Source organism: Methylotenera sp. (assembly GCF_029945535.1).
In the GTDB taxonomy this organism is placed as follows: domain Bacteria; phylum Pseudomonadota; class Gammaproteobacteria; order Burkholderiales; family Methylophilaceae; genus Methylotenera.
Genome location: NZ_JAQSCU010000010.1, coordinates 767674 through 825344, shown reverse-complemented (window position 1 = coordinate 825344; position 57671 = coordinate 767674). Strand labels below are relative to the sequence as shown.

At 41.3% G+C, this 57671-nt stretch carries 49 protein-coding genes, 2 tRNA genes and 1 pseudogene (2 of these 52 only partly in view); 37 read left to right on the top strand and 15 right to left on the bottom strand.

Features of this window, described 5'->3' with window-relative positions:
* The 4 genes and pseudogenes from PSU72_RS06960 to PSU72_RS06945 all read right to left on the bottom strand — a co-directional run.
* Positions 1-690 (bottom strand): annotated as a pseudogene (locus PSU72_RS06960) (L,D-transpeptidase family protein) (it extends 195 nt beyond the left edge of the window).
* A gap of 98 nt (positions 691-788) precedes the next feature.
* Positions 789-950: a hypothetical protein gene (locus PSU72_RS06955; RefSeq protein ID WP_300431584.1), complete on the bottom strand. Its 162-nt coding sequence runs from the start codon at positions 948-950 to the stop codon at positions 789-791.
* 8 nt (positions 951-958) lie between these two features.
* Positions 959-1459 (bottom strand): BCAM0308 family protein, encoded by a 501-nt coding sequence (locus PSU72_RS06950; protein WP_300431583.1) that lies wholly within the window; start codon positions 1457-1459, stop codon positions 959-961.
* A gap of 53 nt (positions 1460-1512) precedes the next feature.
* Positions 1513-1710: a hypothetical protein gene (locus PSU72_RS06945; protein WP_300431582.1), complete on the bottom strand. Its 198-nt coding sequence runs from the start codon at positions 1708-1710 to the stop codon at positions 1513-1515.
* 118 nt (positions 1711-1828) lie between these two features.
* Here PSU72_RS06945 and PSU72_RS06940 point away from each other — a divergent pair, with 118 nt between their 5' ends.
* The 6 genes from PSU72_RS06940 (at position 1829) to PSU72_RS06915 (ending at position 4772) form a co-directional block, all read left to right on the top strand.
* Positions 1829-2245, top strand: a complete 417-nt coding sequence (locus PSU72_RS06940) for a hypothetical protein (RefSeq protein ID WP_300431581.1) — start codon at positions 1829-1831, stop codon at positions 2243-2245.
* Positions 2246-2356: 111 nt separating this feature from the next.
* Positions 2357-2674: a YqjD family protein gene (locus tag PSU72_RS06935; RefSeq protein WP_300431580.1), complete on the top strand. Its 318-nt coding sequence runs from the start codon at positions 2357-2359 to the stop codon at positions 2672-2674.
* Positions 2675-2687: 13 nt separating this feature from the next.
* The gene (locus tag PSU72_RS06930; RefSeq protein WP_300431579.1) at positions 2688-3278 is read left to right on the top strand and encodes a phasin family protein; all 591 of its coding nucleotides are present in this window, start codon (positions 2688-2690) and stop codon (positions 3276-3278) included.
* A 33-nt stretch (positions 3279-3311) separates the two neighbouring features.
* Positions 3312-3878 (top strand): phosphoribosyltransferase family protein, encoded by a 567-nt coding sequence (locus PSU72_RS06925; RefSeq protein ID WP_300431578.1) that lies wholly within the window; start codon positions 3312-3314, stop codon positions 3876-3878.
* Positions 3879-3884: 6 nt separating this feature from the next.
* Complete coding sequence (locus tag PSU72_RS06920; protein ID WP_300431617.1) at positions 3885-4520, top strand: phosphoribosyltransferase; 636 nt, start codon at positions 3885-3887, stop codon at positions 4518-4520.
* 48 nt (positions 4521-4568) lie between these two features.
* Positions 4569-4772: a DUF2934 domain-containing protein gene (locus PSU72_RS06915; protein WP_300431577.1), complete on the top strand. Its 204-nt coding sequence runs from the start codon at positions 4569-4571 to the stop codon at positions 4770-4772.
* A 39-nt stretch (positions 4773-4811) separates the two neighbouring features.
* Here the strand turns inward: PSU72_RS06915 and PSU72_RS06910 are convergent, their stop codons facing one another.
* Complete coding sequence (locus tag PSU72_RS06910; RefSeq protein ID WP_300431576.1) at positions 4812-5474, bottom strand: helix-turn-helix domain-containing protein; 663 nt, start codon at positions 5472-5474, stop codon at positions 4812-4814.
* Between the two features lie 255 nt (positions 5475-5729).
* Here PSU72_RS06910 and PSU72_RS06905 point away from each other — a divergent pair, with 255 nt between their 5' ends.
* Complete coding sequence (locus tag PSU72_RS06905; protein ID WP_300431575.1) at positions 5730-6953, top strand: acetate/propionate family kinase; 1224 nt, start codon at positions 5730-5732, stop codon at positions 6951-6953.
* Positions 6954-7005: 52 nt separating this feature from the next.
* Here PSU72_RS06905 and PSU72_RS06900 read toward each other — a convergent pair whose 3' ends face one another.
* Both PSU72_RS06900 and glgP read right to left on the bottom strand, forming a co-directional pair.
* Positions 7006-7314, bottom strand: coding sequence for a hypothetical protein (locus tag PSU72_RS06900; protein WP_300431574.1), 309 nt, complete (start codon positions 7312-7314; stop codon positions 7006-7008).
* A 126-nt stretch (positions 7315-7440) separates the two neighbouring features.
* Complete coding sequence (gene glgP, locus PSU72_RS06895) at positions 7441-9270, bottom strand: alpha-glucan family phosphorylase (RefSeq protein WP_300431573.1); 1830 nt, start codon at positions 9268-9270, stop codon at positions 7441-7443.
* Positions 9271-9412: 142 nt separating this feature from the next.
* Here glgP and PSU72_RS06890 point away from each other — a divergent pair, with 142 nt between their 5' ends.
* Complete coding sequence (locus tag PSU72_RS06890) at positions 9413-11707, top strand: xylulose 5-phosphate 3-epimerase (protein WP_300431572.1); 2295 nt, start codon at positions 9413-9415, stop codon at positions 11705-11707.
* Between the two features lie 2 nt (positions 11708-11709).
* On the opposite strand, the gene PSU72_RS06885 is transcribed toward PSU72_RS06890, so the two are convergent.
* The gene (locus PSU72_RS06885) at positions 11710-12303 is read right to left on the bottom strand and encodes a dienelactone hydrolase family protein (protein ID WP_300431571.1); all 594 of its coding nucleotides are present in this window, start codon (positions 12301-12303) and stop codon (positions 11710-11712) included.
* A gap of 189 nt (positions 12304-12492) precedes the next feature.
* Positions 12493-12918, bottom strand: a complete 426-nt coding sequence (locus PSU72_RS06880) for a universal stress protein (RefSeq protein WP_300431570.1) — start codon at positions 12916-12918, stop codon at positions 12493-12495.
* Positions 12919-13099: 181 nt separating this feature from the next.
* Between PSU72_RS06880 and mgtA the strand changes: the two genes are divergently transcribed.
* The 15 genes from mgtA (at position 13100) to PSU72_RS06805 (ending at position 35894) form a co-directional block, all read left to right on the top strand.
* Entirely contained in the window at positions 13100-15694 is a 2595-nt protein-coding gene (gene mgtA, locus PSU72_RS06875) for a magnesium-translocating P-type ATPase (protein WP_300431569.1), read from the top strand.
* Between the two features lie 18 nt (positions 15695-15712).
* The gene (locus tag PSU72_RS06870) at positions 15713-16669 is read left to right on the top strand and encodes a zinc-dependent alcohol dehydrogenase family protein (protein ID WP_300431568.1); all 957 of its coding nucleotides are present in this window, start codon (positions 15713-15715) and stop codon (positions 16667-16669) included.
* Positions 16670-16953: 284 nt separating this feature from the next.
* Positions 16954-18231, top strand: a complete 1278-nt coding sequence (locus PSU72_RS06865) for a transporter (RefSeq protein WP_300431567.1) — start codon at positions 16954-16956, stop codon at positions 18229-18231.
* Between the two features lie 285 nt (positions 18232-18516).
* Positions 18517-21438 (top strand): chemotaxis protein CheB, encoded by a 2922-nt coding sequence (locus tag PSU72_RS06860; RefSeq protein ID WP_300431566.1) that lies wholly within the window; start codon positions 18517-18519, stop codon positions 21436-21438.
* Entirely contained in the window at positions 21431-23260 is a 1830-nt protein-coding gene (locus tag PSU72_RS06855) for a PAS domain S-box protein (protein ID WP_300431565.1), read from the top strand. The genes PSU72_RS06860 and PSU72_RS06855 overlap by 8 nt, the downstream gene beginning before the upstream one ends.
* Positions 23261-23441: 181 nt before the next feature.
* On the top strand, positions 23442-23666 hold the full coding sequence (locus PSU72_RS06850; RefSeq protein WP_300431564.1) for a hypothetical protein: 225 nt from the start codon (positions 23442-23444) through the stop codon (positions 23664-23666).
* Between the two features lie 100 nt (positions 23667-23766).
* On the top strand, positions 23767-25257 hold the full coding sequence (locus tag PSU72_RS06845) for a bifunctional diguanylate cyclase/phosphodiesterase (RefSeq protein WP_300431563.1): 1491 nt from the start codon (positions 23767-23769) through the stop codon (positions 25255-25257).
* A 90-nt stretch (positions 25258-25347) separates the two neighbouring features.
* On the top strand, positions 25348-26724 hold the full coding sequence (locus PSU72_RS06840) for a sigma-54 dependent transcriptional regulator (RefSeq protein ID WP_300431562.1): 1377 nt from the start codon (positions 25348-25350) through the stop codon (positions 26722-26724).
* Between the two features lie 431 nt (positions 26725-27155).
* Positions 27156-27509, top strand: a complete 354-nt coding sequence (locus tag PSU72_RS06835; RefSeq protein ID WP_300431561.1) for a hypothetical protein — start codon at positions 27156-27158, stop codon at positions 27507-27509.
* Between the two features lie 7 nt (positions 27510-27516).
* Positions 27517-28050 carry a hypothetical protein gene (locus PSU72_RS06830; RefSeq protein WP_300431560.1) on the top strand — a complete coding sequence of 178 codons (534 nt, stop codon included), beginning with the start codon at positions 27517-27519 and terminating at the stop codon, positions 28048-28050.
* 31 nt (positions 28051-28081) lie between these two features.
* Complete coding sequence (locus tag PSU72_RS06825) at positions 28082-28711, top strand: hypothetical protein (protein WP_300431559.1); 630 nt, start codon at positions 28082-28084, stop codon at positions 28709-28711.
* Positions 28712-28748: 37 nt separating this feature from the next.
* Complete coding sequence (locus PSU72_RS06820) at positions 28749-29984, top strand: hypothetical protein (RefSeq protein WP_300431558.1); 1236 nt, start codon at positions 28749-28751, stop codon at positions 29982-29984.
* Positions 29985-30101: 117 nt separating this feature from the next.
* Positions 30102-30818, top strand: a complete 717-nt coding sequence (locus PSU72_RS06815; RefSeq protein WP_300431557.1) for a C39 family peptidase — start codon at positions 30102-30104, stop codon at positions 30816-30818.
* Between the two features lie 39 nt (positions 30819-30857).
* Positions 30858-31748 (top strand): hypothetical protein, encoded by an 891-nt coding sequence (locus tag PSU72_RS06810; RefSeq protein WP_300431556.1) that lies wholly within the window; start codon positions 30858-30860, stop codon positions 31746-31748.
* Positions 31749-33314: 1566 nt separating this feature from the next.
* Positions 33315-35894, top strand: coding sequence for a cation-translocating P-type ATPase (locus PSU72_RS06805; protein WP_300431555.1), 2580 nt, complete (start codon positions 33315-33317; stop codon positions 35892-35894).
* A 251-nt stretch (positions 35895-36145) separates the two neighbouring features.
* Here the strand turns inward: PSU72_RS06805 and PSU72_RS06800 are convergent, their stop codons facing one another.
* On the bottom strand, positions 36146-36556 hold the full coding sequence (locus PSU72_RS06800) for a cupin domain-containing protein (protein WP_300431554.1): 411 nt from the start codon (positions 36554-36556) through the stop codon (positions 36146-36148).
* Positions 36557-36637: 81 nt separating this feature from the next.
* Entirely contained in the window at positions 36638-37639 is a 1002-nt protein-coding gene (locus PSU72_RS06795) for an MBL fold metallo-hydrolase (protein ID WP_300431553.1), read from the bottom strand.
* A 140-nt stretch (positions 37640-37779) separates the two neighbouring features.
* Between PSU72_RS06795 and PSU72_RS06790 the strand changes: the two genes are divergently transcribed.
* A complete protein-coding gene (locus PSU72_RS06790) occupies positions 37780-38682 on the top strand; it encodes a LysR family transcriptional regulator (protein WP_300431552.1) in 903 nt (300 codons plus the stop codon).
* A gap of 275 nt (positions 38683-38957) precedes the next feature.
* A complete protein-coding gene (locus tag PSU72_RS14415) occupies positions 38958-40451 on the top strand; it encodes a recombinase family protein (protein ID WP_367186081.1) in 1494 nt (497 codons plus the stop codon).
* On the opposite strand, the gene PSU72_RS06785 is transcribed toward PSU72_RS14415, so the two are convergent.
* The 3 genes from PSU72_RS06785 to queF form a co-directional block, all read right to left on the bottom strand.
* Positions 40411-40486, bottom strand: a tRNA-Glu gene (locus PSU72_RS06785). The two genes, PSU72_RS14415 and PSU72_RS06785, sit on opposite strands and share 41 nt — an antisense overlap.
* A gap of 88 nt (positions 40487-40574) precedes the next feature.
* Positions 40575-40650: transfer RNA gene (locus tag PSU72_RS06780), tRNA-Ala, on the bottom strand.
* Positions 40651-40787: 137 nt separating this feature from the next.
* Positions 40788-41234, bottom strand: a complete 447-nt coding sequence (gene queF, locus PSU72_RS06775; protein WP_300431551.1) for a preQ(1) synthase — start codon at positions 41232-41234, stop codon at positions 40788-40790.
* Positions 41235-41315: 81 nt separating this feature from the next.
* Between queF and smc the strand changes: the two genes are divergently transcribed.
* From smc to PSU72_RS06720, 11 genes are all read left to right on the top strand, one after another.
* A complete protein-coding gene (gene smc / locus PSU72_RS06770; RefSeq protein WP_300431550.1) occupies positions 41316-44867 on the top strand; it encodes a chromosome segregation protein SMC in 3552 nt (1183 codons plus the stop codon).
* A gap of 87 nt (positions 44868-44954) precedes the next feature.
* Positions 44955-46457 (top strand): cell division protein ZipA C-terminal FtsZ-binding domain-containing protein, encoded by a 1503-nt coding sequence (locus PSU72_RS06765; RefSeq protein ID WP_300431549.1) that lies wholly within the window; start codon positions 44955-44957, stop codon positions 46455-46457.
* A gap of 64 nt (positions 46458-46521) precedes the next feature.
* Positions 46522-48570, top strand: a complete 2049-nt coding sequence (gene ligA / locus PSU72_RS06760; RefSeq protein ID WP_300431548.1) for an NAD-dependent DNA ligase LigA — start codon at positions 46522-46524, stop codon at positions 48568-48570.
* Positions 48571-48578: 8 nt separating this feature from the next.
* Positions 48579-49385 (top strand): 3'(2'),5'-bisphosphate nucleotidase CysQ, encoded by an 807-nt coding sequence (cysQ, locus tag PSU72_RS06755; RefSeq protein WP_300431547.1) that lies wholly within the window; start codon positions 48579-48581, stop codon positions 49383-49385.
* 67 nt (positions 49386-49452) lie between these two features.
* Positions 49453-50355: a hypothetical protein gene (locus PSU72_RS06750; protein WP_300431546.1), complete on the top strand. Its 903-nt coding sequence runs from the start codon at positions 49453-49455 to the stop codon at positions 50353-50355.
* A 123-nt stretch (positions 50356-50478) separates the two neighbouring features.
* Entirely contained in the window at positions 50479-51525 is a 1047-nt protein-coding gene (gene msrP, locus PSU72_RS06745; protein ID WP_300431545.1) for a protein-methionine-sulfoxide reductase catalytic subunit MsrP, read from the top strand.
* 19 nt (positions 51526-51544) lie between these two features.
* Positions 51545-52192: a protein-methionine-sulfoxide reductase heme-binding subunit MsrQ gene (locus tag PSU72_RS06740; RefSeq protein WP_300431544.1), complete on the top strand. Its 648-nt coding sequence runs from the start codon at positions 51545-51547 to the stop codon at positions 52190-52192.
* 79 nt (positions 52193-52271) lie between these two features.
* Positions 52272-52790 (top strand): DoxX family protein, encoded by a 519-nt coding sequence (locus tag PSU72_RS06735; RefSeq protein WP_300431543.1) that lies wholly within the window; start codon positions 52272-52274, stop codon positions 52788-52790.
* Positions 52791-52969: 179 nt separating this feature from the next.
* Complete coding sequence (locus PSU72_RS06730) at positions 52970-53254, top strand: hypothetical protein (RefSeq protein WP_300431542.1); 285 nt, start codon at positions 52970-52972, stop codon at positions 53252-53254.
* A gap of 9 nt (positions 53255-53263) precedes the next feature.
* The gene (locus PSU72_RS06725; protein WP_300431541.1) at positions 53264-53689 is read left to right on the top strand and encodes a VC1465 family Xer recombination activation factor; all 426 of its coding nucleotides are present in this window, start codon (positions 53264-53266) and stop codon (positions 53687-53689) included.
* A gap of 367 nt (positions 53690-54056) precedes the next feature.
* Complete coding sequence (locus tag PSU72_RS06720; RefSeq protein ID WP_300431540.1) at positions 54057-54254, top strand: hypothetical protein; 198 nt, start codon at positions 54057-54059, stop codon at positions 54252-54254.
* A gap of 176 nt (positions 54255-54430) precedes the next feature.
* Here PSU72_RS06720 and PSU72_RS06715 read toward each other — a convergent pair whose 3' ends face one another.
* Complete coding sequence (locus PSU72_RS06715) at positions 54431-55429, bottom strand: hypothetical protein (RefSeq protein ID WP_300431539.1); 999 nt, start codon at positions 55427-55429, stop codon at positions 54431-54433.
* Between the two features lie 384 nt (positions 55430-55813).
* Here PSU72_RS06715 and PSU72_RS06710 point away from each other — a divergent pair, with 384 nt between their 5' ends.
* Positions 55814-57671: the 5' portion of a bifunctional (p)ppGpp synthetase/guanosine-3',5'-bis(diphosphate) 3'-pyrophosphohydrolase gene (locus PSU72_RS06710; protein WP_300431538.1), read on the top strand. It continues 362 nt past the right edge of the window; only the first 1858 of its 2220 coding nucleotides appear in the window; the start codon lies at positions 55814-55816; its stop codon lies off the right edge, out of view.

Sequence of the window (57671 nt, the reverse complement as noted above, 5' to 3'; positions counted from 1 at the left end):
AGTGAGTAATATTGGGATGTAAACAATATTTACCGTAGTGCTGATTGGTGTTTTTTCAAATAACTGAGCAATATCATCTGGATGTAATCGAATGCAACCATGGCTCTGAAAGTGATAAACACTTGAAGGAGCGATGGTGCCATGGATGCCTATTGCTGATAGACTAAGCCCAATCCAATATTTACCCAAAGGATTATTTGCTCCTGGAGGCACTTTTACTTTGACTATATGACCTTCGCGTTTCATTTCTTCTTGAATCGACTTTGGTACAAGCTAAGGTTTATTGGTCGCTTTGTCAATCACGCTAAACTCACCCAAGGGCGTAGGCCAGTTTGGCTTGCCTAATCCAACAGGATATTCCGCTGCAAGATTTCCATCTTTAAAGTAGTAGAGCATACGTTGTGGTAAATTAATCAGCAGCGCATTTTCATTGATATATGGCACGATATGACGATTGTCGATAAGCAGATGCTGTCCTATTGATAGGAGACTGTTATATTCTATGTAGTTGTTTCGTGCTAGTGATGTTGCCTCAACGCCGAAGCGAGCGCCAATCTTGATTAAATAATCACCAGATTGAACTTTGTATATGAATACCCCGCCTATGATATGAGCTTCTGATGGCTTTGCTATTACAAGTGGGGAATAGATAACAAAAATTAAACTGATGATATGCCAAACAAAACGCAATTTTATTCCTCTGCTTTCTTTAAGCTTTTATTGATATTAAACTCGCTTTAAGTTGAGGTGCAAAAAAGCTAAAATATGGCAGCATTAAAATCAGATTTTTAGTTGTTCCAAAGCTTTAAGGCAATAGCGATTAGCTCAACCGATACGCCCACGGCCATTAACAACACTCCAAGCCATGCCTCGGTAGCTAAGAAAATTAGCCCAGCACCTATCAGCACAAGTAGCGATGACAGAAACCGCCTTGTAGATTGCTTCATCATCAATAAACCTAATGACTCCAGTGAACGCGTACTAGGTTTTCACCCGAAACATGGCTTACTTTAAGCTTACCTTGGTAAGCCTGATATATAGCCTCGCCTATGCCACTGGCTAAATGCGTTTCTGTTGTTGTCACTATAATTCCATCACCCTCGCTATGTATAGCTATGATGCATTTGAGAGGATGTTCGTTGCGCTCATGTTCTACGTGATGCTGGATTAGTAGCTTAATCTCCTCACGGTGGTCATTAAAAAAAGGACCGTCCAACATCACGTATCCAGCAGGCTCATTATCATTTATTCGATGACATGCAGGACATATTTCACGGTTCGCAAACACCGGCACAGTCATCCACTGCCAACGCCCTTCATGAAAGACAGAATTGCATTCAGGACATACCGCAGGTTCAGTTAACTTATCTTTAGCTTTATATGCGTCTATATCCCGTTCAAAAAGTGGACGATCTTGGCTTTTTGCATGAATACTGGAAGGCGTTTTGTTGATATTCATTTTGAGTATCCTCCGAATTAATAGGAGCCGGCGATACCAATCTCGGGGAGAGATTAAACAACTAAGCGTTGTAGGGCATGTACCGCCGATGGAAGTAATTTAATTGATTGCATTAAGCTTCGTAAATTCGGGCTAACACGTAAGGGTTTATCCTTACGTGTTAGCCCGAATTTACGCATGGCAATCTGTGACGTAAATTTCTCGCATTGATGGCGCGCTTCTAGCAACTGTGCCAGTTGCAAATCTCTCACTAGATTGTGCTCAATGCATCTTTTCTAGATTGGCATGATGGATCTTCGCCATCACAATATTTTAAGAAAGAAGTTGACCGTGAAGCATTCGAGCATTTTATTTTCATTGGTTTTAATCATGGCCTTAGCAGATCCTGTGTATGCCTGCTATGAGGATTGTACTCCATGTGAGGCAACAGTTAAGTCTATAGCTGTAGGAGAGATTACCTACGCCACTGGTGGCATTGGACTATGTGAGGCAAACTTAATGCGAGAAATGGCTAAAGATTATCCACTTGACTTAGTTTTTATACAAAAACTAAGTAATCACGAAGAGTTTTTAGCAGATGTAAAAGTACAAATTGAAGATAGACGCCGCCATTTGTTGCTTGATGTTGTTACTGAAGGCCCATACCTGTTTCTTAAATTGCCGACAGGTAAGTATTTGATTATTGCTGAAAGCAATGGCGTTATGAAACAACAATGGGTAAGTGTTAGTTCAGGTAAACGTCAACAGGTGGTGTTTTGGTGGCCAATACTAGAAATACCCGACTGATTGTACCTAAGTGTCTAGCGCTTAATGCCATAGCGCATTAATACTATGACGCATTAAGTTTTAACCTAACAAGTGGATTTTCAAATTTATTGATAAATAAAGGAATGAAAAGTGGAAAAGTTATTAGATAAACAGAGTGAAGAGCGCTTAGTTGAAGACTTTAAAGAAGTCATAGCCGATGCAGAGGCGCTCTTGAAAGTTACTGCGAATACAGGAGGTGAAAAAATCGCAGAAGCTCGTTCTAAGGTCGAAGGATCGATTCAGGCGGCGAAAGCTGCGATTGGCGAATCTAAAACAGCAATCCTTACTAAGGCTAAAGCCATTAAAGAAGATACTGATGCTTACGTGCATGAGAATCCATGGAAATCAATTGGTTTTGCAGCCAGTGTTGGGGTAATCGTTGGTTTGTTAATCTGTCGCCGACATTAAGGGAGATTTTGTGATGTTGAAATCTAAATGTTTTCTGTTGTTGATGCTGTTGGTAACTAGCAATATTACAGGTGCAGAAGCACTTACTAAAAATGCGTCAGAGAACGCAAATACAGTGCTGCAAAAAACCGATGAAAAGTCAGAAAAGGCGGCTGCGGAAGCTCAGAGTGCAACACAGAAAGCTGCAGATTTAGCTAAAGTTTCTCTAGACAACGCCGAGAAGGCTTTGAGCCTAGCCACGAAAGAAGCTGCGGAAGTTGCTAGGAAATCTGCACAAGCGGCCGAAGAGGCTGCTAAAGTTGCTGTGCAAAAGACTGAGGAGTCTGCCAAGAAAGCAACGCTCGACACCAAACTAGTCACTCAGGAAGTAGCTAAGTCGGCCAAAAAAGCTGCCGAGGCTGCTAAAACGTCAACTTCTAAGGCAACTGAGGCCGTTGAGGCGCTAGTTAAGCATGGAAAAGATGTTGCTAAGAAAACTATAGAGGACTCAAGAAACGCTGCAAAAAAAGCTGCTGAGGCTACAAAAGAAGCTGCGAAAAAAGCGCTTGAAGTTACAAAAAATGCTGCTCATGGCATCAAAGATGCCATCAAAAAAGATAATTGATGTTTTTTAAACAATAGATTGAAGGAGTTAGCTGTGGAGTTTCCACCAATAGGTGCTAGGACATGTTTGTATCAGACTGAGGAGTTAGACTCTGTACTTGACCGTATGGCTTGGCAGGCAGCTGGGTTCCTAGCTACCAAGGAACGCATTATGATTGTTGGAGTTTTACGGCGCGGAGCACCGTTAGCTGAAATGTTGCATACTAAGCTTATGCGGCATTTTAAATTATCTAAAATGGGTTTAATGAATTTGCAGATTAAACGGTATGCTGATGATTTAACCTTGTTATATCCAGAGACAATGTTAATTGAAAATCCCAAATTCGAAACGCTGGATTTATCTAATACTACAGTCTTGGTTGTCGATGACGTCATATTTAAAGGACACTCTATGCTGCGTGCAGTCGAGTATTTGGCTAGAAAGCGAGCCTCTGAGATAAGAACGGTTGTACTTGTGGATAGAGGTGCAAACAAGCTGCCGATAAGTGTAGATATTTCTGGTGTGAGACTGGATGTTGCACTGACAGACATTATTGAATGTAATGTGCCGCCATATGAGGCTGAGTTTAAGATTGATTTGTTAATGCCAACGATTAATTAGACTTCTATTATGTTTTACGATCGCAACGAAGCTGCCATCAGGCTTGCTGAAAAGCTCATCGCTTATAGAGGAAGAAACCCGCTCGTTCTTGCTATTCCTCGAGGTGCAGTGCCAATGGCTAAAATTATCACAGATAAGCTTGGCGGTAGTTTGGATGTAGTACTCGTCCGTAAACTACGCGCACCATATTCGCCAGAGCTAGCTATTGGCTCGGTAGATGAAAGTGGCGGCATTTTTATTGCTGAATATGCTGAGTTGGCTGGTGCGGATACTGACTACATTGAGTACGAAAAGCAGATCCAAATGGATATTATCCGAAAACGCCGCTTACAGTATTCACCTATTCGGCCTCCAATTGACCCAAATGGGCGAATTGTCATCGTGATTGATGATGGTTTAGCTACAGGCGCGACGATGATTTCTGCATTACATTCACTCAGGAAGAAAACGCCAGCAAAATTAATTTGTGCCGTGCCTGTTGCTCCGGTTGAAACTGTAAAAAAGGTTACAGAGTTGGCTGATGAGGTGGTTTGTCTGGAGGCTTCATCTAACTTTCAATCGGTTGGGCAGTATTACGTTAATTTTCCTCAGATTGAAGATGATGAGGTAGTGAGTATATTGCAATCCACGATGACTCAGTAAATGCAATGGTTATTTAGTCACTTTAATTGAATGACAAGGATGGTTGATATGAAAGATCGTGAGTGGGATGAATGTAGTCAGCATGCTGCTTCTGCAGCACATAACATTAACCATTTACCCATAGCTTATGAACTGGAAGTGCACCGCATTGTACAATGTGAGGCATTTCTTCTCGCAGAAAGAGATGGTTTTAAGCGCTCACCACTTGATTACTGGCTTGCTGCGGAAAAGTGCGTACATCAACGCGTTTAAGTAATTTTTAGATTATAGTTTTGAGCTTGGTGATGTGTCTTATATTTCTGGTGATTGGCTAATGGCTCTTTTAAGACCATTCATATCAAGAATTCGTATGTTTTTTTGTTGCACCTCGAGTAGACCTTGCTCTTGAAATTTTGTTAGTATGCGACTTACGGTTTCAATCTTCATGCCCAGATAGCTGCCAATCTCTTCTCGTTTCATGCGCAGCGTTAGTGAATATGGTGAAAGCCCTCTGGCTTGAAATCTCTGTGATAAATTTAGCATGAATGCAGCGACGCGCTCCTCAGTTTGCATGCTACCCAGTAACAACATAATAGTGTGATCGCGAACAATTTCTCTACCCATGAGCTTATAAAAGTGGCGCTGCAGCTCATCAGAGCCTTGATTGAAACGTTCTATCCAGCTAAGTGGAATAATGCATATCTCTGAGTTTTCTAAAGCAATAGAGGTGCAAATATGATGATCAGTCGCTATTCCATCAAAACCTAATATTTCTCCGGACATATAAAAGCCTGTGATTTGCATACGTCCATCTTCATGCAGAATTTCTGTCTTGATGAAGCCACTTTTAACCGCATATATCGCATGAAACTGACTGCCTGTGTGATATATGATGGAGCCTGCTTTGACCCGTTTTCTGACTGAAATTAGCATATCTAACTTTTTTAGCAAGTGTGATGATGCCCCAGTTGGCATGCACATTTCATGCACGTGACAGCTGGAACAGCACGGTTTGAGGCTTTCTATATCAATCCTAGCCTTGCTAATCGCAATCGTGCTAATGCTATTCTCCTCTTTGATATATCACTAATTATTGATTAGTGAGCGGCAAATGCAATAAAAGTCCATGTCAATTTGATATCTATCAAATCATGTCTGGAACTTGAGCACAATATGTGTAAACACTTACGCTAATGTCATCACGCTTTAATTCTCAATGGTGAATAAAATATGACGGCTTTTTCTATACTTGTATTCAATGCGGGTAGCTCATCACTGAAGTTTTCTCTGTTTAATGATGCTATGGAGTTTGCAGTGGGCGGTACCGTGAGCAATATTGGCGTAGAGTCATCATTCGCCTGGAGTGATGGTGCGGTTCAGGGCAATATTTATATTAATGTACATACGCATGAGCATGCAGCAGAGTGGGTTTTAGATTGGTTGCAGAACTTATGGCCATTTGGCTCGCTGTTACGTAATGTTCGGATCGTGGCACACCGTATGGTGCACGGTGGCTCGAACTTCTATATGCCCACTATTGTGACCACTGAGGTGATTGAGCATTTAGATTTGTTAAATCAGTTTGCTCCACTACATCTTCCCCAAGCGATGTCCGTCGTACGGAAATCCCAAAAAATACTCTCCAGTTACCGGTTAACAGACCCAGTGCTAACGGTTGTGGTATTTGATACAGCATTTTTCTATGAGCTTCCAAGCTATACAGCATATGCCTTACCAGAAAGCTTGGTACGGCAGCATGGTATCAAGCGATTTGGATTTCATGGCTTTGCGCATCGGTACATGGTGCAGCAGCAGATTAATTTAGAGCTGCATCATCATAGAATGATTACATTCCAGCTTGGGCATGGTTGCTCAGTTGCGGCCTGCCTAAATGGTAAGCCTATAGATACCAGCATGGGATTTACGCCACTAGAAGGTTTAGTGATGGCAACGAGGGCCGGCGATATAGACCCTGGATTGCTTATCTATTTACTTAAAAATGGTCACCAGTTGGGTGAAATAGAAGATAAGTTGCTTCACCATTCAGGTTTAATCGGCATAACAAAATCTAGTTCAGATATGCGTGATTTATTAAATAAGCAAGATGTCGATAAAAATGCCAAGCTTGCCATAGAGATGTTTTGTTACCGTGCGCGTAAGTACTTAGGGGCGTATTTGGCGATACTAAATGGCGCTGACTGCATTACATTTGGCGGTGGAATCGGCGAAAACTCAGCACAAATACGCCAGCATATTTGCGATGACATGTCGTGGTGTGGGCTGCAACTGGATGCAGAGCGTAATCAGCTTGCCCATCATCTTAGTACCGGTGACTGCATGCAGATTTCAACAGATACTTCAAAAATTAGTGTATATGTTGTTGCTGTGGATGAGGCGCTACTGATAGCTGAGGATGCTAAATATTTAGTGCTAAAAAATCACTTAATCAACTGAGTTCATATCTAACGATATCGTCAGACGGTGTATTATATAAACGTTAAATGAGTTATCTAATGCTAGAAAAGTACGTTGCTATGAGGTAAATATCCCGATCACTTAAGTCATGTCTTAATGACGGTTGAGTAGCATCATGGTCACGAACTTTCTGTATTGCTGACACTAGTTCTTTATAAGGCCTTCCAGTGAGCGGTGGCGCCTCGGCAAATCCTGTTTTAATGTTTGGGTCATGGCAGCTAGCGCAGACCAGCGCTTTTTCTTCTACTGCTGAATTATTTGCAGCGGAGCTTGGGACATGTTTTTGTGTAGAGCAGCTTGCTAAAATGCATAAAGCGATGCTCAGCAAAGAATATTTCATGACAACTCCTTAACTATAGTAATGGGTTGAAAAGCCGTGTTCTGAACATTCAGACTCTGATTATATGTTGGTGATTGCAATGCTTGCTACACGTGTCAGCACGTATAAGTGGGCAGTCATGCTGAACTATCTTGTGTATGCCTCAATCAGATAACGCCGCATCATACGGTGGCTATTGAAATAAGATGCATTTTTGCTGATTGCGTACTTCATTACTTTAATCCAGAGCGTTTTATCAGATCTGGAGTAAAGAGGTAGAACCACCTTTTCTAATTTGTCATATAAGTCGATGGCGTCGCTAACTTCATTGTTGCCTATACTGCCGATAGCCCAGCCAGTGATGCCTTCAATACATCCTTCTATCCACCATCCATCCAGCACAGAAAGACTTGGTACACCATTGATCGCAGCTTTCATTCCACTTGTGCCAGAAGCTTCGAAAGGCTGTAGCGGTGTATTTAGCCATACATCGCTGCCAGACACCATATTGTGCGCAATGTCTAAATTATAGTTAGGTATGTAAGCTGTAGGAACTAAACTAGAGAGTTGTTCAATATCGTTGTGTAGTTCCGCAATGAGAGATTTGCCCTCTTTGTCACTGGGGTGCGCTTTACCACTCATGATTATTTGAAAAGGAAATTTTTTAGCTATCTGCTTTAATCTCTCAATATCTGAAAACAGCATATCAGGTCGTTTGTAAGCAGTCATCCGCCTAGCAAAGGCAAGAATCGGAATATTGATATCCAAATGAATGCCAGTCATGTCAAACACTTGCTTAATCAGCGCTGCTTTAGCTTGCTGGTGTGCATCCCAGATCTCCTTATCTGGTATACAGCACTCAGCACGTATTAACAGCTCTGGCTCATGATGCCAGCCTGAAACATAACTATTATAGAGTTTTATAAAGCCATCAGATGCCCATGTTAGGGGGTGTACGCCGTTAGTAATAGCGTGTACTTGATAACCGGGGAACATTTTATTTGAAATATCAGCATGGCTTTTAGCAACGCCATTTACATATTCGCTTAAATTTAAGGCTAAGCGTGTCATGTTTAAGCAATCTTCACCAGCTAGATACTTGATTGTGGCAAGGTCAACGCTACCATCAAACGTTGTGGTGACCATGTCATAGTTAAAATGGTCATGCCCAGATTCGACGGGAGTATGTGTGGTGAAACTGCACATTTCTCGTACACGTGGAATATCATAAAGTGCTTCTCCGGGCCTGATTTCTTGAGGTGAGTAAGCATAGCGATGAAGTAACTCCAAGCCAAGCAGGGCAGAATGCCCCTCATTCATGTGATAGTGAAAAATAGTAAAACCCAATGCAGGAAGTATTCTTGCGCCACCTATGCCCAATACAATTTCCTGCTTGAGGCGATAAGTTGCATCGCCGCCGTATAGATAATGAGTCAGTACTCGGTCCTCAGGTGAATTTTCGTTAAGATCAGTATCTAATAAAATTACTGGTTGAATACCGCCGCTAAGACCTTTTACCTTATACAGCCATGCGCCAATCCAAACTACATGACCTTCTATCGTGACGGCAACTTTGGCGTTAAGTGGTTTAACCCACAATTCAGGATTCCAGCTATCGGACTCTTCTGTTTGATGTCCTTGGTCATCAATTGTTTGATGAAAATATCCTGCACGACTGATGAGGCTTACTGCAACCATAGGCAACATTAAATCGGCTGCCGACCTTACCATATCACCAGCTAAAACACCTAAGCCGCCAGCATATGTTGGAATTTCATTGCACAAAGCTATTTCCATTGAGAAATAAGCAACACGGGGAGAATGAATGAATTCTTCAAGCACAGATGCCCTTTCAATACGACATTGAATACTTATAAGTTGAATGTTGAGTGAATGATAAATAGTTAGCGCGCAATACTTTTGACTTTCATCAAAAGTCACTTTCAAATCCATTTTAGTATCAACCAAAGACATCATAAATTCTGATATTGCAAATTAATAACAGGTGAACCATCATGACGATTCAAGATCATTTGCGCACTGGGCTAATGGATATGGCGATATCAAGCATTCAAGAGAAACCGAATTATGAGTACATGAGACTCTGAATGAGTTGCAGGTGCATGGTGCAAAGCCTGAGTATCTTTTAGAGTTACTCTGCGCGGCTGATAAGCTGGCAAACGCTGCTATGTGGTTAGTTGTGCATATGACCTATGCTGAGAAAGTGAAGCTTGACGGTAAGGCTTTATCGCGTGAGGATTTTAAAGATAACCCGCAAGGTCATACAGGAGGCTCTTTAAACATGGTGCCAGCTTATGTGGGCTATATGCTGGCAAATGCTATAAGTGGGGTAACTCGTGCTTGGTTGATGGGGCAAGGTCATGCAGTAGCTGCGGTAGATTCTGTTAATTTGTTACTAGATAATATGCGTCCCGAACATGCTGAGCGATATTCTATTTCAGAGTTTGGTTTGTCCAGATTTGTGCAGGATTTTTATTCTTACAAATTAGACGAGCATGGTAATCAAGACTCTCCCTTAGGTAGTCATGTCAATATCAATACTGCTGGAGCAATATTAGAAGGTGGGTATCTAGGTTTTGCCGATCTGCAATACGTGCATATGCCACTTGTGGGTGAGCGACTAGTGACGTTTTTATCCGATGGTGCATTTGAAGAGCAGCGAGGATCAGACTGGGTTCCACGCTGGTGGCGCCCAGAGGATAGTGGATCCGTGGTGCCAATCATGATCTTTAACGGTCGCCGAATTGATCAACGTGCTACCCTTTCTCAGGGCAAAGGTCTTGAATGGTTCAAGAAACATCTGACCATATATTCGTTTGACCCCATCGTGTTTGATGGTACTGATCCTGCGGCGTTTGCTTGTATGATACTTGAAGGTGAACGTCGGCTAGCGGAGAGGGCGAGTGTTGCCCAGCTAGAGTTAAGTTACCCTGTAATGTTGCCATATGGTATTGCCGTGGCTAAAAAAGGTGCAGGGTTTTATGGCGCAGGTACGAATGATGCACATGGTTTGCCGCTTGGTAAAAATCCTAAATTCAACAATCTGGCGACGGAACACTTCAATGAATATGCGCATAAGATGTTTGTGCCATTAGAAAAAATCTTGCAAGCAAGTGGCATGCTGAGCAATCACGCATTAACTGACAGGCTGTTAGAGCGCGATAACACAATCGCGAACAGAGATGTCTATATTCAACATTTCCCTAAGTTGTCATATAAGGTAGTTAATAGCAATACTTTTGATATCGCTGACTATGCATTAAGTTGCCCAATGGTTGCTATCGACTATACCTTTTTGGCCTTCGTTGAAGCAAATGCAGATTTGCGTCCTCGTGTAGGTAATCCAGATGAAATGCGTTCAAACCACTTAAGCGCTACATTAGACTTGCTAAAGCACCGTGTAACAGAAGCTGAGTCTGGAATTGCTGAGTCTATTAATGGAGCTGTGATTACAGCGCTGAACGAAGAAACCGTTATTTGTGCATGTCTTGGTAACAAAGGTGGTATTAACCTAGCAGTTACCTATGAGGCCTTCGGTCCTAAGATGCTTGGCGCCTTGCGCCAGGAAATCATTTGGTCTGATCATCTTGCCTCACGTGGCAGAAAAGCTGGTTGGCTTTCTGTACCTGTTATTTTGACCTCAAATACTTATGAAAATGGTAAAAATGAACGCTCGCACCAAGACCCAGCTTTGTGTGAAGCGCTTCTCAATGAGCCCGCGGATGTCTCTAGAGTGATGTTTCCTGCTGATTTTAATACTGCTGTGGCTAGTCTAGAGGCTTGTTATCGCACGCACGGTAAAATATTCTGTTATGTTATCCCTAAGTCCGACAGTATTCCTGATTTGTTCTCAATGGGCTCAGCACAGGAGCTGGTTGAGAATGGCGGCATTACATTTAACGCCTCTAAGCTTGCTAATGCTGAAGTGATTTTAACTGCTATCGGTGCCTACCAGATGATTGAAACGCTTAAAGCTGCAGAAAGATTAGAGCATCGAGATGTTAAAGTCGCTGTTAACTATTTGCTTGAGCCTGGTCGATTCCGTCAGCCGCGAGGTAGCCGCGAATTGTTACATTGTGCGCCGACAGAGTTACGTCACAGTTTATATCCTAAGCATATTACAACTCGAGTTTTCGTATGCCATACACATCCAGAAGTTATGTCTGGCGTACTCAGACCGCTTGATACAGGTGACAACACAGTATTTAAGGGTTATACCAACCATGGTGGTACGCTTGATACCTCAGGTATGCTATTTGTGAATCGGTTATCATGGGCGCATATTGTTCGTGTGGTAGCACATAGTTTGCACATCAATCCGGACGAGGTGCTTGAAGTTGATGAAATTGATGCACTCGAAGGGCGAGTGAACCCGCAAAGTGTTTTTTTATAAAACTATTTTGATTCTTTTAATTTCTGCGCAAACCATTCAGAAGATATTTTTGCAACCTCTTCCAGCTTACCAGGCTCCTCAAAAAGATGCGAAGCTGAATACACGACTTTAATGGATTTTTCGCACGTCATTAACTCTGCTGCTTGTTCGTTAAGTTCTATGACTAAATTATCAAAACTACCTACGATGAACAACGTGGGAGATTTCACTGCGCTGAGTGCGCCCTCAGCAAGGTCAGGACGGCCTCCGCGTGAAACCACCGTAAAAATCTGTTTGCCTAATACAGCCGCAGCAACTAATGCTGCAGCTGCGCCAGTGCTAGCGCCAAAATAGCCAATTTTTAAATTAGCCGTACTGGGATTTTTTTGCACCCAATGGGACACTTGGATGAGGCGTTCTGCTAATAGGCCAATATTAAATCGTAAATGAGCCGTAACTTTATCGATTGCTTCTTCGTCTTCAGTCAGTAGGTCAAATAATAGTGTGCCAATTCCTGTGGATTGCAATATTGAGGCAACATAGCGGTTTCTCGCACTATGCCTGCTACTGCCGCTACCATGGGCAAATAAGACGATGCCTTCCGTGTTGTTCGGCAAAGAGAGCTCTCCTGTTAATATTACATTACCAGCGCTTATCTTAACCTCAGCTTTAAGAATCCTTTTTAATGTTGAGTTTGATTCGTTATGTAAAATCATAAAGTTATGCCTATCCAAGGTTTAATTTACATTCGTAATAGATTGCCTTGTCACAACAAAATTAAAGCTGACTTAATTGCAATAGATACTTCATTTGACCAGAGTCACTGGGATCTTCGCCAAACGAACGACCTGATTTGATGTTGAGCCCAATATGACATTGCCAATTAACCCCATACCCCTTGTTCCCATAATGATGCTATTGCAGCCATGTTCTTTGGCATAGCTAACAATATTGTTAGCTATGGACCCTTTGGATATGTTTTTGGTGTAACTCAGGCCTGCGTTCCTTAATAATCTACTGGCGGATCTAATCACTTTTTTTGATTGCTCATGTTGCGATTTTTCAACTAAATCCAAATCTATTAGCGGTAAATCTCCCATTGGAAGTATGTCTGGTTGAACATTAATCAAATGAATTTCTGCCCGCAGGCCTTCTTTAATCGAAGATATAGCATACTTAATTGCATGTTTAGAGTGACTGGAACCATCCACTGGAATAAGTATTGAGTGCATTTTTACCAACCCCTTTTAATATTTACTTTTGTTGAATGTAAAAACAGCAAGTTTATGCAAATTTTAAATTGGGCTTATAAACAGTTTTTGATTTTCATCAATTGCTTGAATGGTTCTGCAATTAAATTCACAAAATTAGAGTTAGAGGTTATTTATCTTTAGATTTTCTGATGTATTTTCTGTGGCAGCAAATATTTTTAAAAAGAAAGCTAAGTTTTTGATGCTTAATTTAGATAATCAACATTGGCTAGAGTCTATAGGAATCCAACAACAGCATCTGTCTGCTGGCGCTGAGGGGCTAACAAGTGCGGAGGCGAATGTTCGTATAGCAAGGTACGGTGAAAATATCATAAGCGTCATTAAAAAAAGTAGTTTGGTTTTGCAGTTTCTTTCACGCTTTAGAAATCCACTAGTCATTCTGTTGTTGGTAGCAAGTGCAGTTTCTGCATTTACAGCGGACCTAGTGAGCTTTGTCATTATTGTCTGTATGGTTGTATTTAGTGTGACGCTTGATTTTATTCAAGAGCATCGTGCAGAAAATGCGGCGCAGGCTTTGCGGCGCTCGGTGGCCGTAAAAGCAACTGTGCTTAGAGATCAGAATCTTACAGAGGTTAATGTCGAGTTGATTGTACCAGGCGATGTTGTGTTATTAAGTGCTGGTGACCTTGTACCTGCTGATGGACTAATTATTGAAGCGGATGATTTTTTTGTAAATCAGGCACTGTTAACGGGTGAGCCTTACCCTATAGAAAAGCATTCAACTAATAAAATAGAACCTGAAATTAATCAAGCGCCTCTTGAGTTAGATGCTGCAATCAATGTAGTCTTTGCTGGCACACATGTTGTGAGTGGTTCCGCAAAAATTTTGGTATGTGTAACAGGCTCACATACTGCACTGGGTGATATTTCCAGCGCATTGAATATCACTCCACCTCCTACGGCTTTCGAGCAAAGTGTTTACCGTTTCGGCATGTTGATTCTTAGGTTAACATTTTTTTTAGTATTGTTTGTGTTGTTGGTTATTCTGCTACAACACCGACCATGGCTTGAATCGTTCATGTTTGCATTGGCGCTTGCAGTAGGCCTCACGCCTGAGCTTCTTCCTATGATTATTACCGTGACGCTTTCTCGTGGAGCAATACGCATGAGTCACCAGCATGTCATTGTTAAGCGTCTTTCGGCTATTCATAACTTAGGTAGTATGGACATACTTTGTACCGACAAAACTGGCACTCTTACAGAGGCCAAGATACGTCTGGAGCGTCATCTTGATTACGCAGGTATGGATAGTGAACGTGTTTTGTTATGGGCTTATCTCAATAGTTTTTTTGAAACTGGCTTAAAAAGCCCTTTAGATGAGGCTATTTTGCGCCATGAGACATTGAATGTCAGCGCTTGGCAAAAACTCGATGAAGTACCGTTCGATTTTGAGCGAAGGCGAGTTTCTGTGCTGCTGTCAAATCAAAATGATCGTTTTCTGGTAGTAAAAGGCGCATGCGAAGATGTTTTGCATTTGTGTAATCGCTATGAGCTTTCATCAATGGAAATCTCATTGCTAGATGCAAATAAGTTGAGTAAGCTAAATTTACGTGCAGTTGAATTGGCGCAACAAGGATTTCGAGTGCTAGGTATTGCTTGGCGAAAGGTGGAGTCTGGGCACATGCATGCCAATGTTAGCGATGAGGCTGAACTTGTTTTCGCGGGATTTGCAGCATTTCTTGACCCGCCAAAGATTAGCGCTAGCAGTGCACTTGCTAAATTACAAAAAAGTGGAATCACTATCAAAATAGTTACTGGAGATAGCGAGCTGGTTACTCAGTATGTATGCAGGCAATTAGAACTGAACGTCAAAGGTGTTCTAACTGGAGCTGAGATAGTGCAAATGAGTGATGAGGCGCTACGAGCAAAGGTAAATAGCATCAATTTATTTTGCCGTGTGACGCCAGCACTCAAAAGTCGTGTGATAACAGCGCTCAAGCAACGTGGTCATGTCGTTGGATATTTGGGTGATGGCATTAATGATGCGCCAGCGCTGCATTTAGCTGATGTTAGTATTTCGGTAGATACTGCCGTTGATGTTGCAAAAGATGCAGCAGACCTCATCCTGCTAACGCATGATTTAAACGTATTGCATCAAGGCGTGGTTGAAGGGCGTCGTACCTTTGGCAACATTATGAAGTACGTCATGATGGGTACCAGTTCTAATTTCGGTAATATGTTCAGCATGGCTGGTGCGGCATTATTCTTGCCATTTTTACCAATGTTGCCAATACAAATATTGCTCAATAACCTGCTTTATGATCTTTCAGAAATCACCATTCCTTTTGACAATGTAGACACTGAGTATCTTAAAAAGCCAAGGCAGTGGGACATGAAATTCATACGTAATTTTATGTTGCTAGTTGGTCCCGTCAGCTCAATCTTCGATTTTCTGACATTCTATGTGATGTTGAATGTATTCAATGCAAAAGAAGGATTGTTCCGAACTGGCTGGTTTGTGGAGTCAATTGTGACGCAAGTGTTAGTCATCTTTATTATTCGTACGCGTCGTAATATCTTCAAAAGTAAGCCTAATAGTTGGCTTGTATATACATCTTTATTAATTGTCGGCGTAGCTATTACGCTGCCATTCACAAGCATAGGTGCATATTTTGGCTTTTCTCCTCTACCAATAAAGTTTTTCACCATTTTGTTAACCATGGGTATTGGCTACCTTGTGATGGTTGAATTTGTTAAGCGTTGGTTCTATCGAGTTTATAACAAGTCTAAATTTTAATATGTAAGGAGAGTCATCATGAAAGCGATGCTATTAAAGAAGCAAGGCCAACCTTTGGTTTATAAAGATGTGCCAGACCCTTTGCCAAAAGAAAATCAAGTGTTGCTTCGCGTTCTGTCTTGTGGCGTTTGTAGAACTGACCTGCATATTATTGACGGTGATCTTAAAAGCCCAAAAAAATCATTAATACCTGGTCATGAAATCGTTGGGGAAGTTATTGGTTTGGGCGTAAATGCAAATCAATTTTCAATTGGTGATCGCGTTGGCGTGCCTTGGTTAGGTTGGACATGTGGAGAATGTTATTACTGCCAAACTGATCGTGAAAACCTGTGTGATAAGGCACTATTTACTGGTTACCAATTAGATGGAGGTTTTGCGGAGATGGCGGTGGCGGATGAACGCTACTGCTTTTTAATGGATAGTCATTACTCCGATATTGAAGCTGCACCTTTGCTATGTGCGGGACTTATAGGCTATAGAGCTTTAATGTTGTCAGATGACGGGGAAAGACTTGGCATTTATGGGTTTGGTGCAGCCGCACACATTATTGCGCAAATTGCTACTCATGATGGCAGTGAGGTGTACGCCTTTACACAAGAAGGTGATATTCAAGCACAAGATTTCGCCAGACAATTAGGCGCTCTTTGGGTTGGATCTTCAAAGGATATGCCACCACAATTGCTGGATGCTGCCATAATTTTTGCGCCTGTAGGTGCTTTGGTGCCTTTGGCGTTAAAAGCAACCTCAAAAGGTGCCACAGTTGTTTGTGCAGGTATTCACATGTCAGATATTCCAAGCATTCCATATTCATTATTATGGGGGGAGAGGACACTGCGTAGTGTTGCAAATCTTACTCATGCTGATGGGCTTGCTTTTATGGCACTAGTCAGCAATTTTCCAATAAAAATCAGTAGTGTTGTTTACCCTCTTAGTCAGCTAACGAGGCGTTATCTGATCTTAGAGCTGGGAGGCTGAATGGGGCGGCAGTCTTAGTACCTGAGTTTTTATGATTATTGATATGAGTAATAGATTTTTTTTTAAAGCTGTAATGGTTATATAAACTAACTATTATTTACCTAATAAATCCCCCCTTATAATACATTGCACCTTGTCAGCCAGACTTATAAAGTGGCAGTCAAGGGTTGTGAATAGCTTGTGCCCATTGCATTTAACGAATGTAATGGTTAGTTATGAATTTTTTTAATCGCACATGGTATAGACAGATCTCTAACTTGATTAATTTTTGGTAAGGGTGATTGATGAAAAATAATTTATTTAATTTGAGTTTGATGTCATTTGCGATAGCTGGTTGCTTCACCTCTAATGTTTGGGCTGATGGTACGCAGGATGTTGCGCAACTTAAACAGCAGTTAGGCGAGTTGAATAATAGATATGAAGCACAAAGCGCAGCTTTGCAAGCACTGTCAAAAAGATTACAACAGTTAGAAAACCCTCAACAAGTTCAAGCAAGGCCGATGCATGCAGTGAATAAGACCGTTGTTGCTGATGACAATACGCAAAGTTCAGATGAAGAAAAGCAATCTACGCAAGGCAGCGGTGAACCTGTAATCAAAGAGGCGCCAGCATCTCGTAGTGCAGAAGCTGTTTATCGCGAGCAAAATGCATTGTTCAATAAAACATTTACGCTAGAAACTGGGCTTACTTACAGCCATTCAGATCGTCGTCAGTTGACCTTAGAAGGGTTCTTGGCGCTGGACTCTATTTTTCTTGGCAACATCAATCTTGACCATATCAAATCAGATGTTGTGCAATTTGATGTGACAGGACGATATGGCATCACGGACCGTTTGCAATTTGACTTTAACGCCCCATTCATATATCGGACCTCAACTTATGAGTCTGGTGGTGTGAATAATGCCAGCACAGTATTGGCTGAGCATGATGTAAGTAACTCATCTTTAGGTGACGTGAGTGCGGGGGCATATTATCGACTATTCCCAGAAACACCCTCAAGTCCAGATGTGGTTTGGAACGTGCGAGTCAAGGCGCCTACTGGTAAAGATCCATATGGAATTAAGTTCAGGGTTGTACCCGGGACTGGTGGGAACCTATCCGCCCCTGATGAATTGCCAACCGGTAACGGAGTATGGACACTTTCTACAGGATTTACATTCGTGAAGACCATAGATCCAGCAATTTTGTTTGCAAACGTTGGATATGCACACAACTTTACTCATGGTTTTGATGATATTAGTGGTGTACCTACTAATAAGATTGCAGGTGAAGTTGATTTAGGTGACTCTTATCAGCTAGGTGGTGGCTTAGCGTTCGCTTTAAATGACCGTATGAGTATGAGTATGTCATATGCGCATCGCTTCGCAGATAAGTCTAGAATTAAACAGAAAGGTCAATCGTGGCAGACTATCGTTGGAAGTGACTCAAGTTCTGGTTCACTTAACTTTGGCGTGACTTACGCTATGTCTGATAGGCTTTCTATGGTAACCAGCGTAGGTATGGGCGTAACGCCAGATGCGCCAGATGTGACTGTCGGGGTTAAGTTTCCTTATAATTTTTAATTGATACTTTGTTACCACATCCTTCGAGGAGATAAGAGGGTTTCAGAGGGTCGGCATAAGCTCTCTATATTTTGAAATGCCTCAAAATATAGTTGTTTTTTTTACTCAAGCTAGACAATTTGAAATGGTTATTGCGGTAGCATAATCAAGTACTCTGCTAAGGCAGTAACAGCATGATATGATTAGCATCGTGGCATGATATTTATGCTTATATAATAAAATACTACTGGACAGTTCATGTCACCAGTTGATGATAAAAAAGTATTACTCTAAAGGGGCGGCACAATGGCTACTAGTATGGTAACCAAGAAATCTGTTGCTAAAAAAGCAGATAATGCTGTGCATGACAATAGTTTTCCAGTTGTTTGCATAGGCGCCTCGGCTGGAGGTCTCGAAGCATTCGAACAGTTCTTTAAACATATGCCAATTGACAGTGGAATGGCTCTCGTTTTAATTCAGCATCTTGATCCAACTCACAGCAGTATTCTTAGTCAAATTTTGCAACGTTCAACCAATATGTCCGTGGTTGAAGCTCAAGATCAAATGGACGTTATCCCAAATCATATCTATGTAATTCCACCAAACCGTGATATGGCAATTTTTCATGGTAAGTTGCAAGTGAATGTTCCGAGTGAGTCTCGTAGCCAGCGCTTACCAATCGATATTTTTATGCGATCCTTGGCTGAAGATGTAGGGGAAAATGCAATCGGCATTGTGCTCTCCGGAAATGGCACTGATGGCACATTAGGGTTACGAGCCATCCTTGGCGCTGGCGGGGTATCTTTAGTGCAATCGCCAGATACAGCTAAATTTACGGGTATGCCTAGCAGTGCAATTCAAGCAGGCTATGCAACGCATATTCTGCCAGTAGAAGAGATGCCTAAAGTGCTGATGGGGGATTTACCTAGACTCTTTGCACATGATGACATCAAAACCAAGGTTGAGGGCAGCAGTATTAGTCATGTTTTAATGATGCTGCGTACTGCTCTAGGACATGATTTCTCAGAGTACAAAAAAACGACGATTACACGTCGTATTGAGCGGAGAATGTCTATTCACAATATTGAACGTGCAGACATGTATGCACGATATCTAAAAGAACATCCTGCAGAATTGCAATTGTTGTTTAAAGAGCTACTGATTAATGTGACGAGTTTTTTTCGTGATCCAGAAGTGTTTATTGAGCTAAAACGAAGTGTATTGCCTCAACTTTTAGAGGGTAAGCCTGACGATTATGTATTCCGTGTTTGGGTCGCAGGCTGCGCAACAGGTGAGGAAGCTTATACCATCGCCATATTGATGCGTGAGATCATGGAAGAAGCTCATAAAGAGTTTAAAACGCAGATATATGCAACAGATCTTGATGATGAGGCTATTGCCATAGCGCGCGCCGGCTTATATTTGCCGAATATCGCTCAGGATATTTCTCCAGAAAGACTACGCAGATTTTTTATCAAAGAAGAAAATGGATATCGAATAAAAAAAGAACTTCGTGAGATGGTCGTATTTGCCGTTCAAAACGTGATTAAAGACCCGCCGTTTACTAAGTTGGATTTACTAAGTTGCCGTAATTTGATGATTTATCTGGAGCCTGTTTTGCAAAACAGGCTTATTCCTGCGTTCCATTATTCATTAAAATCTGGGGGAGTGCTGATAGTTTCTCCGTCAGAGAGTATAGGTAACCATGCAGAGTTGTTTGATCCAATAAGTCGTAAGTTAAAGTTATATCGTGCCATTCATACCGATGTTTCTGTTAAAAAGTTGTTGCATAGCGGCTTGTCATGGGCGTCAAGCGGTGTAAATAGAACACCTGAGACAATAAGCAAGAAGCCTCGAGAGCTGAATGTTAGTGAGCTTGCGAAGCGCATTTTACTTCAAACTTATGCGCCAGCTTCGGTGGTGACTGATATGCAGGGCAATATTTTATATGTCCACGGTGACACAGGAAAATATCTGCGACCAGCTCCAGGACAGGCTACATTGAACGTCATTGAAATGGCTCGTGAGGGGCTACAGGCAGAGTTAAGAGCTGCTATTTTTCTGGCGGCAACGGACAGTCTTCCAACACTAAACAAAGAGTTATCTGTTAAAACAAACGGCAGCTTCACTGTAGTGAGTTTTAGTCTGCGCAAGCAAGCAAGTGCTGATATCACTGAAGGTGTGTTGCTGATTAGTTTTCAGGATGTTGCTGAAGAGCCAAACAAGAAAAAGCCCCGTTTACTTACCTCTGATACTACTGCTCAGCTTCGCATAATTGCGCTAGAGAAAGAGCTGGCCAATACTAAGGAAACTTTGCAGCTTATTATTGAGGCGCAGCAGGTAGCAGTTGAGGAGATGCTTTCCAGTAACGAGGAAATGCAATCTACCAATGAAGAAATGCAATCCACCAATGAAGAGCTCGAAACATCAAAAGAAGAGCTGCAATCAGTCAATGAGGAGTTGATTACGGTGAATGTGGAGTTGCAATCAAAAATAGAACAGTTATCTGACATGCAGAACGATATGAAGAATCTGTTGGATAACATCAATGTAGGCATTATTTTTCTTGATAGTCATATGCATATTCGTCGTTTTACACGTGAAGCTACCCGTGAATATCGACTAGCGCAGTCAGATGTAGGACGTCACTTTAGTGATATTAAAACAAATCTGATCAATGATGATTTGTTAACTCACGCGCAAAATGTGTTAGAAACTTTAATTTCATTTGAATGTGAAATGCGCGATATCAATGGTGCTTGGTGTCTTGCACGCATTCAGCCGTATCGAAGTTTGGATAATGTGATTGATGGCGTGGTGCTGACTTTCACTGACATCACTTCACGGCTTGAGTCAGTTGCAATGCATGAAGCATTAGAACTGGCTGAAAGTGTTGTAAATACAGTGCGTGAGCCATTAATTGTTCTTGATAGCACATTGAGTGTAGTTTCAGTTAGTCACTCGTTTTATCGTGTTTTCAAAGTGCATTCGGATGAAGTTATCAATCACTCAATTTTTGAATTAGGTAATAAACAGTGGGATATCCCTGAGTTACGCAAACTGTTAGATAACGTAGTAGTGAATGATGATGTATTTGACAGCTTTATTGTTGAACATGATTTTCCAATTGTTGGGCACCGCAAGATGCTGCTTAATGCTAGACGCATATCAAGTAAATTGGGGCATGCCCAATTAATTTTGTTGGCGATTGAGGTCGTGAATGTCTGACATTCCAGAAAACGGCAAAAAGAAACCATACCAGGCTCACGACTATAGACCTGAGGCTGAGCTACAGCTGAAACAACATCCTATTGCGGCTCCAGCAGATGGCATTACAGCCGAAGTAATACTGCATGAACTTCAAGTCCATCAAATTGAACTGGAAATGCAAAATGAAGAGTTACGGCAAGCGCAAGTCGCATTAGAAGTTTCACGAGATCGCTATCTAGATCTTTTTGAGTTTGCACCTATTGGATATTTCACCTTAACCGATAAAGGCTTGATTGCTGATGTTAACTTTGTTGGTGCAGAGCTTTTAGGCGTTGAACGGAAAAAATTACTGTCATTACCATTTTCCCGATTTGTGGCGCCTGAGAACAGTGACCAGTTTTACTTGCGACTTGCTAGCTTAGTTACTGTCGATATGAGGCAAAGCTTTGATATGCAAATCAAGCGCGCCGACTCAAGTTTATGTTACGTTCACGTAGATGCAATGAGAGTTTTGGCCGATGGCAAGACCTTAACTTTACGTATTACTCTGACAAATATTACCGAAAATAAACGTTTAGAAGAGTCGCTACGTGCAACGAAAGACTACTTGGATAGTTTAATTGAGCATGCTAATGGTCCAATTGTAGTTTGGGATTCTTCTTGCAGAATTGTTAAGGCTAATCAGACCGTGACTAAGTTAACTGGTTTAAGAGCCTTAGATTTAATTGGACGCCCAGTTCAGCAGTTGTTTAGTGAAGAGAGTGCAGAATATGTTTTAGATATGATTCAACGCACGACTCTAGGAGAGTGTTGGGAAGCGTTAGAGCTTACAGTTAAAAATGCAATAGGTGAGTTGCGTATCATTTCATGGAATACAGCAACGCTGTACCACTCAGATGGAAAAGACGTTCGAGTCGTCATTGCACAAGGTCAGGATATGACCGAACGTAAGCAGGCAGAGCAGGATTTACGTATTGCCGCCATTGCATTTCAAGCACAAGAGGGAATCATGGTAACGGATGTCAACTCGACGATTATTCGAGTCAATAATGCCTTTGCTAAGATGACTGGTTATAGTGTTGATGAGCTAATAGGAAAGCGTGCATCTATTCTTAACGCAGGTCTACACGACCATGAGTTTTTCAAGTCTATGTTTGAAACCATACTTAGTGATGGTTTTTGGCAAGGAGAAATATGGAGTAAGCGTAAAAGTGGTGAGGTATTTCCTGGTTTAATGACGATAACTCCTGTAACAAATCTTGATGGCTTTTCCAAAAATTATGTTGGAACGCTAGTAGATATTACCTTGCAGAAACAAGCTGAGAAAGTATTAATAGAGGCCCGTAAAGTTCTTGAAAGGCAGGTTGAAAAGATAGCTAAAGAGCTTACATCTATTAAAGGTGAGTCTGATGAAATGAATACCGCATTAAAAGTAATGATTAAAATGCGTCAGTCTGAAAATTCAGATGCTAAAAATTTGCTCACTATTGAGCTTAAGCAAGAAGTGTTGCCATTTCTACAAAGACTAAAAAGTGGAAATAAAGATACGAAGCAATTACGTTTAATCAATACGCTTGAGGCTAACTTACAAAGACTTATCTCAACTTATGGCAGCCCAACAAGCATTACATCGTCGTATAAATGCCTAACTCCTAAAGAAATTCAAGTCGCGACAATGGTGAGAGAGGGCTTCTCTACCAAAGTTATAGCATCTACGCTATCACTTTCACCTGAAACGGTTAGTATCCACAGAAAAAATATTCGCAAAAAACTAGGCTTAGATAGTCGCACTGAAAATCTACGTAGTTATCTCATTTCAAAAGAAGGATTGAGTTCTTAGCCTAATTTTAATCGCTAATTGACTTAACCTTTCCTATAAAATGGTTATATCTTATAACCATTCTCTACTACTTTATTTCACCTTTTATTCAATTGCTTACACACTTCACTTCACATAGTATCGATTGTAAATTAATGTAAATTAATTAATTGCTAAAGTTGTCTGTTGAGGAGTTACTAAAATGAGACATGCACTTGATTCAAAAGGTAAGGCCAAGGATAGTTTACGTAATGCGGACTCTCAGCCGAATTGGCGTGAGCATAGGTTTGCAAACTCGGCTTATCGTACTGCTAAACAGCGCGGTTTTTTTACTAGTGATGATGTATTTAAATCATTAGAGGCAGATGAAAATTTCTGCGAGCGCTTGAATTTGCCATCATTCTTGAGTGTTGCAAAGCGAGGCTAAGAGCGATGCATTATCTAGCTATGCCTATCATTTCTAATATCTCAATCTTCTATAAGCGTTGTTCGTGCTGACTTAATGCACTTCATTGAAGATGATGAATATGACGGATAATAAGTCAAATATATTTACATTAAAAGACTTTGCACATTCACAACATGGGCGGGTGCAGCTAGGGTCTGAGCAAAAGTACCGTGTACCAAGCAATAAATTGTTGCAGGATTTGCTTGAACATCAAATTGATTTAGAGTTACAGAATGAAGCCCTTCAACGGGCTCAGGAGAAGATAGAGGCGTCACTCAGTAGGTGTGACAGTCTCTGTGAGGCTTTCCCTGTGAGTTACATAGTCCTGACTGAGAGCGGCACCATTGAGGAAGCGAATTTGGTGAGTGCTGATTTATTAGGGCGAGATCTTACGCAGCTACTCAAGCACTTCTTCTTAAACTTTGTCGCACCTGAGGATAGAAGTCGTTGGAATAACTTCTTTGACGGTGTGATGCACAATAGTCGAAATAGAAGTTGTGAAGTTAAGCTAATAAGGGGTGACGGCTCTCAATTTTATGCCAGATTAGATTGTCTTTTATTAAATTATAAAATTTCACCGCTTTATACTCTCAACTCAATTGACACTGATACCTTAAAAATGAGTGTTGTCATTACAGATATTTCTGAAGTAAAGCAAGTTGAGCAAGAGTTACGAGTTGTAGCAACTGTATTTCAATCTCAGGAAGGGATGATGGTAACTGATGATAAACATGTCATCTTAAGAGTGAATAACGCTTTCACTAAAATTACTGGTTATACCGAAGCTGATGCAATTGGAAAAACGCCCAAAATACTCAGTTCTGGTCGTCATGGAGCTGAGTTCTATTCTGCTATGTGGTCGGAATTAGATATGATTGGGCAGTGGCAAGGTGAGATATGGGATCGGCGAAAAAATGGTGAGATATATCCGCAATGGCTTAATATCACTGCCGTCAAATCAAGCGAAGGGGTCATTACGAATTATGTTGCAACCATCACTGACATTACAGCTCGGAAGCTGGCTGAAGATGAATTGCATCTATTAGCGTTCTATGACCCGCTCACAAAGCTGCCAAATAGACGGCTGTTTGAAGATCGGTTGCATCTTGTCATGACTTCCAGTGCAAGGACAGGGCTATATAGTGCACTCTTATTTGTTGATTTAGATCACTTTAAATATTCAAATGACAGCTTAGGTCATGGCGTAGGCGACCTAATATTGAAGATGGTATCTCAACGTTTGGTGCTAAGTGTGCGTGAAGGCGACACCGTAGCGCGGATTGGTGGAGATGAGTTTATGGTGATGTTGGTGAATTTACATGAGAGCCATGATCAGGCAAGTTTATTAGCTGAAACGATAGCTAATAAGATTCTTCATGCGATTGACCAGCCTTTTATATTAGCGGGGTTTGAATGTGATACCACTGCTAGCATAGGCGTCAGCCTTTTTAGTGGTCAGGATGAGGCCATGGAGAAAATTCAAAAGAAGGCAGACATGGCAATGTATTCAGCTAAAACAGATGGTAGAAACAGAGTGAGTTTCTTTAAGGAGTTCAACATGATTGCTTAAGAATAGTTTATATAATAGTTTTTAATAAAATTACAAAAGTCGCTAGGGGGGAGCTTAGCTTTTATGTAGGATGAGCTAGAGGTTATTAAAATGTTCAACAAAGAAAGTCGTGATTTGCTTTATTTAAACTCATCTGACACGCCTTCAGTATTATTGAATGAGATGGGTGCTGCAGGCTGGGATGTGAGGTTGGCATCTAATTTGGACAGTGCAGCCAACATCATAGACAAGTACTCACCTCAGGTTGCCATTGCGCAATTTGACGGCTCAAAAAAATCTTTGACAGCTCCTGATGAGGATTTTTTCCGAAATGCAAATTCATTAGAGTGGGTTGCACTTATCCCCAAGGAGGACATTCATCGTGGTCATATAAAACAAGTAGTTCGTGAGTCTTTTTTTGACTTTCATACACTTCCACCAGCACCTGATAAATTACTGACTACGCTTGGACATGCTTATGGTATGGCAGCAATGAGGTTAGATGATGTTGATCTTAGAGGTATGCCCCATATTGTAGAAGACGAAATGGTAGGTGCGAGCCCTCAGATGTTAGAGTTATTTAGAAATATACGCAAGGTTGCTGGCGTTGATGCTCCAGTTTTAATCACAGGTGAAAGTGGTACTGGAAAAGAGCTTGCTGCGCTTGCGTTGCATGAAAGATCCAACCGAAAAGACAGACCATTTGTCGCTGTCAATTGTGGGGCACTACCAAACGGGTTAATTCAATCTGAATTGTTTGGGCATGAGAAAGGTGCTTTTACTGGAGCTAGCCAATGCAAAATAGGTCGAATAGAAGCGGCGGCTGGAGGCACTATTTTTTTAGACGAGATTGGCGATCTCCCTCTTGAACTTCAAGTCAATCTTTTACGGTTCTTGCAAGAAAAAACAATTGAACGTGTTGGTAGTACAGCGAAGATAAGCGTGAATGTTCGTGTGATTGCTGCAACACATGTGGATTTGGAAGCTGCAGTTGCTGAAGGACGTTTCCGCGAAGATCTATACTATCGGCTAAATGTGCTTAAGATAAAAACACCAGCACTGCGCGATAGGCAAGGAGACGTTGAAGTATTAGCTAAATATTTCTTCGAGAAATTTTCAAATGAGAAACGTCGCAATGTAAAGGGGTTTTCTCCTGCTGCGCTGCAGTTAATGAATCGTTACACTTGGCCAGGTAATGTACGTGAGCTTATTAGCCATGTAAGACGCGCCATGGTGATGTGTGAAAAACGCTTAATTGGTCCAGAAGATTTAGATATTAATCGGCGTAAAAAATCTCGCGCGATAGTCACGTTGGAAGGCGTTAGATGTGCTGCAGAAAAAGAGGCTATTCAAAATGAGTTACAAACAAGTAAAAGCAATTTATCTGAGATATCACAAAATCTCGGAGTTTCACGTGCCACTTTATACAGGCTCATTCAAAAGTATGGTTTGAATTTTAAGCCAGAATTGCTGGATAGAAGTTTGTAAGTTTTAATGTTTATCCTTAATCCTTAGATTCATTTAGTAGTTCTATCTTTTTCAAAACTACCCTATCAATGTCAATGCACAGTCAATATTGCGTTGACACAGATCCCGAACATTCTTTTTATTGCAATACTCTTGCATTTTCAACAGATCACTAAACCTGCCATCTTGGCTGCAAACGTTCTGATAAACATGTCTCAAAAATGAAACATTTATGCATCTGATTTTTTCCTTATATTTCAATAGCATACGTTAAGTAGATAAATTTCAATGTATTGGAAATGAGAATGTTTGACTATCTATATAAATGAAATTTTAAAATAAAACAAATTAAAACAATAGGTTACGTCGGTTGGCACACTCGTTGCTAATATCATTGCAAGAATACAAAAATTGTTTATAGCTTAGGGTCGGTAGGTAAGGAGAAAGGCGATATGGACTTCTTAACTAAACACTTATCCGTTTTTAACGGCTCAAACGGACGGAGGTTCGTTATACATTTGTTAGGTGTGATTGGTATGTGTTGTTCTGTTTCAGTGCTTGCTGACCCGCTTTCTGACACAGAGATTAATTTAGAGCCATTTGCATTAATTGGAAACGGCTCAACAGTTGTGATGGATGAAGATTTGTCCATTATTAGTGGTAAAGGTGCTTTTGAGGAAAACAATGAGAAGTTAGCAGTCATCCTTTGGGATGAAGGAAGAAATGGAGATCGACGTCCTTCAAATCATGAGGCTAGCAGCGCACAAAATTTCCAAGCAGTTAATTTAACGATTAACCATAAATGAAGACTTAGTGAAAGAGGAGCATATGATGAATGCGGATATGTTTAAACAAAATCTAATACCTGCAGCGCTATTCATCGCGATTGAAGGGCTTTATGCAGCACCAGTAATTGCAGGAGATGGAGTTGTTATTTTACAGCGTGAAGTTCCTGTAAGACCGGCAGTACGACAAGGTGAGTTAGGTCGGGCAACATCAATCGATGTTTCTCCTGATGACAAAGTCAAACAAGTGGTCAGTGGATCGCAGTCGGGTCTTCATTCTGTAGAGTTAAGTGATGCCGATTTTGCAACTGTTTCTACCGATACGTCGCAGATGTCTGCGTCATTAGTGAATCAAACCAATTTAGCTAATTTAACAAGTCCTCAAGAAGTTGGTCACAACTTGAGTGGTGGTGTTGGAACTCAGTCTATCGGCGCAATGGTAACAGGCTCAGTCGGAGGAGCAGTTGGAGCGGCTGTAGGACGTGTCGATAGCTTAACTTCTGGGGTTTCAGGTGCATTGTCCAATATGACTGGTGCGATATTAAGCGGCAGTGGGCATTAAAGAGATATACACGGCTTACGAGGAGATTCTTATGAAAGATTCAGTGTATTTGATTTCAGCGTTCGTAGCTATGCCAGTGTTACTTAATACTGACTTGGCCATCGCTCAGGATCCTTTACCGGACATTCCTGGATATGTAACGCAAAGTGTCATTGATAGCGATGTTTTAAGCCATGTGCGCGGTCGTTTTGCCGTCAACCTGGTGGCAGGGGATTCAAATATCCAAGCGAATACGGCCGCAGTGGCTTTGGGTGCGCAAGGAGGGCCTACTATCGGCTTAGTGAGTGGCATTCAAGTGGTTGATCCGCGGCAAGCAACTTTGCCAGACCTCGCGATTGCGTCTATTGGGGAGCGTGCCTTTGCGAACAGTTCAGGCCTAATCTCAGTAAACCAAGCGAGTGGGGTGGGGAATGCACAGGCTAATGGTGCCGCGTTCGCGATGGGTTTTGAAGAAGTGGTAGCCGAGAGCGTGCTCTCAGCCACTACTTCAAATGCAGCACCGATTGACCCCAGTGCAAGTAAGAGTCACCAAGCAGCATCAATCAACGATACTGCATTTGACGGTGTACGCGGACTTGTTCAGGTTAATCAGTCGGCAGGGTCGGGTAATAGTACGGCCAATAACTTCGCACTTCAGGTGCAACTGAGTGCGAAACCGTAGTTTTAGTTCTTTAAACCAACCGTAACAGGAGAATATCATGAAATCACAATTTAAAAATACCCCAATTGCGTTGGCAGTGGCCGCTTTATTCCTCTCGCCTGTAGCTTTTGCAGATAATAACAATGATGGTCGCGATCGTGATCGTGACCCAGTCAGCATCAAAAAAGATATTAGTGTTAAACAAGAAGTAGAGCAAAAAGGTCGTGTGAACGTAACTGGTCAAATCTATATAGACTCTAGTTCAATGGCTGTAGTGAATGACGCACAGGTAACAACACATAACCAAGTAGATAATAATTTGGTGACCAATGATGCTAAAGTAAACGGTAACGCACTTAATGCAGCAAAAGGTAACATCGGCGTAAACGTTTCTTCTGGCGATAATAATCAACAAGCTAATGCTGCAGCACTTTCAGCAGCTGACGCAAGTTTCGTATTTGGCTCATCAGATGCAGAAGTTTTTGCTAATCAATCTGCAAGTGGCAATCATACTACTAACTTAGCAAACACTAATGCAGCGACACTTGGTGGCAATGCATTGGCTAATGCAAGCGGCAATATCGGCGTTAACATTTCTGCTGGTAATAGCAATCAACAGAAAAATGACTTAGCTGCCTCTGTTGCTGTTGCTCGTATGGCGACAGCAACCGTACAAGCTAATCAGTCAAATGGTTATAACACCACAAGCAATAGCCCAGTTCAAACTGAAACTACAGAGTATCGCCAAGTTAGCTTAGCATTAAATGCAACTGGCGGCTATATCGGTGGTGGTGTGGGTGGATATTATGGAAGCGCATCTGGTACATCAGCTGGTACTTCAGATCAAATCGGCAATGTTTATCCTGATATTTGGAGTGGAACACCACAAAATACAGGCCCTGGTGATCATGTAGTGCATCCTGGTGGTGTAGCCGTTGGTCACTTCGATCTAGATACACAAACTCAAGGTGGTAGCGACTTGAATAATGACGGTGGTGCATTAGCCTTTGGTAACAAAGGTACGTATAGTGGTTCAGAGCATGGTACTTTAGGTTTTGTTGAGGCTGGTGTTCAATCATTATCTGGAACTGTAACTGGAATGGTTCCTGTGGTTGTCGCTGTGAATGTTGCTACAACTAACACTTCATTTTTGGGTGACAATGCATTACAAAATGCCTCTGGCAATATCGGTGTAAATATTGCTTCTGGTACTAATAACCAACAGTTTAATGGTTTAGCAATGTCTGCAACTCAAGCAGGTACTGGTACAGGTGGTGGTTCTGGTGGTGAGTAATCCATGATAGTAACAACTATCATGTATAGATAGTTCAAAAGGCTATCTTTCGAGTCCCAGCTAAAGAAACTTGGCTGGGACTTAACTGATTACTATGATTGCTAACAGGGAGTTGCCATGCAACACCATCAAATTAACAAATACATTTTAATTGCTGCAACTTTGATTGCGGGACTTGAATGCACATCAGTTGTAGCTGCTGATATTCAGTTTGGCGGAACGCTTCCAGGCGGAGGTAATATTCGCAAAAATATCGCTAGTATGCGAGATTTAAAGTTTGTGGATATGGTGCAACAGAAAACTGATTTTAGTTGCGGTGCTGCTGCATTAGCAACCATATTGAAATATTCATACAATCAGGCGATTACTGAAAATGATGTTATTGATGGCTTAATGAAAGTCAGCGACATTGAATTGGTTCGTCAAAAAGGTTTTTCGTTATTGGATATCAAGAATTACACACAAAGCATCGGAATGCGTGGGCGTGGCTATAACGTTAATCCAGATACCTTAGAAAAAATCCACATCCCAACAATAGTCTTGTTAAATTACAAGGGTTACAAACACTTCGTTGTGCTTAAAAAAGCGACTGAGGACAAAGCTTACATTGCGGACCCGGCATTGGGCAATCGCATCATGACAAGAAAAGAATTTGATGCAGATTGGAACGGAATAGTTTTTGCAGTAGTAGGGCAAGGATTTGACCGAGAGTCTATATTGTTAAAACCGAAAGAGGCATTATCGGCTCGCGCTTTGGTAGATAACTATCACCCACTTTCAGATGCAGAGTTATTTGATTACGGATTTGTTCGTTCAGATATGCTTGGACTTTAAGTGCAGTTTATTTAGTCGAGCGTTTTAAAGGAGATTGCAATGAAAATATCACAAATGAATTCAGTTCAACATGCTCACTATCAACGTGAGTTTAGTACAGTTTTAAGGTGTACGTCTAAAACTACTATACATAATCATAAAAAACTTGCATTAGCGATTGCAGGGATTTTAAGTTTTTCTCCAACCGCTAATGCTACTTTACCGCAAGGTTTAGAGGTCTTTAATAACATGCAGGAAGTTTCAGATAGTGATTTAGGTCACATGCGCGGTAAATTTGCGAGTAATAATCAAGTGCTATATTTCGGTGTTGAAATGCTAAGTCAGTGGCAAACTTCAACAGGTAGCATTGTGACTGCCGGCGCCAACCTTAATATTGATTTTCGTGGCAGTTCAAATGGTAATCCAACTGTACAATATTCGCCCACAGTGAGTATTGAGCAACTAACTCCCGGCCCAGCACCAGTAGTGGCTAATGGCAATAATACCGTGAGTGGCGGTGCAGGCTTAGCAAATGTAAGCGGCGTATCACAAAGCATACAGGTTGCTGGCCAATCCAATGATATTCATAATGGCATTGATATGCAAGTTGATTTAAGCTCCACTGGGCAGGGGGGCTCATTAGCGAGTGCGGTTCAGGGTCAGCAGGCTGGGACTGTTTCTAAAACTGGTGCTGATGGCACAGTGGCAACTGTGACTCTTGCTAACAATAGTATCGGGGTGAATGTGACCGTTCCAGGGCAGGGTCAGATACTGCAGCAAATTAAAAATCAAGGTATGTTTCAATCCGCACGTATCGGTGGTGATTTAAACCAAATTCATAATGCTATCACGATGCATATTGGGTTGAATGTGTCTGCCAACACGGGTATTAGCAGTACTTTTGCTGCATTACAAAGTTTAAAGACGATGCCACAAAATAGTACATTTTAATTGTCGCGGAAGTAGATCTAATAGTATTAGAAACAATTTTTGAGATCATCAGCCCAATTTGAGATCATCTGCCCAAACTGAAATGTTCGCATAATTTAATTAAATATACGAGACATACTAAACCGAACAATGGATGTACTATCTTGTGAGAGTTTTTTATTCTGTTTACTATAGATGGCTTGTATTAAAGAGTAAGTGCAATATCAAGACTAATAACTTTATTAGCCCTACTCCTAAGTATTTAATATTCCTATTGGTCAAGCCTCAACTTTATGGGCAAAATATTTATCCGCATTAATGCACCCGAACAGAAACCTGCATTTTGCTAAGTATGCAGCTATGGTCGATTTTGATAAGTTGGAATTTTAGGTAGTCAGTATCGTCATAATATATAAATAATTCTTAATGAGCTTTTAAGTGCCCAATTAGCTGAAACTTTTTAAGATTAAACTGTTATACGAAATAGGTATTGGCAAGGTGCGAATTGCTAAATCATCACAGGGATTGTTTATGGGATGTTTATTCCAATTGCTTTACCGCCAAAGCTCATCACTAATGTTAATTCAGCAGAAAAGTAAGTAGAGTAAATAAGAAAATGTTGCCTTAGTCTCTCATAGACGTAAAAGTAAAATGGGTTGGTTTTGGGTAAATCATATCAAGTTGTTCCGCAACATCTCGAATATATTGCCTCTAAAAAAGAAAATAGGAGGTCAATATCGTTGAATATTTGCTGTTTGAACTATTAATAAAGTTATTCTGCCACCGTGTATTATGATATAAATAGATATGCTAAGAAACAATAAAGCTGAGAAATGACAATGGCTTTCAATCAATTTCCAGGCCACCTCTCATCGATAGTAATAAATTTATAAGCGTCTCAAAACATTAATAATTAAGTTATTGTTCACTTTAAATGTTTAGGCCAACTACATGTATCGTTTAAGACGCTTTTATATAGTGGCAATACTTTTATTTTTCACTGCTTGTAATCAAGAAGAGCAAATATTTCATGGGTATGTAGAGGGGGAGTTTTTAAGGATTTCACCTACAACAAGTGGTTTACTTGCATTTAATTTACAATATTAAATCACAATAGCAATTTAACCCTTGTGGTTAATGTAAGTTGTATTTATGTATGAAATCGATGAGATGAGTATTTTGCTCTAGTTTACCAACACCTATTAATTATCTTAACTAGAAATTCGTTTGTCAATTGACCCTTATTTATTTTGAAGCACGGCTTACTATAAATTAAAAAATTTGACTTACTCTTTGCAGGCATTCATAAACCTAATCTTCGATTAGCTACGGACTATGAATCTTGCTGTTAAGGATTCAGTTCAGACATATTATTTATTGAGTAGCATACGATTATTAATTTATGAGATACTTATCAAACAAAGCCGCTCTGACAATTTATGGATAATAAATAAAATTTAGCACTCGTTAGTGACAATGATAGCAAAAGGATTTTGTGTGCAAGCAATTTGGCTCATTACCTAAAAATGGAACGATATCCAATGATATTGGACGTATGCTTACAGAGATTTAACCACGGTAGCTTTTGTGACTGATGTTAAAACTCCATTTGGCTTGACTCATGCTGAAGCACAACTGCGGCTTGAATCTGATGGTATTAACGAACTACCAGCTGCAGGTCAGCGGGATTTATTTAGTATAGCACTAGAGGTTATACGCGAGCCGATGTTTCTTCTTTTAGTTGCGGCAGGTGCAATATACATACTACTAGGTGATGTGAGCGATGCGCTGATGTTGCTAGGATTTGTCTGCGTGGTGATGGCAATCACCATCTATCAGGAAAATAAAACTGAGCGCGTACTCGAAGCGCTGCGCGATTTAACTAGTCCACGTGCTTTAGTGATTCGTGATGGCATAGAGCAGCGTATTGCAGGGCGAGAAGTGGTGCGAGGTGACTTGCTCATCTTGTCAGAAGGTGATCGCGTAGCAGCAGATGCGGTGCTGATTTCGTGCAGTCATTTTGCGGTTGATGAATCACTGCTTACCGGTGAGTCCGTTGCGGTGCGTAAGACTGCACAAGCTGAGTCTGAAGCACAACTTAACATTGAAATTTCGCCTCCTGGCGGTGATGGTTTGCCATTCGTCTACGCTGGGTCATTGGCTGTGCAAGGCCGCGCAATGGCGCAGGTGCTGGCAACTGGCCCGCGGAGCGAGATCGGAAAAATCGGTAAAGCTTTGCAGAGCTTAGATGTCGAGATTACACCCTTGCAGCAAGAAATTCGATTGCTGGTGCGTACTCTAGCAATTATCGGCGTGCTTTTAAGCTTATTGTTATTTGTGATTTATGGCCTGACGCGTGGTGATTGGTTACATGGCTTATTGTCTGGCATCACATTAGCAATGTCGATTCTGCCAGAAGAGTATCCCGTAGTTTTGACGGTATTTATGGCAATGGGTGCGTGGCGAATTTCCAAACATCGAGTGCTGACAAGACGTGCGCATACTGTTGAAGCGCTTGGTTCAGCCACTGTGATGTGTGTGGATAAAACGGGGACACTCACTTTTAACCGTATGGCTGTGCAACAGCTAGTGGCAAATAACCTTAAGTTCACAGTAGCCTATCCCAGCAAATCTAAGCATGAGTCCGTCAATGATTTATTACCTGAAAATTTTCATGAAGTTCTTGAATTTGCCATTCTTGCTAGTGAGGCAACTCCATTTGATCCGATGGAAAAAGCGATTCATGAAATCGGCCAACAGTATTTGACCGATACCGAGCATCTGCATGGTGATTGGCAGTTAGCGCATGAATATTCTTTGTCTCCAGAGTTGCTTGCTTTATCAAATGTCTGGAAAGCGTTAGACCGCGATGAATATGTGGTAGCCGCAAAAGGCGCACCAGAGGCCATTGCTGATTTGTGCCACCTTGATCAACAGCAGCTTGATGCATTATCTAAGCAAATAAATAACCTAGCAGAACAAGGCATGCGCGTATTGGGTGTGGCAAAGGCCAAACATTCTGGACGCGAGTGGCCAGATATTCAGCATGATTTTGATTTTGAGTTTCTTGGTTTGATTGGGTTGGCTGATCCGGTACGTCCTAACGTGGCACCAGCGCTTAAAGAGTGTCATGCCGCAGGTATTCGAGTGGTGATGATTACAGGTGATTACCCAGCCACTGCTGCTGCAATTGCCGATCAAATAGGGCTACCTATTGGAAGTGCCGGCATCATCACAGGGACTGAGCTCATCCAGATGGATGAATCGACCCTGCGTGAACGGATTCTTCACAGCAATATCTTTGCACGGATGGTGCCAGAACAAAAACTGCGTTTAGTCAATGCGTTAAAAGCGAATGGCGAAATCGTTGCAATGACCGGTGATGGCGTGAATGATGCGCCAGCGCTTAAAGCTGCACACATTGGTATCGCCATGGGCGGACGGGGTACAGATGTCGCGCGTGAAGCAGCGGCGTTGGTGTTACTTGATGATGATTTTGCCTCTATCGTGCACGCTGTGCGTTTAGGCCGAGGCATATTCGATAATCTGCGCAAAGGTATGGCCTATATATTCGCTGTACATTTTCCTATTATTGGTTTATCGCTTGTGCCCTTGTTGCTCGGCTGGCCAGCAATGTTTGCGCCAGTTCACATTGTTTTTTTAGAAATGATAATAAATCCCGCCTGTTCAATCGCCTTTGAGGCAGAACCCGCAGAATCAAATATCATGCAACGCCCACCTCGTCCGCCTAAAGAGTTGCTATTTGGCAAACATGTTTTTTTCATTAGCTTGCTACAAGGAATTTCTCTTTTATTAGCGTCACTATTAGTGATGAGCTATGCCTTAAATAATGGAGCAACCGCAGAGGCTGCCAGAGCCATGACTTTTACCACGCTGGTCACTGGCAATTTGGGTTTAATACTAGTTAATCGCTCATGGCGGCATTCAGTCATACGTACTTTGAATATACGAAACCCCGCATTGTGGTGGGTCATTATTGGCGCATTTGTCTTTCTAGTGCTGGCGCTATTGCTGCCAATACTGCACGATGTTTTTCATTTTGCACCTATCACCGCTCAAGAGTTTGTTTTGTGTTTTTTAGCGGGTTTATCAAGTGTTATTTGGTTTGAACTCTATAAAAAATGTCTTAGAACCTCAGTAATCTGAATTGAGAATATCAATGTCGGCTAAGGGTCGGCATTGAAGATTATCAGTGTCAGCTTTGAAGAAATACGTTCATCAGGCCAAATACCAGCCAATCATAAACTTCACTCAGGGCCCTTTTGAGACTTTCGTCAGCTAGATGTGACCTTCTGCAACGTGGGACAAAGCTGCCGTTGAAAATATGGTGAAAGAAAGGAAAGTGCTAATATTTTTTATTAATATTAGCACTCAAAATTTAAAGAAATGCTTACCCTCTATTTTAAGTTATATAAAGGCTTATTTTTATCAACTATATGAACGGTAAATAGCTTTAATTCATTTTGTGGTGCAATAGTTACTCCTCCGTGAATTTTTTTTCGCATAGCAATCAGAGTATCTCCGGTTTTCATAATAACTTGCCTCCCTTCATCATTAATTAAAGTTGCACCTTTTATAGTATATGCAGTCTCAATGCCATAATGAAAATGTAATGGTATTTTGTCTCCTGCTTTAAAAGTAGAAATTGAAGAGATAGCCTCCATTGGACTATTGCAAACTATATCTCCCCTATCTTTTTCTATTCTATTTTTATCCAAAATATCTGCTTGAACTACTGAGCTCAATGAGATTAAACTTAATACCACTAACAGTTTGGTTACTTTGACAGAAAATATTTTTGTGTACATTACCAACCCTTTTCTTAGTATTTAATTGCTCTAGTGCTGTCATAGATTAGTTGGATGGCAAACATTGCCATCCACCTCTTTTTAAATTCCTTCACGATCGTGATATTCAGTACGAATAAACTTATATCCTACTGTCGCTTGGTTAATATAACCAATACCTGGGTATGGCAAATGTGGCGCAGCAATCAGGCTACCTTCTTTTGCTATTCTTTCAAATTGAATGGCTCTTTGTTTGGCAGCAGCAGGTTGGTCAACATCATAAGTAATCGTAATTTCTGGCTTTGGAAATTGAACAGACTCAACATGGATAGAATCTCCGATAAATGTGATGCTTTTCCCTGCACTCTCAACCTTGTAAAAATAATGGCCTGGTGTGTGGCCCGGTGTTGGCATTGCATTAACGCCTGGGAACAAAAGCTTACTTCCACTAATTGGGCTGATGTGTCCAAGTTTTACGTAGGGTGTTAATGCAGCAGTGGCTTGTTGAAAGTAAGCTTTGTCATATCCATTTACTCCATTCTGATTTTTTACATTCAAGAAAAAATCTAAATCAGCTTTGCCAACATATATAGTCGCGTTAGGAAATGCAGCCTGCCCGTCTTTCACTAAACCACCAGTATGGTCGGTGTGTACATGTGTGATTAGAATGTCTGTAACTTGGTCCGCAACATAGCCGATATTTTTTAGTCTTTCAATTAGCTTACCGCCATAGCCTGGACCAAAAAAGCCCCCAGCCCCAGTATCAACTAGGATTATTTTTGTACCTGTATTGATTAAAAATGCATTAATGGAAGCCTCAACTGGGCTTTGTAAGTGCGCTTTTGTCAATAATTGATCCACTTCACTTTGGCTACCTCCTTTAAGTAATGCATGTAAATCTTGAGGGACAGAACCATCTGAAAGTGAAGTGATTTCGTAATTGCCCAGCTTATACCTATAAAACCCTGGCTGTGTTTGATACTTAACTAACGTCTCTTTCTCAACTACAGGCTCAGCAATAGCAAAGCTTGGGGTGATGATTTGTAAAAACAACGTGGATATTAAGATAGCCAGTTTGGATTGATAATTATTTTTAAGTTTCATAACGATTCCTTTTAATGTCAATAAATATTGCCTCTAAATATTTCCAGCATGTGCTTAAGAGGTCATAAAAGCACTGTGCTAGAATAGCCATAATATTAAATTATGTGAAATTGTTATTTATTATCTCAGATATAACTAATATGAATATAAATAGATCAGACTTTCCTCTTTTGGTGTCATTGGATATTTTGCTTGAAGAACGAAATGTTACTAAAGCAGCTAAACGACTTAATGTAAGCCAGCCAGCTCTTTCAACACAATTATCAAAGCTAAGGGATATTTTTGATGATCGTTTGCTAGTTCCATCAGATAACGGAAGAGGCATGGTACCCACCGAACGTGGCTTGGAAATTCAAGAGAGGCTAAGAGTTTCGTTAGATGGGTTAAAGGACGCGCTACAACATCAAAATTACTTTGATCCAAAGACATCAAAACGAAAATTTGTTATCGCCGCCAATGATAGTGTATTCACTATTTTAGGGTTAACTGTAATGGCAGAGGTTCTAAATCAAAACAACTATAATCTTCAGATGTCAGTTATTCCTCCATATGAGCAATATTTAAATGAACGAATGGCACAAGGTGAAATTGATCTCTATATCGGCGATATGAATAAGATGCCAGAGAGCTTAAAAATGAGATACCTTATGAAAGACAGGTTTTTAATGGCTCAAAGAAAAGAGCACCCTCGTGGGATATCAAAACCATCACTGGCAGATTATTGTAAGCTTTCACATGTAGTTGTTTCTCAAAAAGCAGACTTTGTAACTTCTATTGATCATATACTTGCATCACTTACCTGCCAAAGAAATGTTGTTGTTTCTGTCTCTAGCTATAACCAAGTAGCCCTGGTTCTTTCAAATAGTGATTGTGTTACCACACTACCAAGCCAACTGTTAAATAGATATGAAAGCTCACTTGACTTAATTGATGTCCCATTCGAGATCCCCGCTTTTGAACTGGCTATGGCATGGCACCCACGTGTGCACGAGGACGCATCAAATGTATGGTTGAGAAAACAATTCATTAAAGCTATAAGTTGACGATATATAAGTTAAGATGACTTATACATCATTGATTCAAAATTGATTTCACATTTTTTCAATATATGTGACAGTCCGCTTTGGGTCGGTTTTTGCCCTTTGACCTCCAAATTAGCTTGCCTCAAAGCAGACTTTCAAAAAGTAAAATCAACACTCTTTTACCAATTTAGACTATAGCGCAAAGTTTCTTAGATTTAGTTCATACACACAGCTTTACAAATACCCGATTAATTTAACTCATATATAATTAGCCCATCTATACGGTGGGCTTTTTCATGGAAAAATGTGTTCTATATCTAAGGTCTTCCAAAGACCGTTCTGAAGTCTCACTCGACGCACAACGCAGACAGCTGTGTGAACTTGCGCAAACAAAAAATTACCTAATTGTAAAAGAGTTTGAGGACGCGGTTGAGTCAGGTAAGGATGATGACCGTCCAGGCTTTCAAGCAATGATCGCTGAGATGCGGCTGGGTAAGAAAGAATGGTCCATAGTTTTAGCACTGGACACTTCACGAATCTCGCGCAGACGTATGATCTCCATTATCTTTGAAGAGCAGGAATGCAAGAAGCAGGGCGTTCGTGTAATTTATAAAAGCTTACCAGACGCCGACCCAGCAACTGAGATGATTCTAAAATCTATCTTGCAGGCCATGGATGAGTGGCATTCACTTACTAGTAAAGCTAAGGGCTTAGCTGGGATGAATGAAAATGTGAAGCAAGGTTTTCGGGCAGGAGGTCGCGCGCCAAGGGGTTATCAGTTAGAGCATACGCCGACTGGTGCAATTCGTGATGGATCTCCAGTCATGAAATCTAAGCTAATAAAATCTGATGATGCTGCAGCCATGGCCACATACTTAAAGAAACGGGCAAAAGGATCATCGCGTGCCAGGTCGATAGAAGTAGCCGGATTAATTTCCCCAGTTACAACGCTTATTGATATTGAACGCAATGCCTTAGTTTATGCTGGCCACACAGTTTGGAACCGTCATGCAGAAGCGGGCAGCGGAACAAAGTTTAGAGATGAGTCAGAATGGGTTATAACAAAAGGCACTCACGACGCTTTAATTACTGAAGAAGAGGCTGATTTAATACTCAAACAGTTGGATTCTAGGAAATATGCGCCGGATCGTGTAGCAAAAAGACCATACATATTGTCAGGACTTCTCCAAAACACAGACGGAATAATGTTTGTTTCAGACGGTGATGGTGCATATCGAGCTGGAAAAGGTAAAAGGATGAACGCTGAAGCTGTGGAGAAGGCTGTGCTTCGTAAAGTATTTGCAGATTTGCAAGGTGACGATTATGCAGCTGCAATTCTTGAACATTACAAAAAACAGCTGGCAGGTGTAAAAGATTCTGATGCTGAAATTAAATATATTGCTAAAAAAGTAAGTGAGATTGATTCCAACAATTTAAGACTGTCTGATCTATTAACAAAAACTTCAGCTCCAGATGCATTGTTGCGAGCTATTGAAACAAATGAGATTGAGAGAATTGCGCTAACAGAAAGATTGAACGCCTTGAAGGGTGAAGCGGAATTAAGTCGTGATTACAAAAAGCTAACTTTAAAGGATATTAAAGTTATGCTTAACAATATCGTCGATAGCTTTGAAGACAAAGCAGCCGAAGATATTAAGGCCATGCTCAAAACAATAGTAGAAACTATTATTTTAGATACCGCATCTTTAACCATATCAATAACTTACAAGTTAAAAAGCGGGGTTGAGCTGGCGTCCCCACGGGGATTCGAACCCCGGTCGCCTCCGTGAAAGGGAGGTGTCCTAGGCCTCTAGACGATGGGGACCTAAGAATTTCTGTACCGTATTACAAGTGCAACATCATACTACAAAACACTTAATTATCTAAGCAGAATTTAGTAATTTTTTCCTTTTTGGTGGAGATAAGCGGGATCGAACCGCTGACCTCTTGCATGCCATGCAAGCGCTCTCCCAGCTGAGCTATACCCCCAAATCTACATCAAATTTCGCTGGTGATTTACTTGCGTCATCAGCGAGGCGCCATATTAATGATGGTGCGAACTATTGTCAATGATTTTCACCAGCATTTTTGAATTGTGGCGAATTTATTTCAAAATTACTTTAAAACTAGCCTCGAATATTCGATTGGTTCTCGAATTGGGTGAGTTCAACACGCGGTAGTGGTTGCCAACCTGCTTTACGATGTTCAGCGACTACATTAGTAAATACTCCGCCACGCACGTAGAACTTGGCAGTTACGCGCATGAATTTTGGTTGAGTGGCAGCAACTAGGTCATCTAATATCATATTAGTCACGGCTTCGTGGAAGCAACCTTCATCACGGAAAGACCACATATATAGTTTTAAGCTTTTTAGCTCAACGCAGGTTTGGTCTGGAATGTAGTCTAGATAAATGACGGCAAAATCTGGTTGACCTGTTTTTGGACAAAGGCAGGTGAACTCAGGAATTTCCATATGAATGTGGAAATCACGCGCTTGATTTGGATTTTCAAACGTTTCTAGTGTTTTAGTGGGTTGTGCGGTTGGTTTGCCGCCGATTGATTGTGTAGTCATAGGGTGTTTTTGCTTAAAAAAAGTTATTATACTAGCTTATAAAATTCTACAAAAATTTAGCTTAAATAATTTCTATTCAATTTGCGTTTAACTCACTTAAAACTTGCAGGCTTTAAATCGTTTGTTGATCCGACAACGTTGCATATCCATGGTCAACGTGTGGGTGTGGTTGGACCTAATGGTTGTGGTAAGTCCAACGTCATGGAGTCTGTGCGCTGGGTATTGGGTGAGTCGTCGGCAAAAGAAATGCGTGGCGATAGTATGGATGCCGTTATTTTTAACGGGTCTGGCAATCGTAAGCCTATTTCGCGCGCCAGTGTCGAATTGGTGTTTGATAACAGTTTAGGTGGCGCGTCAGGGGAGTGGAGTCAATACGCTGAAATTTCCGTTAAACGCGTGATTGAGCGTGATAAAGGCTCAACCTACTATATTAATAACACTGTGGTGCGTCGTCGCGATGTGGCTGATTTGTTTTTAGGTACGGGGTTGGGTGGTCGCGCTTACGCCATTATTGGTCAAAATACGATTAATCGGATTGTTGAAGCTAAGCCAGAGGAATTGCGTATTTTCTTAGAAGAAGCGGCTGGTATTAGTAAATATAAGGAACGCCGTCGCGAAACCGAGCTACGTTTGCGAGATACGCGTGAGAATCTCACTAGAGTAGAAGATATTCTGCGTGAGCTGGATAAGCAAATTGCACGCTTACAGTCTCAAGCTGTTGTTGCAGGAGAATATCATCGTTTACAGGCGGCTTTAACCATTACTAAAGGTCAAGTTTGGCTGCTAAAGAAACGTGATGCCAGCGCGCAATGGGAGAAAGCGCAGCGTCAGGTAGAAAAGCTAGTGAATGAACTTGAAGCGCAAATGGCGAGCTTGAGAAGTAATGAAAGTGCGCTAGAAGTGGCTAGGCAGAAGAATTTTTCCGCGACTGAGGCAGTGAATCAGGCGCAAGCTAAGTATTATGAAGCAAACGCAGAGGTTTCAAATCTTGAGAATCAAGTAAAAAATACTGCAGATGCACGTGAGCGCATGCAGTTACAGTTGCAACAGATCAATACTCAGTTAGAGAAAAACATCACGCAACAAAGTAATTTTCAGGCGAGTTTATCAAATGCACAAAATGAATTGCATTTAGCAAATACAGATTTTTCAGCAGCTGAATTAATAATAAAAGAGGCTCGTGAGGCAGTTCCAACCTTATCTACTGAATATCAACAAGCATTGGCAATCTTTAACACTAGCCAAGCTGCGCTTACGCATGCGGATCAGCGTTTAAAGTTAGAGCAAGCAAATATTGGTCATATAGCCCGCACCATCGCTGAAACGAACGAGCAGTTGCAGCGTCTGCAACAAAATTTGAGTAGCATTCAATTCCCCGCGGATGAAGTGCTGACAGAGAAAGAAATACAGCTAGCGGCGGCTGAGGCTGAGATTGCTAGTTTAGAAAAACGCGCTGCTGAAGTATTGCAAAATGAGCAATCGCTTAACTTGTCACTCAAAGCCAGTCGAGATGCACATTTAGCCCAACAGCGAGAGTTAAATCTGTTGGAAGCTGAGATAGGGTCTTTAAATAAAATTCAGCAAACCATGCGCAATGGCAACAATGAAGCAGCGCTAACAAGTTGGTTGAAGGCTGCTGGCTTAGATAACAACGCGCGTATTTGGCAAAAGATTAGCATTAAGTCTGGCTGGGAAACCGCATTGGAATCGGCTTTGGGCGGAAGGTTAAATGCACTTGCAACTTCTGAAATCACGGCAGTTAAAGGCTTGCCAGCCACTAGACCGCCCAGCGCGTTAAGTTTAGCTATAACGTCTGATTTAACCACAACGCGCAATGTTGCGGCGAGGTTGCCCCAAGCTTCACTTTATTCATTTGTAGAAAAGATAACCCCAGACTTACAAGCTGTTCTACAAGATTGGCTGGCAGGCGCGTATGTGCTTGAGGAAGGCGTAGATGCAAATGCTGCGCGCAAAGGCTTAGCTTACGGTGAGTATTTGGTGAACAAGCAAGGTGATATATACACAGCACAAAGTGTGACCTATTTTGGCGCGCAATCTATATTACATGGCGTACTAGAAAGACAGGCTCAACTTGATGCACTGGTAAAGAAACTACCTGGTTTGCAGGAAAATTTAGTGCTAGCGGGCAATCAAGTTAATGAGTTAGAGCAGCAATTGCAAACCTTGCGCCACGAGCATCAAACGCGCAGCCTACAATTAAAGACAGTGACGCAGCAGGCGCATCAATTAAGTATGGCGCTGCAACAGCTCAAACAGCAACAATTAAATGCTTTGCAGCGAGAAAAAACCTTACAAGCGGATAGCTCATTGGTGAGTGAAAAGTTAGTTAATCTCAAAGCTGAAACAGCGTTAAAAGAGCAATCTGTGGCTGAGATTTCACAAGGCTTTCGACAGTTACAGAATGAAAAAGACGAAGCAGATAAAAACAGACGACAAGCTGAACTGGCGTTTAATTATGCCAGAAGCCAACTGCAATCATTAGAGCGTGCGTATCAAGAAAAGTCTTTTAATATTAAGTTAAATAACAATAATATCAATGATTTAAATAATAAAATTAACTATTTACTTGAAGAAAATACTAGCCTTAAATTACGCTGCAATGAAGTAGAAACCACATTAGCCGCCACCAAAATGGAAGCGTTAAAAGCTAATTTAGAAGCAGCTATTAATAATAAACAACAGCAAGAGCTTACTTTGGTAAACGCACGCAACCAAATGAGCGATTGCGAGCAGGCTTTGCAACAGCAAGAGCGCATGCGCATGCAGAACGAGCAGTTATTGCACCCCTTGCGAGATAAGTTGGAAGCTAGTCGGCTAAGTGAGCAAGAAGCGCGCTTGTATTTTGAGCAATGTCAGGCTGAGTTATCAGCTTCGCAATTGAGTGAGGCTGAACTTACTGAGCATCTAACGGCTAATGGTGGCGAGAATAAGCTTAAAGTGACTGATTTAGAAAATAAACGTGACAAGCTTGTTCTGGATATAGAAGAGTTAGGCGCGGTCAACTTGGCGGCTATTCAAGAGCTGGAAAGCGAGCAAACTCGCAAACAATATTTGGATAGTCAATGTAAAGACTTAACGGATGCCAGCGAAACGTTAGAAGATGCTATACGTAAGATCGATAAAGAAACAAGAGGGCGTTTGCAAGTGACATTTGATGAGGCTAATCGTCACTTTATGGAACTATTCACTACGTTATTTGGCGGCGGACAAGCAAGATTAGAGCTTCTGGGTGAAGAGATATTAGATACGGGTATGCAAGTTTTTGCGCAACCGCCAGGCAAGAAAAACAGCACGATACATTTATTATCTGGCGGTGAAAAGGCACTCACCGCTTTAGCCTTGGTATTTGCTTTATTTAGGTTGAATCCAGCACCATTTTGCTTGATGGATGAGGTTGATGCGCCCTTGGATGACAGTAATACCGAGCGTTTTTGCACAATGGTGAAAAAAATGTCTGAGAAAACGCAGTTTTTATATGTAAGTCATAATAAAATAACCATGGAAATGGCGCAGCAATTGATAGGTGTTACTATGCAAGAGTCTGGCGTTTCACGTATTGTGGATGTCGATATGGAAGCAGCAGTGCGAATGATGGAAGAAGTAGCGGTTTAATTGGCAGCATGCATTAGCAATATAGCAACGATTTAAAGTAATACTGAAAGCAATAATGATGAGAGCAATTTTGAAAGTTAAATGTAAATGAGTGAATTACAAATAGCCTTAATCGCCATAGGCGCGCTGATTATACTGGCGGTGCTTGTTATTAATTGGTGGCAGGAAAGACGATTCCACAATCAAGTGGAAAAGAGCTTTTCACCTTTGCAAAGAGATGCTTTACTGGATGACAATAATTTAGACAATGCTGACTTAGAAGATAGTCTAGATGAGCTCGGTACTGGTGAGCCAAGCTTTGAAGCGCGCAACTTAAATGAACCAAAATTTCATACCAATCAATTTGATAGCGCTGCAGATAACAGGGCTAGCAATCACTTCTCAATTGATGAAATAGCGACAGTTAGCAAGCAGCCATTAAACACAAAATATGAAGAATCTGATGATAGGTTTGTAGCCTTACCGAATGAAAATGCTGCAGAATTGCTAATGCAAAAAGAAGAGTCTATTGATGACACCTACAGCGAACTCATCAATTCAAAATTGGACAGATTAGTTTCTGATAATGATAAACAAGATCAGCATCAACAAGCGCCAGTGCAAGATGCTGTACATACTCAATCTAATGACTTCAAAGTAGTGTTCGACCAAGCTTTAACTCATCAAGACCCAGTAGAGCCAAATTCACAAATAAAGAATAATGCACCTATAGAGGTTGCAGTGAGCTTGCCTGAGATGCTGCATGGGCAAATGGATTTAACGGCATTGTTATATTTATCTACGGACACGCCTGTTAGCGCATTAAATCATGCCTTAACTTCATTGTTTGATAACTTTGATAAACCAATTTTCGTGCATGTTTTAGACTCCAACAAACAATGGCATTTGTTAAAAGAGATGCAAACTAATCAAGAAGCTTTGAATAGACTTATTTCAAAAGTGGCTTGCAGTATGCAGTTGGCAGACCGCGGTGGGGCAGTGGAGCGTAGCACATTAAACCGCTTTCAATTAGCGGTTGAAACTTTAGGGTTAGATATTAATGGTCATGTGGAATGGCAAAATGCGGGCGATGCACTGAATACAGCCAACTCTTTAGATTTATTTTGTATTGAAGTGGATAAAACTATCGGTTTTCATTTAATGCATGGTGACAGCGGTGCTTTTACTGGCACCAAATTACGCGGCTTAGCAGAGGCTCAGGGCTTAACACTTACATCAGATGGCGCTTTTAAATACTTTGATCAATCACTAGATGATATAGCTAGTAAGCAACATCCATCCTTTGTGATGTTCAATCGTGACGATCATCCATTTAGCCCAGAAATGCTCAGAACCTCGGTGGTAAAAGGGATTACGTTCCAACTAGATATTCCACATGTTAAACAGTCCGCTGAAACCTTTAATCAGATGATACAAGTAGCAAGACAAATGGAAATAGGGCTAAACGCAACATTGGTGGATAGCAACAATAAAGTGTTGGGTGATATTCAAGTCGAGAAAATTCGTCAGCAAATTAAGGTGTTGCAAGCCACCATGCTAGTACGTGGCATCGTCCCTGGCTCAGATAGCGCACATAGACTATTCTCTTAACGTACTACGTAATTAATCAGTATGTTGGTAATCTCATTGCTAGACCGTTTATGTTAGAAAGCCGATGTTAGATCCTATGGCGCAGCCAGACCTATTTGGAAGTTTAGGGCAACCCAATCTGGTATTACGCTGCCAGCAGTTGCGTCAACTTATAGCACAATATGACCATGAGTATTATGTGCTTGATGCGCCATCTGTGCCTGATAGTGAATATGACCGCGTCTACCGTGAGTTGCAAGATATTGAACGGCAACACCCTGATTTAATCACCCCAGATTCGCCAACGCAGCGTGTCAGTGGCTCAGCAGTCAATGCATTTAATAGCATAACTCACCGACAATCCATGTTGTCGCTTAATAATGCATTTGAAGATAGTGAGTTAGAGGCTTTTGATAAACGTGTTCGCGAAGCATTGGGGCAAGAGCAGGTTGAGTATGCTGTTGAGCCAAAGTTTGATGGCTTGGCTATTACTTTAACTTATGAAAATGGCATTTTTACGCAAGGTGCAACCCGTGGCGATGGCTACACAGGTGAAGATGTCACTCATAATTTGCGCACCGTACGTTCAATTCCAATGCGGCTTAACTGCAAACACGCGCCTAAACTGTTAGAAGTCCGCGGCGAAGTACTGATGTTTAAGCGCGACTTTGAGAAACTTAATCAAGCGCAGTTGGCGAAAGGTGAAAAGTTGTTTGCCAATCCGCGAAATGCCGCAGCTGGTAGCCTTCGTCAATTAGATGCAAAAATTACCGCAACACGCCCACTGAGTTTCTTTGCTTATGGTTTGGGTGTCACAGACGGTGTAAAACCATTAACTAGTCACAGCATGGCGATGGATTATCTGGCGAACCTTTATTTCCCAGTTAGTGAAGTACGGCAATTAGTTAGCGGCGTAGCTGGCTTACGTGCTTACTATCAAAAAATTGGTCAGTTGCGTAACGAACTGCCGTTTGATATTGATGGCGTAGTCTATAAAGTCAATCAATTCAATCAACAAAATGAACTTGGTTTTGTGTCTCGCGCCCCCCGCTGGGCGATTGCACATAAGTTTCCAGCGCAAGAAGCATTAACAGTCGTTGAAGATATTAATGTGCAAGTAGGCCGTACTGGCGCTATTACACCAGTAGCAAGGCTGGCGCCCGTGTTTGTTGGTGGGGTCACTGTCACCAATGCCACATTGCACAACGAGGATGAAGTACGGCGTAAAGATGTACATATTGGCGATACCGTCAGCGTGCGTAGGGCAGGGGATGTAATCCCAGAAGTTGTTAGTGTCGTACTAGAAAGACGCCCTGCGGATGCACGTCGCTTTAAAATGCCAACAACATGCCCTGAATGTGGTTCACATATTCTAAAACAAGCAGATGAAGCCGTAGCCCGCTGTACGGGCGGCTTGTTTTGCCCTGCGCAACGCAAACAAGCAATTACGCACTTTGCATCACGGCGCGCAATGGACATTGAAGGATTGGGTGAAAAGTTAGTTGATCAACTAGTTGAAGCAGACTTAGTACATACCCTAGCTGATATATACCTACTCAATTTAGAGACATTAAGCAATCTAGATCGCATGGCGACTAAATCAGCGCAAAACATTTTAGATGCGCTAGATCACAGCAAAAAAACCACGCTAGCCCGCTTTATCTATGCGCTGGGTATGCGCAACGTGGGTGAAGCTACCGCTAAAGATTTAGCCAAGCACTTTGGCAACTTATCTGCACTCGTGCAAGCTGACACCGCATCGTTATTAACTGTGAATGATGTTGGACCAGTGGTTGCTGAGTCTATTAGTAATTTCTTAGGTGAACAGCATAATCAAGATGTCATTCGAGCGCTGCAGCACGCTGGCATCTCATGGCCTGAAACTGAAGGCAAGCAGCTTGCTACGGGGCATTTGCTTGATAAGACCTTTGTGCTCACCGGCACATTGCCAACTTTATCGCGCGATGCAGCAAAAGAAATGATAGAGGCGGTAGGCGGCAAGGTGAGCGGTAGCGTTTCCAAGAAAACAGATTTTGTCATTGCAGGCAGTGATGCAGGTAGTAAGTTAGATAAAGCGCAGGAGCTTGGTTTGGTCATACTGGATGAAGCTGGCTTGCTGGCTTTGCTGGCTTAAGATTGTTAATGAGCTACCATCAATATCTTGAGCAAGTCATTGATATCGCGAAAGCCGCCGGTGACGCCATCATGCAGGTATATTCAACAGATTTTAATGTCGTTAAAAAAGATGACAACTCACCGCTTACTCAGGCTGATTTAGCCGCGCATCAAGTGATTGTTCAGGCTTTAAGCAAGCTCACGCCAGATATTGCTATTCTTTCTGAAGAATCAGACACCATAGGTTTTGAAACGCGACGCCAGTGGCAACAATACTGGCTGATAGACCCTTTGGATGGCACGCGGGAGTTCGTCAAAAGAAATGGTGAATTTACCGTTAATATTGCCTTTATAGATCGCCATCAGCCTGTGCTTGGCGTCGTGTACGCCCCAGTGACTGGCTTGTTGTATTACGCCAGCCACGGCCATGGTGCTTATAAGCAGTTAGAAACAAATCACACTCAAAGTATCCATACTCGATTATTAAATCTAAAACAGCCAACTGTCGCAGTTAGTCGTTCGCACTCCAATGAAAAAATGCAGCAATTCATGCGCAATTTAGAAAGCGTCGCAGGTGTAGCGCCTGAACTAATTAGCATGGGCAGCTCTCTAAAAATCTGTTTAGTGGCTGAAGGTTTGGCGGACGTGTATCCAAGGTTAGGACCTACCTCAGAATGGGACACAGCAGCGGCACATTGCGTATTGCTGGAAGCGGGAGGCGATATAGTGGATATTTCTAATCATTCATTGCTTTATAACACCAAAGATTCTTTATTGAATCCTAGCTTTTTTGCTAAAGGTGATGGCGTTCATGACTGGTCAGTTTATTTATAACTTCTGTAAATCAGTCAAATAAAACCTGAATTAATTAGCGCGAATTAACTAGAAAGATAAACAACAAATGAAGTTACAAATTACTTTAAGTTCAATTTTTATCACATTGTTTTTAAATAATGTTTATGCAGAAAGTTCGGAAGTTTCTGCTTGCAAATCAGCTCTGAATAAAGGCGATGCTGTCACTGCCTTGAAGCAAGCTGAGAAAGCATTAAGCAACAATAATAAAGAGGTTGAGGCTTTCATTTGTCAGGGGCGCGCCTTGACTGCAACGACAAAATTTGACTTAGCGTTATCGTCTTTTAAACAAGCAAATAACTTATCAACCGACGTTTTTGACAAGACCATCGCCACTTTGCTGATAGGCCGCACTTATCACGCACTCAAACAAGATGATTCGGCGATAGCAAGTTTTCAGCAATCACTGGTAAATGCTAAAGCTGCCAGCAATCAAGCGTTTGAACGTGTTGCGCATAATTCAATGGGTGATGTTTATTTTGAAAGCAATCAGTATGCTCAAGCTTTATCTGAGTATATGGCGGGTACCAAGCTTGCCGCCAACGACAATGAACGTGGCGAAAGCTACGAAAAAGTTGCATCAACCCATCACAAATTGAATCAAAATGATTTGGCTGTTGAATACCAACTTAAAGCCTATTTAATGCACGATACCGCTGGAACTTTAGATCAATATGCCCACTCTAGCGTTGAGCTAGGCCGTTATTACGTGATTACCAAGAGTTACACCAGCGCTGAAAATATACTGAATAAAATCATCAAGTTCGCCAAAGAGCAGGGCGGCGCCTACTATGAAGCACAGGGCAGTTATGTGTTGGCGCAAGTTAAAGTTGCAAAAGGTGATATTGCAACAGCTAAAAGCCTGATTGAGAACGCAAAACTGATTGCTAAAAATACTAATGACAAGGCCTTGGATGCGGAGATAGATCAGGAAACCAAAGGTTTGTTTTAATTTCAAAGTAAAAAACAAAAAATTAGTTGAATATATTGTAAGGAAATCTATTCAGGGGAGACTAAGAGGCAACAGTAACATCTCATCAGTATTTTTTAATTGCACATTTAATTGAGAGCCGCCATGATTATTCAAAGAAAATCTGACATCATACCGTCTGAAATTACCCCTAAAACTGTTTTTGACAATCGCCGTGAGTTCATTCAAAAAGCGGGATTTGGCTTAATTGCTGGTGCGGCTGCAGGCTTATTAAGTAATCCACTTAAAGCCGCCACCGTAAGTTCTGGCACCACTGAGGGCGCAGGTCGATTAATAGGGCGTGCAAATGCCCCAGCTATTATTAAAGCGCCATCCTTTGGGGCTCATCAAAAAATCGCCAACTATGCTAAAACTACTTATGGCGCGGGCGAAAAGCTCACCGCTTATGAAGATGTCACGACCTACAATAACTATTATGAATTTGGTACAGATAAAAACGAACCTGCGATCAACTCAAAACTATTCAAACCGTATCCTTGGACAGTCAGTATCGAAGGTGAAGTTAAAAAGAATAAAACGATAAGTATTGAAGATATTTATAAACTAGCACCGCTAGAAGAGCGCATCTACCGCATGCGCTGCGTAGAGGGCTGGTCCATGGTGATTCCTTGGATAGGATTGCCTTTAGCGCAATTGATTAAATGGGCTGAGCCTAATTCTAATGCAAAATATGTGGAATTTATCTCTTTAGCCGATAAACAGCAAATGCCTGGTCAGAACCTTCAAGTGCTTGATTGGCCTTATGTAGAAGGCTTGCGTATGGATGAAGCGATGAATCCACTGACAATTATGGCAGTTGGTTTATATGGTGAACAATTACCTAATCAAAATGGTGCACCTATGCGCTTAGTGACCCCATGGAAATACGGCTTTAAAGGCGCCAAAGCGATTGTTAAGATTCGCTTCGTTGAAAAAATGCCAGTTTCAAGCTGGATGAAAGCAGGACCAAACGAATATGGTTTTTATGCCAATGTGAACCCGAATGTTGAGCACCCACGCTGGACTCAGTCTTCTGAAAAGCGCATTGGTGGCGGCTTGTTTGCTGGACGCATTAAAACACAGATGTTTAATGGTTATGCAGATCAAGTAGGGCAGATGTACGCTGGTATGGATTTACGTAAAAACTTTTAAGGTACTTAAGGTAATCACCATGTTAGCTTTTTTAAAAAACAATCCAACAAAGAAACAAATCACATGGATTAAGGCCTTTGTATTTACCGTATGCCTTATTCCATTAGTGCGCTTAATTTGGCTAGGCGTTGCAGATAACTTAAGTGCCAATCCAATCGAGTTTATCGAACGTTCAACTGGCTTCTGGGCACTATTTATGTTACTGGCAACACTCACATTAACGCCCATTCGCTTACTCACAGGACGAGCATGGCAAATACAAATGAGGCGTATGCTAGGCTTATTTATGTTCTTTTACGTGTGCTTACACATTATTACTTACTTGTGGCTAGACTTTGCATTCGATTGGCTAGACATCACTAAAGACATCGCCAAACATCCTCGCATTCTTGTTGGTTTTGCAGCGTTCGTATTAAGTGTTCCATTAGCCTTAACATCTACTAATAGCATGATGAAACGCTTACGTGAACGCTGGAAACAACTACATCAATTGGTCTATTTAATAGCTATTTTAGCCATAGTACATTTTTGGTGGCTAGTTAAGAAAGATATTCGAGAACCTCTTCTATATGCATGTATATTAATGGTTTTATTTGGCATTAGAATCTATTATAAATATATAAAAGTAGCCAAAGTAACTAGTAAAGTTCAGACAAACAGTCTTTAGTTTTAATTTTTTGTAAGTCATTTTAATTTTCCGCGACTAATGATTATAGAAACAAATAAACATTAACAAGGGACTTAAAATGAGTACAACAAACTTAATCTCCAGCGGTTTAAATTTATATAAAGCTGGTATCAACCAACTAAATAATCTAGCAGAAAGTGTACCTCAACTATTTTTAAGATTGCTACTGGCATGGGAATTTGGTGAGTCTGGCTTTGAAAAACTACACGGTACCAATTGGTTTGCAGATTTAGCTTTTCCATTTCCATTCAATTTATTACCACCGGATATTAGTTGGGGCATCTCAACATTTTTTGAGATTACTGGCGCGTTTGCGCTAGCATTTGGTTTTGCCACAAGATTTTTCTCAATATCGTTAATGATTCTCACCATAGTTGCAATCTCAGCCGTGCATTGGCCTGAACATGTAAGCAACTTAAGCGAGCTACTCAAAGGTTACAGAATCGTTGACGAAGATGGCGACGGATTTGGTAACTACAAATTACCACTTATTTACCTAATGATGTTTTTACCATTGCTGTTTGGTGGCGCAGGTAAGTTGAGTGTAGATCATCTAATTAAGAATAAATTTAATTAGACTTTAAGTATCAGTTATCAGAATAGTGGTGACTGATACTTAAATTAGATAATCTATTATTACATTTAATTTTACATAATATACATTATACGAAGTAAAGATATAATCGCTTCGGAATAGTAATCGGCGGATTAGCAAGTCCCCTCGCGGGTTTTCACCATTTATCAGGAGATATACAAATGGTGAACTTGTCACAAGATTTGGTGCAACTAGATTTGACACAGGAGCAGCTCAAACTATGTTTGATTGCGATTGATGTCTTCAATGGTCTTATAAATAATCCAGTTTTACAAGCCCCTTTAATTAATTCTATTCAACACGCGGAAAAATTCTTTGGCTTTTCTTTCGATACTCACGCTGCGATATCTGATCTAAGTAAGTTTTCAGATGTTTGTATTGGACTGACTTGTGACAAGCTCTTTGAGAAATATGAAGAACTTGAATCACTAGAATCATTGCATTAGGTGCTTATTATGCCTAAATACAAACCGAAGCGATTTTACCCACCTCTGGCTGAAGATTTTATTTTAGCAAGGCGTATGGCTTGCTTAAGCCAAAAAAACGTCGCAGAGCTTCTACATGTCAGCCCAAAAACTGTTGATAATTGGGAAGCTGGTAAAACTACCATTCCTTATGCGTCTTTTAAGTTACTACGTGTTTTAACTAATTACGAATTGCCTGGTAAAGAATGGGAAGGTTGGTCTATTCGGGGCGGCTCAATCTACAACCCTACTGGTCGTCAATTCAGAGCACATGAGTTGCTCTATATTCAAAACATGTTCCAAATGGCGCGTATATGGATTGCAGAAAGAGAAAAAGCTCGTGAGTTGGCAAAGCAAGTAAAAAGGGTGCCTATCGAGCGTCTGCATTTGAGAGTCATTCAAGGGGGTATGCGTTGATGTTAGCTCCCTACTTTCTCTGTGAAACGCTCCAGCGTTGGCAACATGGCGTAGCCATGCTGTTGCCTTGCGAAGCAATCACACTCATTAATATATTTGTTTGTGCGCCCTCCTCTGTAGACTGCATTTGTGAATTTACAAGAGTCGCCAATAGGACTTTTTTATTAACTCATGGGCTACCTTAAGACAAACCGCAGAGGCGCGCCAGCGCCTCAAGCGGTTTGGCTGAAGGTGTGTCCCTTAATTTATATTACGGACACATTGTAAACGAACAAGCAACCATGCGGGTTACGGACACTATTCAACAGCTAAATGTAATGACACTGTACATACATTGTCATTACAAACTACATTTTTAAGGGTTTTTATGACTAAATCTAAAACTTCGATAATACAAATTCGTATTGAACCAGAGTTGATTGAGCGTTATCAAAAATATGCGCAATCTGAAGGTTTTCATTTGTCAGTTGCATTGCGTAGGGATATGAAGCTACGTTGTGAGCAATACGAAGCATTTTTACTTAGGCAAGAGGTCGAATTACAGCGTCGTTTGAATGCTAAATGATTATGCAAGTTACACCTGCACAAGTGGCAAAACGCTTATCTATTAACGTAGAGTTCGCCAGCTGCTAACTAATGGGCGCATGTCTGGAAAAAAACTTGAGAATGGTCGTTGGTTGATTAATTGGCCGCTACAAATTACTTCTAGAAAGCGTGGACCGGGTATGCTGAAATTTCCAACTAAATTGAACTAGAGTCTCTCTGCTTTAGGGCTGTATTTTTGAATTGTTTATATATTTGATTACCTAAACCTGTAAGGTTAACAATTTTTTCCAATGTAGATAAGTCAGTTGTAATTCTAGCAAGACCACTTTCTACTAAGGAATCTAATGTATTTCGAGAGGAAATCATTGAAAAATCTTTTACAGTGACTGAGCTTTTGACAGCGGTGACCTCACCGATTAATGAAATTCCTTTTAGCTCCTCGTTTGATAGGTTATTAATTAGCTCGGAAATTTGTTTTTTAGTTATTGTTATTCGCCTGATCTTAGGTGAATCATCTATTGATACCTCTTTAAACGTTTGAATATCTTTAGCTAGCTTTTCCATTTCTATTGTTTCACTTTTAGCTAATGGTTTATTAGATTCGTTTTGAGACTTTTCTGATTCTGATTTTATACGTTCATCTTCCGCTAATTTTTGAGACGCTATAAGCTTTTCTAGGCTTTCTAATTGAGTTCTTAGTTGGTTTTCTGTTACTTCAGCTCTTTCAATGCGTGAGGTTAAATCCTTTTCTGCCACAGAGTATTGAAGGTAGATTTTTTGAACGTCTTTTTGGCTGTATACAATTTTCCCTTCAGATAATACTCGCGCGTTTCTAATCTTTACCTTGCGGTCTAAAGTAAATCTAGTGATGTAATAATCTGCAAATGGATAAATAAAGGTATAGAAACATGCTGCCATGAAAGGTAATGCAAAAGCATTTAATAAAATCACTACGTCCACATAGGGAACACTTAAGCTTGATTTTACTAATGTTGAATTTATTAAGCTTAATTTGTTTTCTATTGAAAAACTATCAGAAACATCTGTGAAAGTAATTATCGCAACTTTGTAATTGAATATAATCCATGAAACAAAAAATGAAAATATAAACGGACTTGAGAACCTTTCTGTAATTAGTTCTTTTGCGGATGTGAATGTTTCAGTAAGAAAGTTATTATCTTCAGAGCTAGCCAAAAATTTCTCCCTATATATATTTTTATTGATTCTTCGGAATAGTTTCGGTATCTTACCCTCAACGGTTCGGAAAATCTTTCCTAACCGTTAAATAACATATTTATTTTTTACATAACGTAAATATGGTGGGAACCCGCGCCCTTGCCCAGTCCGTTCTATACATTATACGAAGTAAAGATATAATCACTTCGGAATAGTCCTGCGTATTAGCTACTCTCCACGCAGCATTTTCCATTTATTTTGAAATGCGTAAATAATTAATCCATAAATGGTGAGGACTTAACAAAACTTAGTGATGCTGACTTGTTATAAGTTTGCGCAGACTTTAGTAATCTGTCTAACATTTAAGCTGTATATGCTGGCACCTTGATGCGATAATATTTCATGGTTTCTATTCACAACACAAATTCTGTTTTACTAGCATCAAAGGAGAGCGATGTTTCTTCTTGGATTGAGTCTTTATCGAAGCGTTTCTCGACCACTGATGTTGAGTTAATTCGTCTTGCCTGCGATCTAGTTACCCCGCTCTATGCTGGTTGTACTGAGCTGACAGGTACGCCACTATTGCAGCATGCTCTGGGAGCGGCGACCATCCTCATCGACATGAACATGGATGTGGAAACCATTGCCGCAACGATACTACATGCTGTGCCAGAGAGCCTCGTTGATTGGCATAGAGCGCTGGAAACTCAATTCGGTGCCAATATTGTTGGCTTGGTTGAAGGTATTTCACGTATGGAGCAAATTCAAGCATTCAGCGAGATTGAAGGCCTGCATGACCCTGACTTGAAAAATGGTGACCACGCGCAGCAGGTAGAGAGCTTGCGCAAAATGTTGTTGGCAATGGTGCAAGACATCCGCGTCGTACTGATTAAACTGGCTGAACGCACGCATACTTTGCGCTGCTTATCTGGAGCTAGCCCTAGCCAGCAGAAGCGAATTGCACAGGAGAGCAAGGGAATTTTTGCGCCGCTGGCCAACCGTCTTGGTGTGTGGCAGATTAAATGGGAGTTGGAAGACCTCTCGCTACGTTATCTAGAGCCTCAACTCTACAAAGAAGTGGCGAAAATGTTGGATGAGCGACGCGTCGACCGAGAGCAATACATCATTGATGTTGTGAACCAACTAAAATATGAACTGAGCCATGCAGAAATCAAAGGGGAAGTGACTGGGCGCCCCAAGCACATTTATAGCATCATCAATAAGATGAAAAGTAAGCGCCTTGATTTCAACGAGCTTTATGATGTGCGTGCGGTGCGGATTCTGGTCGACGATATTAAAGACTGTTACACCGTGCTTGGTCTGATTCATAACCTATGGCAGCCTATCCCTGGTGAGTTTGACGATTATATCGCGCGCCCTAAGAGCAACAACTACCGTTCTTTGCATACTGCCGTTAGCGGACCACGCGGATTGGCGCTGGAAGTTCAGATTCGCACTGTTGAGATGCATCAGCATTCCGAACTGGGCGTTGCAGCCCACTGGCGTTATAAGGAAGGCGGTAAATCAGACGCTAAATTCGACGAGAAAGTCGCTTGGTTGCGCCAGATATTGGCATGGAAAGACGAAGTTGCCGACAGCGGCGACTTATTAGAACAATTCAAGAGCGAACTGTTCCAAGACAAAGTCTACGTAATAACGCCACAAGGCAAGGTGATTGATTTACCCACAGGCGCCACCCCTATTGATTTCGCTTATACATTGCATACTGATTTAGGCCATCGGACGCGCGGCGCGAAGGTAGATGGAAGCATCGTGCCTCTCAACACGAAGCTACAAAACGGTCAGCGCGTAGAGATTCTAACGTCAAAACATGGTTCACCTAGCCGCGATTGGCTCAATGCTACGCTTGGTTTCTTGCAAAGTCCGGGCGCTCGCGCCAAGGTTAGGCACTGGTTCAAATATCAGCATTTCGAAGAAAATATAGCGCAGGGTCGTGCCAAGTTGGATCGCGAGTTGCACCGTGCCGGCGTAGGAGCCATCAATCAAGAAAAAATAGCGCAGAAACTACAATTTCAGAAACTTGAAGATTTTCTGGCTGCCATTGGGCGCGGAAATATCAGCGAGCATCAAATTGCCCTCGCTATTCAGGGTGAGGCGGCTCCAAAACCTGAGCAAACGGACACACCAATCGCTCCCAGACGCATTTCAAATGTAAAATCTCAGACTGAGGTCGTGATTGAAGGTATTGGTAACTTGCAAACCAGCACAGCCAAATGCTGCAAACCTATGCCTCAGGATG

Coding starts and splice junctions, on each gene's coding strand:
- PSU72_RS06915 (WP_300431577.1), top strand. CDS start 4,569: ATGAAAGATCGTGAGTGGGATGAATGTAGTCAGCATGCTGCTTCTGCA.
- PSU72_RS06905 (WP_300431575.1), top strand. CDS start 5,730: ATGACGGCTTTTTCTATACTTGTATTCAATGCGGGTAGCTCATCACTG.
- PSU72_RS06845 (WP_300431563.1), top strand. CDS start 23,767: ATGACGGATAATAAGTCAAATATATTTACATTAAAAGACTTTGCACAT.
- PSU72_RS06750 (WP_300431546.1), top strand. CDS start 49,453: ATGAAGTTACAAATTACTTTAAGTTCAATTTTTATCACATTGTTTTTA.
- PSU72_RS06765 (WP_300431549.1), top strand. CDS start 44,955: ATGAGTGAATTACAAATAGCCTTAATCGCCATAGGCGCGCTGATTATA.
- PSU72_RS06840 (WP_300431562.1), top strand. CDS start 25,348: ATGTTCAACAAAGAAAGTCGTGATTTGCTTTATTTAAACTCATCTGAC.
- queF (WP_300431551.1), bottom strand. CDS start 41,234: ATGACTACACAATCAATCGGCGGCAAACCAACCGCACAACCCACTAAA.
- PSU72_RS06855 (WP_300431565.1), top strand. CDS start 21,431: ATGTCTGACATTCCAGAAAACGGCAAAAAGAAACCATACCAGGCTCAC.
- PSU72_RS06910 (WP_300431576.1), bottom strand. CDS start 5,474: ATGCCAACTGGGGCATCATCACACTTGCTAAAAAAGTTAGATATGCTA.
- cysQ (WP_300431547.1), top strand. CDS start 48,579: ATGAGCTACCATCAATATCTTGAGCAAGTCATTGATATCGCGAAAGCC.
- PSU72_RS06800 (WP_300431554.1), bottom strand. CDS start 36,556: ATGTACACAAAAATATTTTCTGTCAAAGTAACCAAACTGTTAGTGGTA.
- PSU72_RS06865 (WP_300431567.1), top strand. CDS start 16,954: ATGAAAAATAATTTATTTAATTTGAGTTTGATGTCATTTGCGATAGCT.
- PSU72_RS06850 (WP_300431564.1), top strand. CDS start 23,442: ATGAGACATGCACTTGATTCAAAAGGTAAGGCCAAGGATAGTTTACGT.
- PSU72_RS06860 (WP_300431566.1), top strand. CDS start 18,517: ATGGCTACTAGTATGGTAACCAAGAAATCTGTTGCTAAAAAAGCAGAT.
- PSU72_RS06810 (WP_300431556.1), top strand. CDS start 30,858: ATGAAAATATCACAAATGAATTCAGTTCAACATGCTCACTATCAACGT.
- PSU72_RS06820 (WP_300431558.1), top strand. CDS start 28,749: ATGAAATCACAATTTAAAAATACCCCAATTGCGTTGGCAGTGGCCGCT.
- PSU72_RS06735 (WP_300431543.1), top strand. CDS start 52,272: ATGAGTACAACAAACTTAATCTCCAGCGGTTTAAATTTATATAAAGCT.
- PSU72_RS14415 (WP_367186081.1), top strand. CDS start 38,958: ATGGAAAAATGTGTTCTATATCTAAGGTCTTCCAAAGACCGTTCTGAA.
- PSU72_RS06940 (WP_300431581.1), top strand. CDS start 1,829: ATGGCCTTAGCAGATCCTGTGTATGCCTGCTATGAGGATTGTACTCCA.
- PSU72_RS06730 (WP_300431542.1), top strand. CDS start 52,970: ATGGTGAACTTGTCACAAGATTTGGTGCAACTAGATTTGACACAGGAG.
- PSU72_RS06725 (WP_300431541.1), top strand. CDS start 53,264: ATGCCTAAATACAAACCGAAGCGATTTTACCCACCTCTGGCTGAAGAT.
- PSU72_RS06740 (WP_300431544.1), top strand. CDS start 51,545: ATGTTAGCTTTTTTAAAAAACAATCCAACAAAGAAACAAATCACATGG.
- ligA (WP_300431548.1), top strand. CDS start 46,522: ATGTTAGATCCTATGGCGCAGCCAGACCTATTTGGAAGTTTAGGGCAA.
- PSU72_RS06950 (WP_300431583.1), bottom strand. CDS start 1,459: ATGAATATCAACAAAACGCCTTCCAGTATTCATGCAAAAAGCCAAGAT.
- PSU72_RS06955 (WP_300431584.1), bottom strand. CDS start 950: ATGATGAAGCAATCTACAAGGCGGTTTCTGTCATCGCTACTTGTGCTG.
- PSU72_RS06825 (WP_300431559.1), top strand. CDS start 28,082: ATGAAAGATTCAGTGTATTTGATTTCAGCGTTCGTAGCTATGCCAGTG.
- PSU72_RS06720 (WP_300431540.1), top strand. CDS start 54,057: ATGACTAAATCTAAAACTTCGATAATACAAATTCGTATTGAACCAGAG.
- PSU72_RS06795 (WP_300431553.1), bottom strand. CDS start 37,639: ATGAAACTTAAAAATAATTATCAATCCAAACTGGCTATCTTAATATCC.
- glgP (WP_300431573.1), bottom strand. CDS start 9,270: ATGATGTCTTTGGTTGATACTAAAATGGATTTGAAAGTGACTTTTGAT.
- PSU72_RS06930 (WP_300431579.1), top strand. CDS start 2,688: ATGTTGAAATCTAAATGTTTTCTGTTGTTGATGCTGTTGGTAACTAGC.
- PSU72_RS06815 (WP_300431557.1), top strand. CDS start 30,102: ATGCAACACCATCAAATTAACAAATACATTTTAATTGCTGCAACTTTG.
- PSU72_RS06880 (WP_300431570.1), bottom strand. CDS start 12,918: ATGCACTCAATACTTATTCCAGTGGATGGTTCCAGTCACTCTAAACAT.
- PSU72_RS06870 (WP_300431568.1), top strand. CDS start 15,713: ATGAAAGCGATGCTATTAAAGAAGCAAGGCCAACCTTTGGTTTATAAA.
- PSU72_RS06900 (WP_300431574.1), bottom strand. CDS start 7,314: ATGAAATATTCTTTGCTGAGCATCGCTTTATGCATTTTAGCAAGCTGC.
- PSU72_RS06835 (WP_300431561.1), top strand. CDS start 27,156: ATGGACTTCTTAACTAAACACTTATCCGTTTTTAACGGCTCAAACGGA.
- PSU72_RS06790 (WP_300431552.1), top strand. CDS start 37,780: ATGAATATAAATAGATCAGACTTTCCTCTTTTGGTGTCATTGGATATT.
- msrP (WP_300431545.1), top strand. CDS start 50,479: ATGATTATTCAAAGAAAATCTGACATCATACCGTCTGAAATTACCCCT.